This is a genomic window from Patiriisocius marinus (assembly GCF_008974325.1).
Classification (GTDB): Bacteria; Bacteroidota; Bacteroidia; order Flavobacteriales; family Flavobacteriaceae; genus Patiriisocius; species Patiriisocius marinus.
Genome location: NZ_BKCG01000003.1, coordinates 115,343 through 173,013, shown reverse-complemented (window position 1 = coordinate 173,013; position 57,671 = coordinate 115,343). Strand labels below are relative to the sequence as shown.

The 57,671-nt window shown below is 32.9% G+C and carries 41 protein-coding genes, 1 tRNA gene and 1 riboswitch (2 of these 43 running past the window's edge); of the genes, 14 read left to right on the top strand and 28 right to left on the bottom strand.

The annotated features are described in order from the left end of the window. The 5 genes from GBH57_RS07705 to GBH57_RS07685 all read left to right on the top strand — a co-directional run. Window positions 1–25, top strand: a tRNA-Met gene (locus GBH57_RS07705); it begins 49 nt to the left of the window's first position. Between the two features lie 230 nt (window positions 26–255). After that, a riboswitch (cobalamin riboswitch) is annotated at window positions 256–495 on the top strand. A 35-nt stretch (window positions 496–530) separates the two neighbouring features. Further along, window positions 531–2,366 carry a TonB-dependent receptor plug domain-containing protein gene (locus tag GBH57_RS07700; RefSeq protein WP_151673743.1) on the top strand — a complete coding sequence of 612 codons (1,836 nt, stop codon included), beginning with the start codon at window positions 531–533 and terminating at the stop codon, window positions 2,364–2,366. Window positions 2,367–2,369: 3 nt separating this feature from the next. Next, entirely contained in the window at window positions 2,370–3,455 is a 1,086-nt protein-coding gene (locus GBH57_RS07695) for a DUF5074 domain-containing protein (protein ID WP_151673741.1), read from the top strand. 9 nt (window positions 3,456–3,464) lie between these two features. After that, complete coding sequence (locus tag GBH57_RS07690; RefSeq protein WP_151673739.1) at window positions 3,465–4,754, top strand: YncE family protein; 1,290 nt, start codon at window positions 3,465–3,467, stop codon at window positions 4,752–4,754. After that, window positions 4,751–5,725 (top strand): T9SS type A sorting domain-containing protein, encoded by a 975-nt coding sequence (locus GBH57_RS07685; protein ID WP_151673737.1) that lies wholly within the window; start codon window positions 4,751–4,753, stop codon window positions 5,723–5,725. The genes GBH57_RS07690 and GBH57_RS07685 overlap by 4 nt, the downstream gene beginning before the upstream one ends. A gap of 97 nt (window positions 5,726–5,822) precedes the next feature. Here GBH57_RS07685 and hisS read toward each other — a convergent pair whose 3' ends face one another. After that, the gene (gene hisS, locus GBH57_RS07680) at window positions 5,823–7,193 is read right to left on the bottom strand and encodes a histidine--tRNA ligase (protein WP_151673735.1); all 1,371 of its coding nucleotides are present in this window, start codon (window positions 7,191–7,193) and stop codon (window positions 5,823–5,825) included. Window positions 7,194–7,365: 172 nt separating this feature from the next. Here hisS and GBH57_RS07675 point away from each other — a divergent pair, with 172 nt between their 5' ends. Then, window positions 7,366–8,607 carry an ABC transporter permease gene (locus tag GBH57_RS07675; protein ID WP_151673733.1) on the top strand — a complete coding sequence of 414 codons (1,242 nt, stop codon included), beginning with the start codon at window positions 7,366–7,368 and terminating at the stop codon, window positions 8,605–8,607. A 36-nt stretch (window positions 8,608–8,643) separates the two neighbouring features. Continuing rightward, window positions 8,644–9,849, top strand: a complete 1,206-nt coding sequence (locus tag GBH57_RS07670; protein WP_151673731.1) for a M23 family metallopeptidase — start codon at window positions 8,644–8,646, stop codon at window positions 9,847–9,849. A 12-nt stretch (window positions 9,850–9,861) separates the two neighbouring features. On the opposite strand, the gene GBH57_RS07665 is transcribed toward GBH57_RS07670, so the two are convergent. From GBH57_RS07665 to GBH57_RS07600, 14 genes are all read right to left on the bottom strand, one after another. Continuing rightward, complete coding sequence (locus GBH57_RS07665; RefSeq protein ID WP_151673729.1) at window positions 9,862–10,338, bottom strand: DUF6495 family protein; 477 nt, start codon at window positions 10,336–10,338, stop codon at window positions 9,862–9,864. A gap of 31 nt (window positions 10,339–10,369) precedes the next feature. Beyond that, complete coding sequence (locus tag GBH57_RS07660) at window positions 10,370–11,587, bottom strand: Nramp family divalent metal transporter (protein ID WP_151673727.1); 1,218 nt, start codon at window positions 11,585–11,587, stop codon at window positions 10,370–10,372. Next, entirely contained in the window at window positions 11,587–12,702 is a 1,116-nt protein-coding gene (locus tag GBH57_RS07655; RefSeq protein ID WP_151673725.1) for a DUF2891 domain-containing protein, read from the bottom strand. Before GBH57_RS07655 ends, GBH57_RS07660 begins: the two co-directional genes overlap by 1 nt. Before the next feature lie 151 nt (window positions 12,703–12,853). Beyond that, the gene (locus GBH57_RS07650; protein WP_151673723.1) at window positions 12,854–15,724 is read right to left on the bottom strand and encodes a M16 family metallopeptidase; all 2,871 of its coding nucleotides are present in this window, start codon (window positions 15,722–15,724) and stop codon (window positions 12,854–12,856) included. A 183-nt stretch (window positions 15,725–15,907) separates the two neighbouring features. Next, complete coding sequence (locus tag GBH57_RS07645; protein ID WP_151673721.1) at window positions 15,908–17,449, bottom strand: YifB family Mg chelatase-like AAA ATPase; 1,542 nt, start codon at window positions 17,447–17,449, stop codon at window positions 15,908–15,910. A 103-nt stretch (window positions 17,450–17,552) separates the two neighbouring features. Continuing rightward, window positions 17,553–20,030, bottom strand: coding sequence for a S8 family serine peptidase (locus tag GBH57_RS07640; protein WP_151673719.1), 2,478 nt, complete (start codon window positions 20,028–20,030; stop codon window positions 17,553–17,555). A gap of 185 nt (window positions 20,031–20,215) precedes the next feature. Then, window positions 20,216–21,709 (bottom strand): glucose-6-phosphate isomerase, encoded by a 1,494-nt coding sequence (gene pgi, locus GBH57_RS07635; RefSeq protein ID WP_151673718.1) that lies wholly within the window; start codon window positions 21,707–21,709, stop codon window positions 20,216–20,218. Window positions 21,710–21,735: 26 nt separating this feature from the next. Beyond that, window positions 21,736–22,611, bottom strand: coding sequence for a BadF/BadG/BcrA/BcrD ATPase family protein (locus tag GBH57_RS07630; RefSeq protein ID WP_151673717.1), 876 nt, complete (start codon window positions 22,609–22,611; stop codon window positions 21,736–21,738). Window positions 22,612–22,626: 15 nt separating this feature from the next. After that, on the bottom strand, window positions 22,627–23,622 hold the full coding sequence (gene gap / locus GBH57_RS07625) for a type I glyceraldehyde-3-phosphate dehydrogenase (protein WP_151673715.1): 996 nt from the start codon (window positions 23,620–23,622) through the stop codon (window positions 22,627–22,629). Window positions 23,623–23,666: 44 nt separating this feature from the next. After that, complete coding sequence (pfkA, locus tag GBH57_RS07620; RefSeq protein ID WP_151673713.1) at window positions 23,667–24,653, bottom strand: 6-phosphofructokinase; 987 nt, start codon at window positions 24,651–24,653, stop codon at window positions 23,667–23,669. 339 nt (window positions 24,654–24,992) lie between these two features. Continuing rightward, window positions 24,993–25,982: an alpha/beta hydrolase gene (locus GBH57_RS07615; RefSeq protein WP_151673711.1), complete on the bottom strand. Its 990-nt coding sequence runs from the start codon at window positions 25,980–25,982 to the stop codon at window positions 24,993–24,995. Between the two features lie 371 nt (window positions 25,983–26,353). Continuing rightward, window positions 26,354–28,300 (bottom strand): protein-disulfide reductase DsbD family protein, encoded by a 1,947-nt coding sequence (locus tag GBH57_RS07610; protein WP_151673709.1) that lies wholly within the window; start codon window positions 28,298–28,300, stop codon window positions 26,354–26,356. A gap of 1 nt (window position 28,301) precedes the next feature. Beyond that, window positions 28,302–29,612 (bottom strand): tRNA lysidine(34) synthetase TilS, encoded by a 1,311-nt coding sequence (gene tilS / locus GBH57_RS07605; RefSeq protein ID WP_151673707.1) that lies wholly within the window; start codon window positions 29,610–29,612, stop codon window positions 28,302–28,304. Window positions 29,613–29,663: 51 nt separating this feature from the next. Continuing rightward, window positions 29,664–30,959: an anthranilate synthase component I family protein gene (locus GBH57_RS07600; protein WP_151673705.1), complete on the bottom strand. Its 1,296-nt coding sequence runs from the start codon at window positions 30,957–30,959 to the stop codon at window positions 29,664–29,666. A gap of 292 nt (window positions 30,960–31,251) precedes the next feature. On the opposite strand from GBH57_RS07600, the gene GBH57_RS07595 reads away from it, so the two are divergent. After that, a complete protein-coding gene (locus tag GBH57_RS07595; protein ID WP_151673703.1) occupies window positions 31,252–34,722 on the top strand; it encodes a TraB/GumN family protein in 3,471 nt (1,156 codons plus the stop codon). Between the two features lie 299 nt (window positions 34,723–35,021). Then, complete coding sequence (locus GBH57_RS07590; RefSeq protein ID WP_151673701.1) at window positions 35,022–36,239, top strand: phage tail-like protein; 1,218 nt, start codon at window positions 35,022–35,024, stop codon at window positions 36,237–36,239. Between the two features lie 108 nt (window positions 36,240–36,347). On the opposite strand, the gene lpdA is transcribed toward GBH57_RS07590, so the two are convergent. The 4 genes from lpdA to GBH57_RS07570 all read right to left on the bottom strand — a co-directional run bounded on the left by lpdA (window position 36,348) and on the right by GBH57_RS07570 (window position 40,606). Then, window positions 36,348–37,748 carry a dihydrolipoyl dehydrogenase gene (gene lpdA / locus GBH57_RS07585; RefSeq protein ID WP_151673699.1) on the bottom strand — a complete coding sequence of 467 codons (1,401 nt, stop codon included), beginning with the start codon at window positions 37,746–37,748 and terminating at the stop codon, window positions 36,348–36,350. A 110-nt stretch (window positions 37,749–37,858) separates the two neighbouring features. Continuing rightward, a complete protein-coding gene (locus GBH57_RS07580) occupies window positions 37,859–39,451 on the bottom strand; it encodes a S41 family peptidase (protein ID WP_151673697.1) in 1,593 nt (530 codons plus the stop codon). A gap of 49 nt (window positions 39,452–39,500) precedes the next feature. Continuing rightward, on the bottom strand, window positions 39,501–40,151 hold the full coding sequence (locus GBH57_RS07575) for a CPBP family intramembrane glutamic endopeptidase (protein ID WP_151673695.1): 651 nt from the start codon (window positions 40,149–40,151) through the stop codon (window positions 39,501–39,503). Continuing rightward, window positions 40,148–40,606 (bottom strand): Lrp/AsnC family transcriptional regulator, encoded by a 459-nt coding sequence (locus GBH57_RS07570; RefSeq protein ID WP_151673693.1) that lies wholly within the window; start codon window positions 40,604–40,606, stop codon window positions 40,148–40,150. The genes GBH57_RS07575 and GBH57_RS07570 overlap by 4 nt, the downstream gene beginning before the upstream one ends. Window positions 40,607–40,789: 183 nt before the next feature. Here GBH57_RS07570 and GBH57_RS07565 point away from each other — a divergent pair, with 183 nt between their 5' ends. Next, window positions 40,790–41,998, top strand: a complete 1,209-nt coding sequence (locus GBH57_RS07565) for an aminotransferase class I/II-fold pyridoxal phosphate-dependent enzyme (protein ID WP_151673691.1) — start codon at window positions 40,790–40,792, stop codon at window positions 41,996–41,998. 68 nt (window positions 41,999–42,066) lie between these two features. Here GBH57_RS07565 and GBH57_RS07560 read toward each other — a convergent pair whose 3' ends face one another. Further along, the gene (locus GBH57_RS07560; RefSeq protein WP_151673689.1) at window positions 42,067–44,061 is read right to left on the bottom strand and encodes a phage tail-like protein; all 1,995 of its coding nucleotides are present in this window, start codon (window positions 44,059–44,061) and stop codon (window positions 42,067–42,069) included. A gap of 215 nt (window positions 44,062–44,276) precedes the next feature. Between GBH57_RS07560 and GBH57_RS07555 the strand changes: the two genes are divergently transcribed. The 4 genes from GBH57_RS07555 to GBH57_RS07540 all read left to right on the top strand — a co-directional run bounded on the left by GBH57_RS07555 (window position 44,277) and on the right by GBH57_RS07540 (window position 49,525). After that, window positions 44,277–44,504, top strand: a complete 228-nt coding sequence (locus tag GBH57_RS07555; RefSeq protein WP_151673687.1) for a hypothetical protein — start codon at window positions 44,277–44,279, stop codon at window positions 44,502–44,504. Window positions 44,505–44,597: 93 nt separating this feature from the next. Beyond that, window positions 44,598–47,012, top strand: a complete 2,415-nt coding sequence (locus GBH57_RS07550) for an alpha-ketoacid dehydrogenase subunit alpha/beta (protein WP_151673685.1) — start codon at window positions 44,598–44,600, stop codon at window positions 47,010–47,012. A gap of 233 nt (window positions 47,013–47,245) precedes the next feature. Further along, window positions 47,246–48,934 (top strand): asparagine synthase B, encoded by a 1,689-nt coding sequence (gene asnB, locus GBH57_RS07545; protein ID WP_151673683.1) that lies wholly within the window; start codon window positions 47,246–47,248, stop codon window positions 48,932–48,934. A gap of 222 nt (window positions 48,935–49,156) precedes the next feature. Further along, on the top strand, window positions 49,157–49,525 hold the full coding sequence (locus GBH57_RS07540; RefSeq protein ID WP_151673681.1) for a DUF2200 domain-containing protein: 369 nt from the start codon (window positions 49,157–49,159) through the stop codon (window positions 49,523–49,525). 17 nt (window positions 49,526–49,542) lie between these two features. Here GBH57_RS07540 and bshA read toward each other — a convergent pair whose 3' ends face one another. The 8 genes from bshA to GBH57_RS07500 form a co-directional block, all read right to left on the bottom strand. After that, window positions 49,543–50,673 carry an N-acetyl-alpha-D-glucosaminyl L-malate synthase BshA gene (gene bshA / locus GBH57_RS07535; RefSeq protein ID WP_151673679.1) on the bottom strand — a complete coding sequence of 377 codons (1,131 nt, stop codon included), beginning with the start codon at window positions 50,671–50,673 and terminating at the stop codon, window positions 49,543–49,545. A gap of 69 nt (window positions 50,674–50,742) precedes the next feature. Next, a complete protein-coding gene (locus GBH57_RS07530) occupies window positions 50,743–53,661 on the bottom strand; it encodes a serine hydrolase domain-containing protein (protein ID WP_151673676.1) in 2,919 nt (972 codons plus the stop codon). Between the two features lie 19 nt (window positions 53,662–53,680). After that, complete coding sequence (locus GBH57_RS07525; protein WP_151673674.1) at window positions 53,681–54,166, bottom strand: ABC transporter ATPase; 486 nt, start codon at window positions 54,164–54,166, stop codon at window positions 53,681–53,683. A 58-nt stretch (window positions 54,167–54,224) separates the two neighbouring features. Further along, on the bottom strand, window positions 54,225–55,016 hold the full coding sequence (locus GBH57_RS07520) for a (Fe-S)-binding protein (protein WP_151673672.1): 792 nt from the start codon (window positions 55,014–55,016) through the stop codon (window positions 54,225–54,227). Between the two features lie 45 nt (window positions 55,017–55,061). Beyond that, window positions 55,062–55,496 carry an LNS2 domain-containing protein gene (locus GBH57_RS07515; RefSeq protein WP_151673671.1) on the bottom strand — a complete coding sequence of 145 codons (435 nt, stop codon included), beginning with the start codon at window positions 55,494–55,496 and terminating at the stop codon, window positions 55,062–55,064. A gap of 28 nt (window positions 55,497–55,524) precedes the next feature. Further along, a complete protein-coding gene (locus GBH57_RS07510) occupies window positions 55,525–55,848 on the bottom strand; it encodes a hypothetical protein (RefSeq protein WP_151673669.1) in 324 nt (107 codons plus the stop codon). A gap of 9 nt (window positions 55,849–55,857) precedes the next feature. Then, window positions 55,858–57,159 carry a 4Fe-4S dicluster domain-containing protein gene (locus GBH57_RS07505; protein WP_151673667.1) on the bottom strand — a complete coding sequence of 434 codons (1,302 nt, stop codon included), beginning with the start codon at window positions 57,157–57,159 and terminating at the stop codon, window positions 55,858–55,860. 3 nt (window positions 57,160–57,162) lie between these two features. Continuing rightward, window positions 57,163–57,671 carry the 3' portion of an MlaD family protein gene (locus GBH57_RS07500; RefSeq protein WP_151673665.1) on the bottom strand. It continues 445 nt past the right edge of the window, so only the last 509 of its 954 coding nucleotides appear in the window; its start codon lies off the right edge, out of view — the gene reads right to left on this strand; the stop codon is at window positions 57,163–57,165.

Genomic DNA, 57,671 nt, shown 5'->3' with positions numbered 1-57,671 from the left:
ACGAGTTCAAGTCTCGTTCTCGCTACAAAGTCCCTAATTTTATTAGGGACTTTTTTTATGGAATAAAGTTATCTTTCTTATAGGCATTCTTCTAACAATGAGGCTTTTTGGACCCACTAAATAACTAAATTACCTCCTTGTATTTCTACTTCAAATTATTAAATTTTAAATTTAAAATTATCTACGCTCTATTCAATAAATAAATCTTTACAGATGTAAAAGTTGTTTTTATTGGATTATAGAAGAGCATTTGATTACTTTCGCGAAGTATTTGGTTTGTTTCCGTTTTTTATATGGAAACAATTAAAAGGGAATCAAGTAAAATGATAGATAAACTATCTAATAATCTTGAGCTGTTCCCGCAACTGTAAGCTTAGTTCCACTATTTAGGAACGATTGTAATTAAAAACTTCAAATTCCACTGTCCAATATTTTCGATGGGAAGGACAATTACAATACGCAAGCCAGGAGACCTGCCAATGTCATTTTAATTTAAAACAGTTGGCTTTCGGGTAAAAGGCTTTGCGTTTATGAAACTATTAGTTTTTATTTTTCTAACCTGTGTTAGTTTTACTAATGCGCTCTATTCCCAAACAGATTCTATAAATGTTTTGGGAGAGGTATTTCTTACCACCACCCGTCTTAAGGATTCAGTATACACCACAAACACAATTAAATTAAAAGACAGTGTCCTTCGCTTAAACCAAGCTTCATTAACTAATTTACTAAACTTTAATAGTACTATTTATTTAAAAGAAAATGGATTAGGGATGGTTTCCTCTCCTTCTTTTAGAGGTACAACTGCATCACAAACTGCCGTTTTATGGAATGGCATTAACATCAATTCTCAAACCACAGGACAAACCGATTTCAACACCATTAACACTCGTGGCTTCAATACTATTGAAGTGACTGCAGGAGGTGGTAGTGTTACAAATGGTAGTGGCGCTATTGGAGGCTCTATAAATCTTATCAATGAAATTACCTATAATACAGGTTTCACTAATGACTTATTTATAAATTATGGTGCCTATAATACCTATGGTGTAAATTATCAAACACAATACGCTTCTAAAAAAACAAGTGTGATGCTGGGCCTTTCTAGAAACGCATCTGATAATAATTACCCATATCCTGAAACTGATCAAATTAATGTGAATGGTCAATACCATAATAACAATGTGAGTTTTGCTTCTGGTTTTAAATTAAATAGTAAAAATACTATTAACGTCTTTGCTAACCTTTACAAGGGACGAAGAAACTTTTCGGTTCCAACACCTAACGCTCTAAGAACAAAGTATACCGATTTTAATACACGCTCATTAATTGAATGGGAAAGTTACATTGGCGATTTTAACTCAAATTTGAAACTCGCTACCACCACAGAGGAATATGAATATTTTGCAAATATTAATAGTGATTTTTTCACCTTCGGAAATGTGCAGAATTTTATAGCTAAGTATAAACTTGATTATTTAGTGAGTCGTAAAATGTTGCTATCTGCTGGTGCAACTTACACTCATAACAATGGACGTGGTTCAGATATCCAATCTAAAACGCGCAATCTTGCTGCAGCTACATTAAGTCTGAAACACGAAATATCCAAATCCTTTTTATATGAAATAGGACTTCGGCAAGAAACTAATGAGGATTTCGGTAACCCTTTACTTTATTCATTTGGAGTACATTATAAAGCTTCTTCATTTTATCAACTGAAAATTAACACTTCTAAAAATTTCCGAATTCCAACCTATAACGATTTATATTGGACAGGTTTAGGAAATCCAAACCTAAAACCCGAAACATCCTATCAGGCTGAAATGAGTCACTTATTTTCTCATAAAAATGCTATGCTAACAGTTACAGGATATTATAACCAAGTAACTGATTTATTACGCTACGTTCCTGGAAACGATGGTGTTTTTAGACCCGAAAATACAAATGAAGTAGAAATTTATGGTCTAGAAGGTATTTTCAGTTACAAAAAGAAGATCGCTAGTCATTCAGTTAGTTTCAATGCTACATATGCTTATACAGTTTCAGAAAATAAGGAAACAGACAAACAACTTATATATGTTCCATTTCATAAACTAACTGCGGCATTTGGTTATGGATACAAAAACCTTTCGGCTTATTATCAGTATTTAAATAATGGAGAAGTATTTACTACAACCGATACTATTTCAGCAAATATATTAGACAGTTATATGGTTGCCAATTTAGGTATAGACTATACGCTAGGACGTCAAAAAAATTATAAAATAGGAGTTCAAATATTAAACCTTTGGGATGAAGCTTATGAGAGTGTTCTCAACAGACCATTGCCAGGACGTAACTTTAATTTCTATCTCAACTTAAATTTTTAAATTATGAAAAAATCAATTTCTAAATATGTTTTTTTATTGTTGTTTGTTTCGGTATTTACAGTGTCTTGTACAAGTGATGACCGAGACGATATTGTACAAGAAACACCAATAAGTGGTGCCTATAATAATGGCCTTTTTATTTTAAACGAAGGTGGATTTGGTTCTTCAAATGCATCAATTACTTTTTTAGATAATGATGACCAAGTATATAATTCTATTTTTTCAGGAGTTAATAATCGTGATTTAGGAGATGTAGCTCAAAGCATTGGTTTCAATGAGGATAATGCATATGTAGTGGTAAACAACTCCTCTACTATCGAAATTGTAAACAGAAATACGTTTGAAAGTATTGCAACTACCACATCAATGATTGTAAACCCTCGCTTTATTGAGTTTAGCGACTCTAAAGGTTTTATTACTAATTGGGGTGACCCAAATGATGTTAGTGACGATTATGTTGCAGTACTTAACTTAACAACAAATCAAGTTGAAACAAAAATACCTGTTGCAGAAGGCCCTGAAAAGTTAGTTATTCATAATGGGAAATTATATGTAGCACATCAAGGTGGTTACGGTTATGGAAATTCAGTTACTGTTATTGATGTGGAAACACAAGCTGTTGTTACTTCTATTGAAGTAGCTGATGTACCTTCGGGAATTATAGTAGCAAATGGTTCATTATATGTTTTATGCTCCGGAAAAGCTCCTTTTACAAATGATGAAACTGTCGCTAAATTATTTAAAATAAATACCGCTACAGATACCGTTGAAGCCTCACTTACATTTCCATCAGAAATACACCCTAGTTTTTTGGAATTAGACAACAACAATCTTTATTACACAATAGCTGGCGATGTTTATGTTGTAAGTATTATAGATTTCCAACTTCCTACTACTCCTATATTTCAAACTTCTAATAATGGTTTAGAAAGCCTATATGGTTTTAAGGTTAATAATGGTAGCATTTATATCGCAGATGCCAAGGATTACGACTCAAACGGGGAAGTTTTTATTTACGATAGTACAGGTATTTTACAACAGCAATTTTCAGTAGAAATTATCCCAAATTCATTTTACATAAACAATTAAAAAAAAAGCATGAAAAATTATTACAAAAAATCAATGGCAATCATTGCAGGAATTTTATGTTCTGCAACTTCATTTTCTCAAGACTTTTCAGAAGGTGTTATTGTACTAAACGAAGGACTTTTTGGTTCTGATACAGCTTCAGTATCTCATTTTGATGTTACAGGAACTCTTGAAAATGGTATTTTCAGCACGCAAAACAGCGGGATGGCTTTAGGGAATACAGCTCAAGGAATGGGCTTTGATGGCGATTTTGCTTATATCGTTTTAAACGGTAGTAATGCCGTGCAAGTGATTAATAAAATTAGTTTTGAACTTGTTACAACAATCACAGATCAAATGGCAAATCCTAGAAATATTGCATTTTTTGATGGTAAAGGTTATGTTACAAACTGGGGTGACGGAGGTATTACTGATGACGATTTTGTTGCAGTGATAGATTTAGCAACTAACACTGTACTCGAAACAATTACAGTAGCAGAAGGACCAGAAGAAATTGTACAACAAGATGGTATGTTATATGTTGCTCATCAAGGTGGTTTTGGTTATGGAAACACCGTTTCGGTAATTGATGCATCTACAAACGCTATTCAAAGTGTTCCTGTAGGTGATGTTCCATCTGCATTAAGAATAGATGATAATTATTTATATGTTCTTTGTAGTGGTAGCCCAAGTTTTTCAGGGAATGAAACAACAGGATCTTTAGTAAAGATTGACTTATCAGATATTTCAGCTACAACTGAATTCAGTTTCCCAGGTTTAGAGCACCCTACATTTTTAGGTTTAGATGCTACTGATGTATTTTATACATTAAATGCTGATGTTTATAAAATGTCAATAACAGCAACTGATTTACCTACCACACCATTTATTTCTACAGCAGCACAAAGCATTTCAGTACCTTATGGTTTTAATAAAATTGATGACAAACTTTATATAGGTGATGCAGTCGATTTTGTAAGCGATGGAAAAGTATTTGTTTATGAAGAAGATGGTTCATTTATTTCAGAATATACTGTAGGAGCATTACCAAATGGATTTTATACTTCAGAAGATGTACTAAGTACTCCAGGTTTTATTTCTTCAACTATTTCATTATATCCTAACCCTACTTCTGGAAGTTTCTTATTGAATACTTCTGAAAATGTAAACATCACAATGTTTGACATTACAGGAAGAATGGTAAAACAACTAAAATATACAAACCAAGCGGTTTCAGTTGAAGGTTTAAATGCAGGAATTTATGTAGTTCAAATTGAAAACAATGGTGCAATCACAACACAAAAATTAATCGTGAAATGAGAAAACTAACACTAATAGTTCTTTTTACAAACGCTGTGCTATTAGCACAAAGTTATCCTCCTGCCGCAAATGAAACTGGCACTTCAGCTATTGCTGCGGATAGTCCTGTTTTTACATCTTGGGCTACTGGAATTGAGGTAACACGTGGGTTTATAGATGTTTCAAATACTAGTGCAGAAGATAATGGCAGCAATTATGCATCCTTTGGTAACCCTGAGGATGCACTTGGGCCAGCTACGAATAGCGCTGTTAGTTTAGGTGATGCTGGAGAAGCTATACTGTCATTCAACGTACCTATTAGTGATGGCCCTGGTTTTGACTTCGCTGTATTTGAAAATAGTTTTAGTGACACCTTTTTAGAATTGGCTTTTGTAGAAGTAAGTTCCGATGGGATAAATTATTTTAGATTTCCATCACATAGCCAAACGCAAACTGATACTCAAATTGATGGCTTCGGAAATGTTGACCCTACATACATTAATAACCTAGCTGGAAAATATAGAGCGTTATTTGGAACTCCTTTTGACATTTCAGAAATACAAGAGAATTCACTTTTAGATAAAAACAGTATCACTCATATTAAGATAATTGACGTGGTGGGTAGTATTGACCCTATGTATGCGAGCATTGATAGTTTTGGTAATGCTATTAATGATCCTTTTAATACGCCTTTTTTTTCAGGTGGATTTGATTTAGATGCAGTGGGAGTTATCAATGAACAAGTTTTAGATATTGATGATAAAGAAATCTCTATTTTGTCTATGTATCCTAATCCTGTTAGTGATATTCTAAACATACATACAACGAATGCAATGGATTTTCAAATATATGATGTGCAAGGACATGTAGTTTTTTCAGCTTTTAATAAAGCAACAGAAACAATTGATGTTTCAGCATTTGCTAAAGGAATGTATATCTTAACTGCAAATTATAAAGGAGTTACACTACAACAGAAATTTATCAAAGAATAACTTTAAAAACGAAGCTGTAATCTTTTTTGACAACAGACAAAAGCAGGTTAAACTAAAAATAGTTTAACCTGCTTTTTAATTTTTATATGCTTTTAAGCTATTGTAACTTAATTAGTAAAGTTTTAAAATCAACCACATCTTGCTCTCCACTTTTCATATTTTTTAAAGTGAATGTTTCTGCAGCGATTTCATTATCACCAGCCAATACAGAAAATTTAATATCTCGCTTATCTGCATACCCCATTTGTTTACCCATTTTAGCTTTATCCGGATACAACTCAGCATTTATACCTGCAGCTCTTAATCTTTTAATGGCTTTAAGCGCGTATAAAGATTCTTTTTCTCCAAAGTTGATAAACAACACTTTCGTATTAGCAGATGCAGTTTCGGGAAATAAATTTAATTCTTCAAGTACTAAATATATACGATCTAACCCAAAAGAAATACCAACACCACTAACATCTTTCATTCCGAAAATACCTGTTAAATCGTCGTAGCGACCTCCACCACCAATGCTTCCCATAGACACGCCTTCTGGTGCTGAAACTTCAAATATAGCTCCCGTATAGTAATTAAGACCACGTGCTAAAGTTACATCTATAGCTAGTTGTGCAGTTTCTAAACCTAAAGCAGCAACATTCTCTACAATAAAGTTTAATTCTTCAACACCTTGCATTCCAGTTTGAGAACTTGCTAATAATGCTGCAATAGCATCTAACTGTTCTTTTGCGGTTCCAGTCATTTCAAAAAGTGGTTGCACTTTAGTGATTGCTTCTTCACTAATTTCTTTTTCGCGCATTTCCTTTTTAACGCCTTCTTCCCCTATTTTATCTAACTTATCTAATGCTACTGTAAAATCGATTAGTTTGTCTTCAGCACCTATAACTTCAGCAATACCGCTTAGTATTTTGCGGTTATTCATTTTAATAGTTACTCCGTTTAAATTCAGTTTAGTAAAAACAGCATCGTATAATTGTACTAATTCAACTTCTTGCCAGAGTGATTTACTTCCTACAACATCTGCATCACACTGAAAAAACTCTCTAAATCTTCCTTTTTGTGGACGGTCTGCACGCCATACAGGTTGGATTTGATATCTTTTAAACGGAAATGTTATTTCGTTTTGGTGTTGTACTACATATCTAGCAAAAGGTACTGTTAAATCATAACGAAGTGCTTTTTCTGAAATTTTAGGAGTCATTTTACCACTGTCTTTAGCAGTGTATAAAGCATCGTCAACTTTCCGAAGAAAATCTCCACTATTTAATATTTTAAATATCAATCTATCTCCTTCTTCACCGTATTTACCCATTAAAGTATCACTATTTTCAAAACTTGGCGTTTCAATTGGTGCGAAACCGTACGTTGTAAAACAACTTTTAATAGCGTCCATAATGTACTGTCGTTTTACAACTTCAGCAGGTGAAAAATCGCGTGTCCCCTTAGGTATAGATGGTTTTTTTGACAAAATAATAGTATTAAAATGAATCCTAAAGTATGTACTTAGGATGTTTGCTTTGTTTTGCTGCAAATATCTTAATAATATTTCAAGTTTAAATTCGATTTCATTTTCAATTTCTCTTTTCTTTATGTAACATTATTTAACTTACGAAGTCTAATAGCAAACCAGCCTTTACACTATGTTTTCACTTTTTAGAGAGAATGTGCGCATCGCACTAGATTCCATTAGAACACAGCTACTTAGAACTATTCTAACCATCATAATAATGGGAATTGGAATTTGGGCTCTTGTGGGAATATTAAGTGCTGTAAAAGCATTAGAGAATAATATTGCAGGAAATTTTGCATCAATGGGAGCTAATACTTTTAGCATCCAACAATATGAATTTTCAATGAATAGAGGTGGTCGCGGTGGACGTACGAAACAAAATCCTATAATAAAATATGACAATATTAGAGAGTTTAAAGACCTTTATGAGTTTCCATATACAAGTACTTCTGTGTCGTTTTTAGGAACACGTACCGCTGAAGTAAGATACGAAAGTGAAAAAACAGATCCTGAAGTTCAGGTGTATGGTGTAAATGAAAATTACCTTGATAATACTGGTGTTAAGGTTGATTTAGGCCGAAATTTTAATGTGTTTGATATTGAGAATAATAATAACGTTTGCTTAGTTGGTTCAGATTTCCAAAACAATCTTTTTGAAAATGAAAGTCCTATTGATAAAGTAATCAGTATTCGAGGTGTAAAATTTAAAATTATTGGTGTTCTTGAATCTAAGGGTTCTACTTTTGGAAATAATCAAGATTTGAAGGTTCTTATTCCTATTCAAAATGCTCGTGGTATTTACACGCAGCCTAATATTAATTATTCAATTAGTATTAAAGTTGATAATAAAGAAATGATGCAAGCAGCACAAGACCAAGCTACTGTTACGTTCCGAAATATTAGAGGTTTAAGTCCTGTCGAGAAAAATAACTTTGGGATAACACGTAGTGACGATTTATTAAATCAAGTTTCTCAAATAGGTGGCTATCTTTCTGCTGCAGCTTGGATTATTAGTATTATTACTATTTTAGGTTCTTCCATTGCATTGATGAATATTATGCTAGTTTCAGTAACTGAACGAACGCGAGAAATTGGCGTGCGTAAAGCGTTAGGTGCTAAAAATGGAACTATTTCTACTCAATTTTTTATAGAAACAATTGTTATAGGTCAGTTTGGAAGTATTCTAGGAATTATTTTAGGTGTAGCAACTGGTTATGCCTTTGCCCGGATATTCGATTTTGAATTTACGTTACCAATAACCGCTATGATATCGGCAACCATAATCACGTTTGTAGTTGCTGTAATTGCAGGATCATATCCAGCTTCTAAAGCTGCTAAATTAGATCCTATTGAGAGTTTGAGACACGAATAACCTTTTTTGCTTTTAGTTAAATTAAGATACTATTATATGAAACCTATTTATTGTTTAGTTGTTTTAATGTTGTTTGTTGCTTGTAAAAAACAAACAGATACTACTCAAGCAATAGCGGTTGATACAATTGAATCTGAACGTACATTAAACAGACCTGATTTACCTATTGAAGTAATTGCCGCATATGTTTTATATGTCCCAGATTTGATTATAGTAGATGGACAGCAGCAATTACGTTACGAGCTATCTATTTCTAATAATTATAGAATACCTTTTACATTAACTAAGGTTGAAATATATAATCTTGATAACGATGCGATTTCTATAGCAACATTTGATTCAGATTATATAGATGAAAATTTTGAGCGTCCTGGAATTAGAGAAGGTGATTTAAAAGTTCTTACAGCTAACCAGTTTGGGACATTACATCTTAATGTGGCATTTGATGTCCAAAGAGAATTTCCGAAGAAAATTTATCACAAACTCTATTTTGATAGAGCTACTAAAAGTGGAGAAATAGTGACATACCCAATGGAAGTTGCCAAACTTACCGTACCTCCTATTACCAGAAATACATTAGGTTTTCCGTTTAATAAAAAAGGAAAATGGTTTTATGAAGCTGAAGGACATAAAGGAGCACGTTATATAACTGAAGGAAAAATCACCTATCCTCAACGTTTTGCAATTGATTACACGTTTGTTGATGAAAATGGAAATTTTACAAAAGGGGATGCTTCACAAAATGAAAACTGGTATACCTACGGAATTGAACTTATAGCAATTGCAGACGGAACGATTACAGCAATCAATGACGGTATTATAGAAAACATTCCACTTTCTGATGAATTGGCAGTAAAGAACACACTCGAAACTATAGGTGGAAACTATGTTATACTTGATATTGGTAATGATACAAACGCTTTTTACGGCCACCTAATTCCTGGTAGTCTTAAGGTAAATGTTGGAGATACCATTAAAAAAGGTCAAGTTTTAGGATTACTTGGAAATAGCGGAAACAGTGATGCTCCTCATTTACACTTTCACTTAGAAACTAAAAACAACCATTTTTTTGGTGGTGAAGGAATGGCATATTTACTAAACTCGTTTACACAATTAGACACCTATAACGAGAATGATATGTCGCTATTTTTAAATAGCCTCCAAGTACCAATTGATTTGTTAAAACCCATTACTAAAAACAACGAGTTTCCCGTTGGATTTGGTTTAATTGAAATTAACTAAGCTAATAGCTACTTAAGCTCCTTGGATTATTTTTTCAAAGAAACCATACAATGCACCTTTAGTAATATTGGCTCCTTGTTGGATTAACTTAAACGCATCTAAGTTTCTATCTTCTGTATATGCTTTTGTTGCTGTAAAAAACTCAACAGAATCATTCATATAGTTTTGCTGTAACCAAGCGTAACCCTCTTTTGTAGTAATATCTTGGTCTTCATCCAAAATCTTTAAAGAGATTAATGAAATTTCTGAATCTCCAAGTTTGAAAAGAAATAATAATTTAGGAGAAAGGTTTTCTAAATATTGAGCTTGAGTTAAGGCACCTTCCCAAACAAGATCACTAAAAATATCAATTTCTTGTTCAGCAATTTCAGGTTTATTTACTTTCAAATTATCCCACTCCTCTCCTGTAATGGATTGCGTAGCTAAAAAGTTAATAAACTCTTGGTGTAAATCTTCTAATTGTTCTTTTGTTAATCTTGCATACTTCATAATAACACAGCTTTTTTTTCAGGCTGCAAAATTATAAAAATACCTTAGCTAAACTACGCAGACTTAGAATAATTGTTAATCCTAAAATAGTGAACCCTAAAATATTTTGAAATTTGGTATTTGAATAGTCTCCAAGCACTTCTTTTTTATTAACAATCCATAATAAAAATCCCGCAACAATAGGCAGTAATAATCCATTTGCAACTTGTGCAAACCTGATAATTTCAATAGACTTAAATCCAATTGATGAAAAGATAACTCCTATAATTAAAACTATCATCCACACGGCTCTAAAACGTTTAGACCTTAATCCATCTTCCCAATCAAAACAACCTTTTGTAACATAAGCAGCAGCCAAAGGTGCAGTTATTGCTGAAGTTATACCAGCTGCGAATAAACCAATACTAAGAAAATACGTAGCAAACGAACCAAAAACTGGCTCGAGTCCCTTTGCTAAATCTGCAGCGCTTATTATTTCGGCTCCTTGAATTGCTGCTCCACAAATAATAATAGCCATAGAAACAATACCTCCTAATACTATAGAAGCATATAGGTCCATTCTAGCTTTAGGTAAACTCTTTGAACCACTCCAACGCTCTTTTACTAATGAGGCGTGCAAAAACAGATTGTAAGGCACTACAGTTGTTCCAACTAAGGCAATTATTGTAAGAATACTTTCATCTGGCATTTTAGGAATAAATATTCCTTTTAAAATTTCCGAAGCATTTGGAATAGTAAGTATAGCAGCAATTAAAAATGAAACGCTCATCAATAATACAAGTGCCACAAGAATACGCTCTAAGATTTTGTATTTACCAATATAAAGAATCACAAATGCGCAAAACCCAATAATAAGTGGAATGCTTGATAGTTCAGTATTAAAAATATTGATTGGTAAGGTTCCAATGAGGGTTTGTAAACCTAATGCACCACCACTTATATTTCCTGCTTCGTAGGCTGCATTACCAATTAAAATTGCAGAAAGCATTAACAAAACTGCAATGGTTTTAGCAATAGGAGACTTCAGTTGAGAAGTGATTGTTTCAGCAAGACCTTTACCGTGAATTACACCTAAACGGGCTGCCATTTCTTGTAAAACAATGGTCGCTATTATCGAAAACACCATTGCCCAAAGTAACGTGAAACCATAGGTTACACCTGCTAATGTACATACCGTTACAGTTCCTGGGCCTATAAACGCAGCTGCTACTAGAGTGCCTGGACCAATATTTTTAAATAGGCTTTTCATTAGTATTGAGTTAAAGCATAGATAGCAAAACTCCCAAGCCAATGACCGCCCTCATAACTATCTCCTAAAAGATTAGGATAAGAATAAGCAACATGTTGATTAGCTATATTTTTTAAATGTTTGTATTCTGAAAATTGATTTGCTAATCCATAAAATACCCATGCACGACTAAAATTTAATCCATCTAGATGTACCAATTTACCATCACTCCTATCTCCTACTTTTCCAACTTCTAATTGGTAATTAGCTGAAGTTAATTCTGGCATAAAATGACTAATCCATTTTGCAAACTCTTCTTTAGATAATACCCTACGCATAATGTCTATTTCTTCTAAGCATGGTGATAGAAAATCGTAGCCACTAGGTTCCCATTGTATTGGACAATTTTTATCTTTCAAAAAGAAATCGCGAGCTCTAGTTACAATAGCTTTTTTAAGGTTTTCATCATTTAAAGCAACTGCATAATCATAGGCAAAACTAAGTCCAAAGCCAGTATTAGTATGTTCTCCTACTCTAATTGGGTAAACTAATTTAGGTAGAAATTCAATATATTTTTTAGAAATTAAAGTTGTTAATGGCTTTAAATTCGCTTCCAATTGAGCAGCCATTGGGTCATCCCATTCGTGTAGCGCTTGCGATAATTTAAGTAACCAAGCCCAACCATAAGTACGCTCATAACTATTATTAATTTTCTTTTCGAAATACGCTATTTCTTGTGCTACGTTTTCTTTTGTAATATTTTTCTTTAGCATTGATTTTACTGCTTCAGCTTCATCAAGTTCTGGAAATTGAGAAACTAAAGTCACCATTGACCAATAACCGTGAACTGCGCTGTGCCAATCAAAACAACCATAAAAAATAGGGTGTAATGTTTTTGGTTCGCCCATATCATTTGCTGAACCAATAGTCTGTCCTAATTTATTTGGATACTCCGTTTCTACACAATGCAATGGTAATTGAAGTAAGGTATTTGCTTCTGAAATACTAAACACCGGAGCTTTGTACTGTTTTATTACAACTGCTTCTGTTGTAGAAGTAGTGTTAGTTTTATTTATCACTTTTTCGTCGCAAGAGATACAAAGAAGTAGGCAAAAAAGAAGTACTATTTTTTTCATAATTGGCGTTTATATAACTGTCTGTAAATTACTAAAGCATCTTGAATTATTATAGTTTTTAGCTTAAATGTTCATTTATATTAAAATTTCGGCATAAAAAAACGTTCTGCCTTTCGACAGAACGTTGGTGTAATTTAATAATAATTAAACGTTACATTTTCACGTTATCTAGTTTAATTTCATCTCCCTTTGTATCTAGTAATTTAACTTCATCAAAGCCCATATCTTTAAACTGAGCGTATTGAGTAGCGGCATCACCAACTACTAAATAAGCCATACGCGACTCATCCAAATATTTATTAGCTAAAGCTTTGTGCTCTTCTAAAGTCATCGCTTTTACTATACCCTCTTCACTTTCAATATAATTTGCTGGAAGATCGTAAGCACTTCTTTCTTGTAACATACCAAGTAATGATCCTTGAGTTTCAAAACGACGTGCATTAGATTTAATTAAAGCATTTTTCGTGAAATCTAAATCTTCTTGAGAAATTCCGTTTTTATATGCTTCAATTTGTTCTTTAAAGATTTTTACCGATTCACCTGTTGTGTTAGTTCTAACACTTGATGAAGCTGTAAAAGTTCCAGGAATTTTAGATCCGCTAAAGCTTGTTCTAGCGCCATATGTATATCCTTTTTCTTCTCTTAAAATAAGATTTACATTTCCGCTAAATGATCCACCTAATTTGTAGTTCATTACTTCTGCAGGATAAAAATCTTTATCTGTACGTGGCATTCCAATGTAACCAATATTAATTACAGATTGTTTAGCATCTGGGATATCAACAAAGTAAAGTGATGCTTTATCTCTGTTGTCAACAATAGCATATTCTGGAATTGTAACTTCTTTTGCTTCCCATTTAGATTCTAAATCTTTCAATTCGTTCATTACAGTGGCCTTGTCTATTTTTCCAACTATATGAAAACGACTTATTGATGGAGAGAAATTAGTGTTATAGAATCCTTTTAAATCTTCCATAGTAATAGCTTCAACAGATGCAACTGTACCGCTTGTAGGGTAGCTGAAAATATGGTCTTCTCCGTATAATAATTTGTTATAAACATTATTTGCAACTCTATTTGGGTTAGCTTCTGAACGCTTAATATCGTTAATAGTTTTCGTTTTAATACGTCCTAATTCGGCTTCGTCAAATCTTGGAGATAATAGAATTTCTTCTAAAAGATCCATTGTTTTACTGAAGTTACGTGTAAGTGTATTACCTTGAATAACGATAGACTCACGTGTTGTATACATTCGTAAAGAAGCTCCTAATAACTCAATCGCTTCTTCTAATTCTTGAGGTGTTTTAGTTGCCGTACCTTCCATCATAATGTCAGTCATTAAGTTAGCTACACCGTTCTTATTTTTATCATCTAATAAATGACCACCTTCCATAACAATACTAAAGTTAACAGTTGGGATTTCATTTTGCTCAATTCCGTAAACTTCCATACCATTGCTTAATTCAGCTGTCCAAGAAGAAGGTATTTTAAGAGCTGGTGTTTCTCCTGTTTCAGGAGCTACTGAACGATCAAAAGCTGATGGAGTTTTTACAACTTCGCTATTTGCACTTTCCACTTTTACATCTACGTTTTCTTTAACTACCTCTTCAACAACTGGTGCTTTTGTAGAGTTTTCAGCAATTAATTCTAGTTGCCCTTTAGGAACAAAACTTGTCATTACATAGTTTTTACCTTTAATGTATGTGTCATACACACGCATTACATCAGCCTTAGTCACTTTTTTAATGTTTTCGATATCTGTTTCAATAAAACCAGGATCTCCTTTAGATACGTTATAACTAGCTAACTGGAATGATTTTCCAAGCACGCTACTAATACCATTATAAAAATCTGTTTCTAATCCAGATTTAATGCGTTCTACATCTTTTTCTGTAATTCCGTCCTTTTCAAAACGAGCAAATGCTTCATTAATCCCAGCTTCTACTTCATCAAGATCAACTCCCTCGTTAGCAGTTACACTTATTCTAAATGCTCCAGCTAACTCTGTTGATCTATTAAAAGCAAAAGCTCTTGAGCTTAATTCTTTTTCTTCAGTTAATACTTTATATAAAGGAGCTTTTTTTCCTTGTGAGAATAATTCAGCTAAAAAATTTAATGCATATGCATCTGGAGTATACTCTTCAATTGTAGGCCAAACCATATTTAACTGTGGTGCTTTTGCAAAATTATCTTCGTGGAATAAGCGTTTAGTTTCTGAAAGCGTAACTGGCATTGGTTTCATTTTAGGAACATCTTGACGTTTTTTAATTTCGCCAAAATATTTTTCTACCATTGCCTTAGCTTCAGCATTATCAAAGTCACCAGCTATTACTAAAGTAGCATTGTTAGGACCATAAAATCTATCGTAAAATTCTTTTACATCTTCAACAGTAGCGCTTTGTAAATCAACTAACTCACCAATAACTTGCCAGCTGTAAGGGTGACCTTCAGGATACAAGTTTTTGTCAATAACCCAACTAGTATGACCATAAGGGTTGTTATCTACACGTTGTCTTTTTTCATTTTGAACAACATCTTGTTGGTTATAAAAAGCAGCTTCAGTTACTGTATTTATTAAGAATCCCATACGGTCACTTTCCATCCATAATACTTTTTCAAGAGCATTATTAGGAACGATTTCATAATAAACAGTTCTATCTTTTTGAGTAAAACCATTTAAAGTTCCTCCAACATCTTGAATGTTTTTGAAAAATTGGTCTTGTGGAACGTTTTCAGATTCTTGAAATAACATGTGCTCAAAAAGGTGAGCAAAACCAGTACGACCAGTTTTTTCTCTATTTGATCCTACGCTATATTGGATAGCTACAGAAACCACAGGATCACTCTTATCTTCGTGTAAAATTACCTCCAGACCGTTATCTAAAGTATATTTTTCATAATCTACTGAAAGATTAGCAGCCTCTTCAGTTGGTGCATTATCACTGCTTTCTTTACAAGAAGTAACAACAATACTTAAAGCCAATGCACAGAGCATGGGCCATCTTAGTCTTAAATTAGTCATCAAAGTTGGTTTAAAATTCAACAACCAAAGTTATCATTAAGACGATATAAGTCTCATAAAAATTTGTTAATTAACGTTGAAACTCTTTGTAGATAGGTGTATTGAGGCTTCGGAAATTTTAATGAATTTATATTAGTTAATCAAATAAAAATTGCACTAAATCTATAAAATGATATATTTTTTTTATCCAAACCATCCATCTCTATCCAACGATCTATATTGAATTGCTTCGCCTATGTGAGTACCATCGACTGATTTTTTGCCATCTAAATCGGCAATTGTTCTTGCTACTTTTAAAATACGATCATAAGCTCTTGCGGATAGATTTAAACGTTCCATTGCACTTTTTAATAAGTCTAATGAAGCTGGATCAAGTTTACAGTACGTTCTAATTTGCTTTACGCCCATTTGTGCATTATAATGTACATTTTCTAAAATGGCGAATCTTTCGGTTTGTATTTTTCTTGCAACGGAAACTCGTTCTCGTATTGCAGTACTAGGTTCACCTCTTCTTGTATCACTTAACTTCTCAAAAGGTACAGGAGTTACTTCAATATGGATATCAATTCGATCTAATAAAGGCCCAGATACTTTACTAAGGTATCGTTGCATTTCTTGTGGCGATGATTGTACTGGTGCATCGGGATCATTAAAATAACCACTTGGACTAGGATTCATACTTGCTACAAGCATAAAACTTGAAGGATAAGTAACTGTAAAACGCGCTCTAGATATTGTTACATCTCTATCTTCTAGGGGTTGCCGCATTACTTCGAGTACACCGCGTTTAAATTCTGGTAATTCGTCTAAAAACAATACACCATTATGTGCTAAAGAGATTTCGCCGGGTTGTGGGTATTGACCACCTCCCACTAATGCTACATCTGAAATTGTATGATGCGGACTTCTAAATGGTCTAGCGGTCATAATTCCAGCTTTTTCTAATGTGCGTCCTGCAACACTATGTATTTTAGTTGTTTCAAGAGATTCTTGTAAAGTCATTGGAGGTAATATACTAGGAAGTCTTTTAGCTAACATTGTTTTACCTGAACCTGGGGGTCCTATTAAAATAATATTATGTCCACCAGCTGCTGCAATTTCCATACAGCGTTTTATAGATTCCTGTCCTTTAACATCAGCAAAATCAAATTCGGGGTTTGAAAGGTGTTCGTAGAATTCAGCTTCTAGATCAACTATGGTTTGTTCAAGTGGAATTTCAGCATTAAAAAAATCGATTACTTGGCTAATTTTTTCAATTCCGTAGACATTTAAACCTTCAACAATAGCTGCTTCTTTAGCATTTTGTTTTGGAAGAATAAAGCCTTTAAAACCTTCTTCTTGTGCTTTAATTGCAATAGGTAAAGCCCCTTTAATAGGTTGCAAACTACCGTCAAGTGATAGTTCTCCCATGATAATATAATTATTTAATGGATGTTTCTCTTCAATTTGTTCTGTAGCAATGAGAATTCCCATTGCTAGAGTAAGATCATAAGCTGAACCTTCTTTTCGAAGATCTGCTGGAGACATATTAAGGATTAATTTTTTACCTGGAATTTTGTATCCGTTATTCTGCAAAGCTGCAGCGATACGGTAATTACTTTCTTTAATAGCATTGTCTGGAAGCCCTACAAGATGATATCCTATTCCATTAGCTACATTAACTTCAACGGTTATAGTTGTGGCTTCTACTCCAAATACGGCACTACCGTAAACTTTAGTTAGCATATTGGTTTGTTTTACTATGCTTGGGGAGCTTAAGTGCTTGAAAGATAACAAAAAAAAGCCGCTATCAAAATTATGATAGCGGCTTGCAAATATTAATGTTTGATTATTGTTTAATAACCTGTAAAACGGAGTTATTAGTAGCTGAACTAACTTTTACGAAGTATGTTCCTGCTGTTAAGCTTGACATATCTACGGTACCGCTAGTTTTGTTTAATTCTTGTTGTAATACTTGTTGACCCAATACTGTATAGATTGTAACTTGAGACAGCTCTACTCCTGCTTCAATAAATAATATATTTTGTGTAGGGTTTGGATACGCAAGTAAATCTACTATTGCATTATCTTCAAAACCAACTAACTCCTCTGTTGTAAAGTTTCTTACTTGAGAGTAATCTCCTTCGTTACAGTCATTAGCAGCTTTCACTCTCCAAAAATATTGAGTGTCAAATTCAAGTCCAGCAATATTAGTTGTCAAATCTGGCGTATCAACTGTTTGTACGATATTTGTGAAATTTTCATCTAATGCTAATTCTAAACTATAACCTAACGTTACGTTAGTAGCAGCTTCCCAAACAAAATCTAATCCATCTACTGGTCGATTTCCAGCATTGTTATTAGGGTCATCAAGAATAACTTCACTAATTGGAATTTCATCTACGATAGTTAATGAAATATAAGTAATAATTGTTTCCGAAGCTCCAGTTGCAGTAACTTCAAGTAAATAATTACCTAATGCCAATGTAGAAACATCATCAATTGTAACTGTTACTGTTCCATTTGCTGCAATCGAAGATGGTGTTACAGTTGCTACTAAACCAGTAGTATTTTCTGTTACAGTAAAATCTACATTTGCTTCTAAACCAGCGTCAAAATCAACGTCCATTTCAAAAGAAACTTCATTAGATCCTTCACAAGCTGTTACGTTAGCTTCTTCAGTAGAAACAAAGAAAGTTTCATCAGCAATTCCAGTAATAACTAATGAGAAAGCTTGTTCATCACCAATTAGTTCTTCTCCTTTATGTGAAACACGAACTATATATTCTCCTGCAGGAACCACACCCATTTCAATTTTTTCAACATTATCTACAACATTATCTCCTAATGTAGCAGCTGCAGTTGGAGTCGAAACATCTAAAATCCAAGGCATCCAAGTTGTTCCACCATCTTGTGATATTCTCAAATCAAGATCATTTATTAAGCTTGGTGTAGCTACATCTTCATTTCCACCTGGAAGTAAATTACCCGCTGGGTCAGTCCAAGCTAGTGTAGCTGAAACTTCATTAGTTCCATCAGCTTGAAAAGTGAAAGTATATGCTCCACCTGCTACTATATTAGCTTCTTCAATACGCGATGTTCCGCCGTTGTCTGTTATTACTTGTGCAGCTCGTTCAGTGTTTAATAATCCCCATCCAAAACGATAATCTGGCCCTGGGTTGTTACCAGCTTCATCTGCAGTGTGTAATGCTATAGCTCTTAAAGTAGAGGCTAACATAAATTCACTATTAATATTATTATAGTGTTCTTGTAAAAGTAATAAGCTTCCTGAAACATTAGGAGTTGCCATTGAAGTACCACTCATAACTGTATAAGAACTATCACTAGTACCATTTGAAGATGTCATGTTAACACCTTTTGCTGAAATATCTGGTTTAATACGACCATCATCTGTAGGTCCCCAGCTACTAAAGCTAGACATTGTTACATCTGATGCATCTGTATAGTTTAATAATTCGTTTACAGCCGCAACAACAATGTTGTTTTTAGCTACACTTCTATCAGTAATATAATCGTAACCTCCATCTGCAGTATTTGCTCCAGATTGCCTGTCATTTCCTGCTGAACAGATTGGTAAATAATAGGGAGCGTTATAAATAATGGCGTCCATATTACGAGCTTCATTATCATAGTACCCTAAATACCAAAGAGGAACATTATCAGCTGGGATACCGTAACTATGATTAGAAACTAATAATCCATTAGCTGCTGCTGCAACCATTTCTGGAGTATCATTAGCGAAGTCGTGAGCTAATAATGTAGCCATATGTGCCATACCTTTAACTGCACCTGCAAATTCATCGCCGTTACCAATCATTGTACCTGCAACGTGAGTAGAATGATTACTAATTGAGTTAGGATTATCAAGTTGTGTTATTCTATCGGTTAATAGATTATGTGTTCCGCGTACACGTCCACCATCCCATATACCGGCAATCATACCTTCACCATTAAGATCTAACCCTGCAGAACCACCTGTATGAACTCTATCGGTTCTTGTAGTAATACCTGCTTCGCGATTATCTGTAGTATAATATTTAGGTGTTCCGTCAGAAAACACACCTACTAATAAGGCTTGTCCTCCATTATCTAGTTCTATAGATGTTTCCCATCCATTAATTGCAGCTAAACGTATAGCTTCATCTTGATTGGACTGAAATTCTGCAAATAGTTTAGCTTCTAACTGTGCTAGTTTTACTTGATCGTAATCTTTTGTTATTTCAGCCTGTTGCTGAGGTGTTTGAGAAAATCCTGCAGTAGCAAATAAAAGTGCTATTCCAGCAGAAAAGAGTGAGTTCTTTTTCATAGATAAAATAAGTTATATTCAATTGCAATTTACAAAAAACAACAGCTGTATATTGTTAACATGATATAAATATTAGGTTTAATTTAGTTAGTTAACAGATATCTCTCCCGTTTAGAGTAAATATCATAATTGTAAATAAACTTAAATCAATAAAAGTTTTATCTGAAAAATACGTTTAAACTAACTTATTGTAAGCGTTTTACGGCAAGTTTTTTTCCTAATTCTACACCCCACTGGTCATAACTGAAGATATTCCAGATAATTCCTTGAACAAAAAGTTTATGTTCATAGAGCGCTATTAGTTTTCCTAAACTTTTTGGTGTTAGTTTTTTAATTTCCATAAGATTTGAAGGTTTATTACCATCAAAATTTTTAAAATTGTTTTTTACAATTTCACCATAAGTTCCTTGCATTAATGCTTCAGTTTGAGCGTAACAGTTAGCTAATAATTTTTGTTGGTGATCCTTAAGTTTGTGAAGAGATTCCGTATAACATATAAAATCGCAAGGTATTAATTTAGTTCCTTGGTGTATTAATTGCATAAATGCATGTTGCACATTAGTTCCTGTACTTCCCCATACTATAGTTCCTGTTTGATATTCAATAAAATCACCATTTCTATCAACAGATTTACCGTTACTTTCCATTACAGCTTGTTGTAAATAGTCAATATATTTAGATAAATATTGAGAATATGGAAGTACTGCTTCCGTTTCGGAATTGAAAAAGTTATTATACCAAATTGATATTAAAGCTAAGGTAACCGGAATGTTTTTTGTGAATGGTGTTTCTTTAAAATGGACATCCATTTCGTTAGCACCTTCTAATAATTCTTTAAAATTATCATATCCAACAGCGCAGCAAGTTGAAAGTCCAACGGCACTCCACAAAGAGAATCTACCTCCTACCCAGTCCCACAATGTGAATGTATTTTCAGCGGAAATTCCAAATGCTTTAACAGCATCAAGATTTGTAGAAACAGCTACAAAATGTTGAGCGATATCAGTTTCCGAAGCATCTTTCAAAAAAATTTTTCTAATGGTTGTAGCATTAGATAATGTTTCTTGCGTTGTAAAAGTCTTAGAGACAATAATAAAAAGTGTAGTCTCTATATCTAGAGGCTTCAATGTTTCCATCACGTGATCTCCATCAACATTAGATATATAAATAACTTCTAAATGATTCTGATAAAATTTAAGTGCTTCAGTAGCCATTGCTGGACCTAGATCACTCCCGCCTATTCCAATATTAACTATGGTTGAAATTGCTTTACCTGTGTATCCTTTCCATTCTCCAGAAATCACCTCACTAGAAAATCTTTTCATCTGTTTCAAGGTAGTGGCGACTTCAGGTTTTAGATTTTCAAAATCTCTAAGTGCTGTATGGTGTACAGCTCGATCTTCTGTTTCGTTTATATGTTCCCCTGCAAATTGAGCATTTATTGCGCTGGTTAATTCACATTCTTTAGCAAGATTGTATAATAAATTTAGCGTTTCAGAAGTAATTCTATTTTTTGAGAAATCTACATCAAAATCTTCCCAGTTAATTCTGAAATTTTCATTCCTTAAAGTTTCAGAAGAAAATAAGTCCTGCATTTTCACATCTTTCAATTGCTCAAAATGTAATTTGAGTTTTTCCCAAGAATCAGTTTTTGTTGGATTTATTTTAGGTAAAGGCATATTATTAATTTGTAGTTTTTCGTTAATTACAACCTTTTTTGTTTGTAATATTCAATTAATCCATCAATGGGGCGGCGAATTATGTGTCCTAATTCTATGTGATATGGTTTCATACAATCGCGAATAATATCTTCACTAAAATGAGCAATACTACCTATAAAATGGATAGGTACATGTTGTGCTTCTTTGAAACAAAGTATTCTACGTTCTATAAATTTATTTATTCCTTCGCTTATTAACGCGTAAAAATAACCATTTATTTCCATCACGTTTTCTGGTCTGTTTTGTCCAGGATTAAAAATGAACTCAGCAAAGCTAGCTAAGTACATATTAGGATTTGCCTTTTTGTATACATTTTCTTTAATAGTATCTGCATTTAAATCAAATCTATTCTCAAATTCCTTTGCTAATACTGCAGGCATTTTATTGTAGAAATAGTCTCTAATGAGGCGTTTTCCGTAATAATTACCACTTGCTTCATCCATCAATATATATCCTAAAGACTCCACTGATTTATGAATTTCAGTTCCATCAAAGTAACAACTATTAGATCCAGTTCCTAAAATACAAATAACCCCTGGTTCTTGGGTAGCAGCATAAACAGCCGCAACAGTATCTTCACTAACTGTTACGGCTGCATTTATAAATAATGATTTAATTACTTTTTTAAGAAGTTCGGTTGGAGTTTTTGTTCCACAACCTGCACCATAAAAATCAACTATTTTTACTTTATCAAAAAGTGCTCTTAAGGCTTCACTATCCTTAATCCTAAACTTTAGTTCATCTTCACTAATTACCGCAGGATTAAGACCTAAGGTTCTAGTGCGAAGCATAACATTACCTGATTCATCTAGTAATATCCAATCGCATTTTGTAGAACCTCCATCAGTTATTAATATCATTTATTTTGTTGAAATTTATAAAGAAGCAATGTGTAATGTTAAATCAACTAATTTAGCTGAATAACCATATTCATTGTCATACCAAGCTATTAATTTGAAGAAATTGTCATTGAGGGCAATCCCTGCTTCTGCATCAAAGTTACAGGTATGTGAGTCACTTCGAAAATCCATAGAAACTACAGGCTCATCTGTATAACTAACAATTCCTTTGTAGGCACCATTTGCTGCATCTTTAAATAGCTGTTTTACTTCTTCTTCAGTAGCCGATTTTTTTGTTCGTACTGTTAAATCTACTACAGATACATCAACAGTAGGAACTCTAAATGCCATTCCGGTAAGTTTCCCTTCTAATGCAGGTATAACTTTAGTAACAGCAACAGCAGCACCTGTTGAAGTAGGGATAATGTTAGCAACTCCACTTCTACCTAGTCTGTAGTTTTTTCTTGATGGTTGATCAACTGTAGACTGTGTTGCAGTTAATGCGTGTACTGTTGTCATTAATCCTTCAACAATACCTAGATTATCATCAATAATTTTAGCTAATGGAGCTAAGCAGTTAGTTGTACAACTAGCATTAGATACAATTGTATCTGTTGGTTTTACATCTAAATGATTTACACCCATTACAAACATTGGTGCTGTTTTAGAAGGTGCAGAGATAACAACTTTCTTTGCACCAGCTGTAATGTGTGCTTGTGCGTTATCTAAGTCTGTAAATATTCCTGTACAATCTAAAACAATCTCAGCATTTACCTCTCCCCATTTCAAATTTTCAGGATCACGTTCTGCTGTAACTCTAATGGCTCTTCCATCTACAACTAATTGACCATCCTTAACCTCCACAGTTCCGGGATATTTACCGTGAACTGAATCATATTCTAATAAATAAGCTAAGTGGTCTACGTCAAGTAAATCGTTTACAGCTACTACTTCAACTTTTGGATTTTGTGATGCTATTCTAAATGCTATTCTACCAATACGGCCAAAACCGTTTATTCCTATTTTTGTCATATTCAATCCTTATTAAAGTGTGTATTTTATATTTTATTAAATTTCTAAATTGAAGTAATATCTGCTACTCGTATTAAGTCTTCGTCAATATTATTAGCTCCTTTGAGAGATTCAACAAAATCAACAGACACTACTTTATTGTGTACAATACCAATCATAACGTCTCGCTCACCGTTTAAGAGGGCATCAACGGCACCTACACCAAGTCTACTTGCAAGTACACGATCATAACAACTTGGAGCTCCTCCACGTTGAATATGGCCTAATACTGTTACCTTACATTCATAGTCTTCTAAATTCTCTCGGATATATTCGGCAAGACCAAATATATTTTTTCCTATTTGATCTCCTTCTGATACGACTACAATACTTGATGATTTACCAGAAAGTTTACTTCGCTTTAATGAAGCAACTAATCGATCTCTCCCCATATTTTGTTCTGGAATTAAAATCTCTTCAGCACCTGCACCTATTCCAGCATTTATGGCAATGTCTCCAGCATCTCTTCCCATTACTTCGACTAAGAAAAGTCTATTGTGAGAATTAGCGGTATCTCTTATTTTATCAATTGCTTCAACAACGGTGTTTAAAGCTGTATCATAGCCTATTGTAAAATCTGTACCATTTATATCATTATCAATAGTTCCTGGTAATCCAACTATAGGAAAATCAAACTCTTCATTAAAAACAATTGCTCCTTTAAATGTTCCATCTCCACCTATTGTTACTAAGGCATCAATATTCGCATTCTTTAATTGTTTAAAAGCTTCAGCTCTTCCTTCTTTGGTGCGAAAACCATCAGATCTTGCAGATTTCAGAAATGTACCACCACGATTGATTATGTTTTTTACAGAACGAGCATCGAGTTCTTTAAAATCTCCTTCTATTAAACCTTCATAACCTCTATAAACGCCAATACATTCTAAATTATGGTAAGCACATGATCTAACCACGGCTCTTATTGCTGCATTCATTCCTGGAGCATCTCCTCCGCTAGTTAAAACAGCTATTTTTTTAATTGTGGATTTCATTGTAGTAAAGATAGTTTGTTAAAATATAATGACAAATAAACTTGATTAGCAATTGCCCTTTTTTAAGACGAAATCGTTTTCGAAATAGTAATAAATCGAAATTTTAGTTAATTGTAGTGTGTAATTTGTACTCTTGAGAAAGAATCGCAATCAAATTAATTGATATTTTACAGAATTTATATCAAATATTTAATGCTGAAATATTAAATCAATAAATATTGCATCATTTTTATTGAAAAATTATCAATAAATATCGCTTTGTTATTCCTAAATAATAACCTCCATTTTAAGGATGTGCAGGTTTTAAACAAGTAATATTTCCGAAGAAGTATTGAAAGACTATTTCCCTAACATCATTTCTAATGCATCTGGAAAGCGAGGCATCCAAGATTCTACATTATGATTGCCTTCCTCAAATTTTAAGTTTCTGAAATGTGATTCATCAGTATACCCATTGTTAGTAAAAACTTCATTTACTTCATCTTCATATTGAGTATAAAACCGATCTAGCCCATTAGTTCCAAAATCAAAATAGAATTTATGTGACGTTGGTGAGGGTAAATTGACTTTCATATAATTAAAAAACTGTTCTGGCAAAGGGTTTCCTGGTGTTGGTATTGCTCCTACCCAATGTGTGCTCATTCCTATAGCTCCACCAAAAGTTTCAGGATATTCGCAAACAGCATACATGGATATTAAACCACCCATACTTGCGCCAGCTATATACGTATTATTTATATCAGTTTGAGTGCTGTAAGTTGCGTCTATATATGGTTTTACTTCAGTTGTAATAAACTTTAAATAGTTATCTGAATTGATTTCAAATGTTTTATCAAAAGCTCTTACTATTTTGAGCATTGAGTCTCTAGTTTTTGTAGGTAAGTTATCAATTGGTTTCTGCGGAAGGTAGTCTTCGCTCCTATCGCTAGCAATATTATATATCCCTACAGCAATCGTGTTTTTAATTTTTCCTTCAGCTACAAGTCTAGTAATAGTTTCGTCAATTTCCATTTCTGGTTTTCTCGTATCTACTGAAGGATCAAATAAATCCTGACCATCATTCATATATAAAACGGAATATTTCTTTTTAGGAGAATAACCTTCAGGTAACCAAACATCTATTGTACGAGGTTTTATAAAACTTGAAGGAAATGAATCATACCTATCAATAGAACCAGCTATATTTTCATTTATAATTTTAGTAGAAGGGATAGTTTCAGGTTTAAAAGTCTTTTTAGTCTCTTTGGAGGAATTATTTAAAGATTCACTAATGTTATTTGAACAACTGATTAAAAAAAAGATACTGAAAATTAAACTTAAAATTCGCATAGAAAATATTTATGCTATAAAATTAAGGCTAGATTTTTAATAACTAGTCAAGTTTCACACTAATATTTTGTTAATATGACCACTATTAATAAACTAGTTATCAGTATATTTAATGGGTAATACGTATTAAAATACGTGTAAATACCTATTGTAGTAGATAGACTAATGCTATACTTTTGAGGAATGAATTAGTGAATGTTGTATGTTGAGTGATTTTTTGTGGGGATAAAAAGTCATTTCTAAATACATCAAATAATTTACTAAGTTAGGTTTGTTAAGAGCGTTACATCGACATGTAACGCTCTATTTTTTATATACATAAAAAATGCCTGTATTTAAATACAGGCATTTTTAAGTTAAGATCTTAATAATTATTTGAAAGCTTTTATCCCTTCACGTAACCAGTTTTGATATTCCTCTACGTCTGGTGTATACCCCACAGGTTTCACAAGATTACTTTCATCGTGCCCCATTAATACGTAATAAGGTTGCGCGTTAGCTTTATAACGAGTTATTTGAAAATCACTCCATTTGTTACCATAGGTTTTAATTTTTTTACCTGTTTCTTCACTTGTATATTTTTCACTTTCTGGAAGTTCTTTCTTTTCATCAACATACAATGAAATAAGTACTACTTCATTTTTAAGTATTGAAAGAATATCTCCTTTAGTCCATACGTTTTGTTCCATCTTACGACAATTTACACAAGCATATCCTGTAAAATCAATCATAACAGGTTTTCCAACCTCTTTAGCGTATGCTACTCCTTTGTCATAATCATAGAAATGTAAAATATCATGTGGTGCCATTAAATGACCTCCATCTGGTAAACTAGAATGGTCTGCAGCTACACCACCTCCTAGTTTAGAGTATCCTACTCCATAAGGCGATTCACTATATTCTTGTGGCGGCGGAAATGCGCTTATTAAATTTAAAGGTGCTCCCCATAAACCAGGAATTAAATACACTGTAAATGATAATACTACAAGACCTAACATTAATCTACCTACAGATATAAACTGTAAAGGAGAATCGTGTGGTAATTTAATTTTTCCAAATAAGTACAATGCTAAAGTACCAAATACTGCAATCCATATTGCTATAAAAACTTCACGTTCCAACCAATGTAATTGTAAAACTAAATCTGCTTGCGATAAAAATTTGAATGCTAAAGCCAATTCTAAAAATCCTAGTACAACTTTCACAGTATTTAACCATCCACCACTCTTTGGTAATGAGTTTAACCATCCTGGGAACATAGCAAATAATGCAAAAGGCAATGCAATTGCTAATGAGAATCCTAGCATCCCAATAATTGGCGCTAAACCTCCGTTAGATGCTGCTTCTACTAATAAAGTACCTACAATTGGTCCAGTACAAGAAAACGATACAATTGCTAAGGCTAATGCCATAAAGAAAATTCCTGCAATACCACCTTTGTCTGCTTTACTATCAACTTTATTTGCCCATGATTGTGGTAATACAATCTCAAAAGCTCCTAAAAATGACATTGCAAATACAACTAATAAAATAAAGAAAATGATATTGAACCAAACGTTAGTAGATAATGCATTTAAAGCATCGGCTCCAAAAACCCAAGTAACAACGGTTCCTAATAATACGTATATAACAATGATGAATATTCCATAAAGAATTGCATTTTTAATCCCAGCTGCTTTGCTTTTACTTTGTTTAGTAAAGAAACTCACCGTTAAAGGAATCATTGGGAACACACAAGGTGTTAATAATGCTGCAAAACCTGAGAAAAATGCTAAAATAAATATTGTCCACATTCCTCTAGAGTTTCCTTCGTCATCATCGCTATCCCCACCACTGTTAGCATCCGCATCTGCTGCACTAGCTTTTGCTCCTGGCATAGCAATCTCAAAAGTTTCCATTGGGAAAATACACTTCTCATCATCACAAGTTTGGAAAATTAAATCTCCCGTAAGTTTATCTAATGATGGGTCAAGTACTTTAATTTTTTGAATAAAAGTTGCTGAAATATCGTGATACGAGACATCCATCTCAAAAATAGGATCAAAACCAGAATGTGGTTCACTTTCCGTAACGCTACCAATCAACTCAAATTTATTTTCTTCGTTTTCAAAATCAAAAGCTGTAGCGAATGGGCCACCTTCTGGTAACTCAATACTATAAAGGTGCCAGTTTTCTTGAATAGAGGCATTAAAAATGACATCGTAGGTGTCATCTCCCGTTTTCTTTACTTCATTTTTCCATTTTACAGGTTCTAGTATTTGACTATAAGCCGAAAATGAAATTACTAAAACTAAAAGGGTGGCAAGAAATTTTCTCATTCTATTCTGAAATTTTAATTTTTAATATGCTTTTTGTTTTTTCACTAACTTTAAAACGATCATCTGCTCTATAACCAATAACCCAAACTATTTTATCATCACTAGTTAAGATCCAGAGTGCTTCTTTCGCTGCTAAAGATAGCTTTTCATCTTTAAAAAACTTACTTAGTTTCTTATTTCCTTTCATCCCAAACGGTTGAAAAACGTCGCCTTGTTGCCATTTTCTAACGCAAAGCGGAAATGTTAAGTATTCACTATCTACGTAAATAGTAGATAGATTAGTAAGCCCCATTTTATTGGTAGGAGTAAGAGAAATATTTAATGGATTGTTGATATTTTTTTGATTTTTTTTAATCCAATGACATTTATTTGGCTCTTTTATTACATTTTCGGTTAAAATAAGGCTGTTTCTATCCTTCAATAATCTATGAGAAGGAGAAATAACATACTTACCAGCTTGCGCATTTAATATATCTAACACCGCTTTATGATCTGTAAAACCAAAAGGAGCTAATAATTCATATAAAAGCGCCTCTGTGTTTGGTAACTCTTTTAGCTTATCTATTGAAATTTGATAACCATCTTCTCGTTGGGTGATTATTAAATTATAGACAAGACTTAAATAGTCTTCTACTAAAGCTTGAGATTTAATCAAATGCTCTTTAGTCGTTTTAAAACTTTCTAAAAAACGCTTTTTACTTTTCTTTAAATTAGGTATTACATCTAATCTAAGTTGGTTTCTTGTATAAGCCCTTGAACTATTACTACTGTCTTCTCTCCAATGAAGTTGCTCTATTTTTGCCCAACTTAAAATTTCGGCTCTAGAAAAAGGTAGTAATGGTCTAATTATGCGATTATTAGTTTCTGGAATACCTATTAGACCACGCAATCCTGTACCTCTTGAAAGATTAATTAAAAACGTTTCAAGATCATCATCTGCGTGATGAGCAGTTGCTAAAACATCAAAACTTTCTTTTTCCATTAACTCTTCAAACCAAGTGTAGCGCAATGTTCGGGCTGCCATTTGTGTTGATTGCTTTTGGTCGTTTGCAAATGTTTTAGTGTCGAAAGTTTCAATGTAAATTGGGATCCCTAGTTTTTTACAATAGGTTTTTACAAATATTTCATCCTCGTCACTCTCCATATTTCGTAAGGAAAAATTACAATGTGCTGCAGCAACATTATACCCTAATTGATGTAATAAGGTTAGTAAAACTGTACTATCTAATCCTCCACTAAAAGCAAGAAGGATTTTCTGATTTTTTAAATCTGGAAATGTCTTTGAAAGGTGAGATTGAAATTGATTGATCAATGGTTGTTCGTTTTAAAATTTCGTTTTTTACAACGATAACAATATGTAAAGCTAAGCGTTTTCAAGCACTTCTCGCATAGCTTTAGCTTTTAGTAAACACTCAGCATATTCTCCTTCAGCAGTTGATAATGCAGTTATCGCTCCTCCTACTGAAAAGCTAACGTATTTTTTTAGTTCATTGTATAAAATACTGCGAATAACGACATTAAAATCAAAGTCATTTTCTGGCGAAATATACCCTATTGCTCCACTATATATACCACGTTTAGCATCTTCAAATTCTTCAATTAATTGCATTGCTCTTACTTTAGGAGCACCAGTCATGCTTCCCATCGGGAAAGTATTTTTTAATATGGTTGCTGGTGAGATTGAAGCAGGAACCTCACAGGTAATTGTTGATATCATTTGATGTACTTGGTCAAATGTGTAAATACCACAAAGCTCCTCAACAGTTACAGAACCTTTAGCTGCAATTTTAGAAAGGTCGTTTCTAACAAGATCTGTTATCATTATATTTTCGCTTCGCTCTTTTGGGTCTTGCTCTAATTGCTGTTTTAACAACTCATCCTCTTCTAAGGTTGCTGCTCTTTTAGCAGTACCTTTTATGGGTTGTGAAATTAATTTTGAACCTACTTTTTTAATATATCGCTCCGGAGAAGCTGATAAGGCATAATTAGATTCTAGCTTTAAAAAAGTGGCAAATGGTGGTCTAGAAATTTCATTTAAATGAAGAAATGATTTCAACGGGTTGATACTGGTATTCTCTGCGAAGAATTCTTGGCAGAAATTAGCTTCATAAATATCACCACGGTTAATGTGATTTAATATTCCTTCAATTTTTTCGTAATAGGAATCTTTACTTGTACGTAATCGAATTTTTACTTTATCATCATTTACAACTGCTTTTTCAATTTCTATATTTAAAATTTCTTCCCAATCACTTTCTAATTCATCATCAACCATATTCATATACTGAAGCGTAACTTCATTTTCAGAAAATAGAAAGATTTTTTTAGGCTGAAAAAAATACAACTCTGGAAATGCTACGCCATCAGCATTCTTAGAAGTTAATAGCTCTACATCATTTTTTAAATCATAACTAAGGTAGCCAAATATCCAATCGTTAGTGAGTCGTTGATATTCATCTAATTGTTCGAAAGCTTGATGGGCATCGGTTTTTAATACCGTAAGCGCATCAACCGCTAATATGGCATTATAGTTACTATGTTTTTGATTGTGACTGTTAGAATCTAACCAAATCACTTCTTCAAATTGTTGCGCCCATTGTAGTATGCGTTCAATTAAGGCTGAGTTTAATTTAATGGAAATGGTTTTATAAGCTCTCAAAAAATAGATGTTTATTAGAAAGCTAAAATACTAATTAATTGAATGATTTAAATTTTACAATTAGAATAAGATGCTAATTAATTGACCAGATTATAATTCATTAAAATTTCTTATAAATCACAATAAATCCAAACAATCTCCATATTAAAGTCTGAAATGTAACAACTTACAGACATTGCTAAACAAAAGACACATCAATTTAGGAAGTTGTTGATTTTATAATCAAAAAAATTAATTAGTTAACTTATTAATTTAGAGGAAATAATTCCTGTCATTTTAGTATTTTTCAAGGATGAGAAAGAAATACATCCTAAGTCTGCTTGTCCTTTTTATAAGTTATTTCACATTTGGTCAGGAACGACCAAATTATCAATTGTTATGGGAAATATCAAAAAACAATAGTTCGCAAAAATCATATCTTTTTGGGACTATGCACATCAAAGATAATAGAGCTTTTCAATTTCCAGATGCCCTCATTCCTGCAATTAAAAGCACCAATGTATTTGCCCTTGAAATTAATCCCGAAATTGTATCGGACGCATTAATTGGCACTTTCTTAAATTCAGATTATAAAAATGCTTATAAAGAAGTACTTTCAAAAGAAGAGTATAAGAAATTGAAGGAGCGTTTTTATGAAATTAATGAAGTTGATTTAGATAGTTTTCCTCTACAACATCCTTTTATGATTGAATCGATGTTGACTAAAGAAATTGATAGACCTAATGATAGACGTACTTTCCTAGATGCATTTTTATATAGCATTGCCTATAACTATGATAAAGAAATTACTGGCTTAGAAGAGTTAACTGATCAGTTTCCAAATATTGAGGATATAACTGATGATGAACTGAGAGATGGTGTTCTATATTTAATAGAAAACGATCAAGAAGAACAAGATAAAACGCTCGAAGAAATGACATCTCTTTACTATCAAGGAGACTTAAAACTAATACAGAATTACATTCAGAAATATGATACTAACGATCCAGTTATGCTATCGCGTAATAATAAAATGGTGAAAAGTATGGATTCAATTATGAATACTAAAAGTCTATTCTCTGCTGTGGGAGCTGCTCATTTACCTGGTGATAATGGTGTAATTAACTTATTGAGAAAAAAAGGATTTACCGTAACTCAGGTTCCTGCAACTTTTGAAAAAGACAATTCTACATTCGAACTTATTCCTAAAGTAGAAAAATGGATTTTACACGAAGACCGAACTCTAGGATATTCCTTAAAAATGCCAACAAAAGGATCGGAAATACCAATGGGAAAAGGAAAAAATATGATTACTTCAATTGACTTACTTTCTGGAAGTGAGTTTTCATATTTTGCTTTCGATACTAGCCAAGCAACATATCCTGAAGGATACAAAATTGTTGATGAGTTGATAAAAAACCAATTGTTAAAAGAACATGTAACTCTCATATCAAGAAAAACTTTTAAAAACAAAGGTTTTGATGTTACTCAAGTAATAGCAAAAACTGAAGGGAAAAACAATAGAATGCAAATTTATTATAATGGCCGCTATCTCTATGTTTTTAATGTAGATGGAGAGGCTAAGGAAATTGAGTCTACTTATGTAGATGCTTTTTTTGATTCGGTTGAAGTTTTTGAACCAGAACTGCCTGCTGTAAATTGGAAAGTACACACAGATAAATTAGGAGCTTTTAGCATAGAAGTTCCTGGAGACACTAAGGATATCTCCCAGACTACTCCTAGCCCAGATGATCCTTCTGTAGAATATGATCTCAAAATATTTACGGTTTTGGATACTGAAAAAAGTATTTTCAACTTGTTTCGTTATAATGATCAACCCAATGGCTATTATCTTCAAGACGAATCGCTTTTTAAACAAGAATTCGATAATTATTTTAATCAAAAAGGAACCATAATTGGAGAACCTACTGAAGAAACCATCGATGGAAATAAAATAATAAACTACGAAGTGTTACTTTCAGATAAGTACCACACACGCGGTACAATAATATTTAGAGGTAACAGAGTTTACTTATTATTATCACAATCACTTAAACCAGGAGTTGAAGTTAGCAAGGATTATAGATACCTAAAGTCGTTTACATTAGAACCTTTTGAAAACCCTACTTTTCCTGAAACTTTAAAGATTGATAATAGCTATGAAATTTCATTTCCAAGTGAAATTGTAAGAGATTCGGTAAGTGAATATGATAATGATTCGGAATTTGTTTTTACTGAAATATTAAGTGGATTAGACCCTACCTCTGGTGGAGCATATTTACTTCAAAAAACGAAATTAAAAGAATTTGCTAAAAGTGTTTCTAAACAACAATATATTGATGATTATTCCGAACAACTAATGGAATGGGGAGATACTTTAATTGACTCTAAAAATGTAATAATTAATAATCAACCTGCAAAGCAATTAACTATATTCAACGAAATTACTTTAGTTAGACAAAGCTTATTAGTATTACAACACAATGATAATTTATTTACACTTCTATGTTATTTAGGTGAAGGTGAAATTGATCGTTCACAGAAGTTTTTCAACACGTTTAAAATTCTTAAGACAAAAGAAAAGTTTGATATCGCTGCTTCAAAAACGAAAGATATTTTTAAAGATTTAAAATCTAAAGACTCCATAACTTTTAGTCGTGCAGCCGGAACCTTTGATTACTATGTTTTTGATAAAGCTGATAATAAAATATTACTCGATAATCTAGACACTAACTTTTTGGATAAAGGAGAATATTTCGGAGTTAAGTATCGCATTTTAGATGAGTTATCTACTTTAGATATGAGTATTTCAGCTAAAAAAATTGTCGAATTTTATAATAAAGAATCTGATAATGACTTGAAAATATCTGCCTTAAGTACTTTAGGAGCATTCACGCAACCTGCTTCACAACAACTATTTATGGAGCTTATTCAAACAAACCCACCTACAAGAACAAGTGATTCTTCGTTTGATGTATTTGAGTACATACCAGATAGTGCACAGTTTTTAATAAATGAAGAAAATAAACTAATCAGTCTATTAGACAATGAGCTTTATCGCGATAAACTAGTTAGGTTGTATTCAAATTACATATTAAATGACAGTATTTATAGTCATGAAATTCCATCATTTAAAAAGAAATTAAAAGAACATTTTATCGAAGATTCTAAAAGATATGCAGATACTTTAAAGCGTAAAATATATCCATATATTAATTATACATTGGTTGATAATTACGTAAACATTATAAAAGCGGAATCCTCTAAAGATCCTATTTCTACTGAAACGCTGTTAACATTAGCAACAGGACAAGAGCCAAAAAACTGGGTACAAACTACAGCATTAATTACAGCAATTAACTTAAATATTGACATTCCTGAAAAGGTTTTAATAGATAAATTACACAGATTATATTCAAGGTTTGAAGTAATGGAAGCACTTATTGCAACTGATCAATCTAAGTTAATTCCGATTGAATATTTAGAGTCTACATCGTATTGTCAATTAGGTTTATATAATGCCGTTGGTTATGAATATGATACCTATCCAGATAAAGTAACCTATTTAGGTGATGTTACTGTTAAAAGTACTCTCTATCATGTTTACAATTATATAATGGAAGAAGAACCAAACGAGAAATATTTAGGATACTCCATAGCTACAAAAGCAGATATATCTAATTTAGAGACAAGTGAAGCAATAGCTACTTGGGAAATACAAAAAGAAGATTGGAAAACACAAGTAGTAGAAAGCATAAATGAACTTAACGTAGTTAAAGATTAGATTATTAATTCAAATACATATTAATTCTCATAATGTCTTTTTTTTTGTTAATTACTCAAAATGAGTCTATTAAAACAAAAAAAACACTCTTAACAGAACCTTTTAAGGATAAAAAAACGTGTTTTGACCTATTTTTTAAAAAAAATGTAAATGAATTCCTACTCAATGAGCATCTTGTCGAGTTTATACAACTTTTAAACGAATACAGTTTTGAATTATCAGCTATTATTAATTAAATCAATGGTTTAGCATTAATTTTGCTCTTGAAGTCCCAAACTTCAATAATAAAACCTATGATTATGTTTAGTAATATCAAATTAGCTATAGCTGCTACTTTCTGTATAACTTTATCAAGTATTGCACAAGTTGGTGTAAACAATTCAGATCCTAAGTCACTTTTAGATATATCTGCATCGAGTTCAACTACCCCTTCTAGCACTGATGGTATACTAATACCTCGCGTAAGTCAATTTCCATCTGTATCACCTAATTCAGATCAGGATGGTATGATGGCATTTTTAACTCAAGATATTCCTGGATACTCTAGAGGATTTCATTATTGGGATAATAATTTATCTACTCCAAAATGGGTTCCTATTGGAGCCGAAGAATGGAAACCAGGAGTTAATCCTTCAGGGGACGATTTAATTTATGCTTTAAGAGCAAAAGCAACAGGAACGGACATGGTAATAACCAACGATGGTAGAATAGGTTTTGGAACAGATGACCCAGTTGAACGTTTTGAATTTAAAGGGCCTGGAGATAATGACTTTCAAATTACAAGTGCCAATCCAAATCCTCCTAATTTTATACTTTATAATACTGGAGGTACTTTAGAATCCCCTTCTGCTCTAGCTGCAAATGGAGAAATAGGTTCCTTTATTGTAAAAACCCACGATGGTAGTACAATTAGAGAAAATGGTGGTTTTAGGTTTTACATGGATGGAATTGCAACACCGGGAAGTACACCTTCACGTTTTGTCATTAATACAACACCCCAAGGTTCAACTTCACAGCAAGAACGAATTGTTGTAAGAAATAATGGAAATACAGGAATATCTGAATCTAACCCTACAGCAACATTACATTTGAGAGCTGGTGGTTCTAATGCTCAATCAGCACCTATAAAATTAACGTCTGGTTCAATTTTATCAACACCTGAAAGAGGTGCTTTAGAATATGACGGTACCAATCTATACTTTACCAATAACTCAGGTACTCGAAGTGTAATTAACGGAAGTTCTTCTAGTTCAAGTTCTGGTCCAAGTACAACATCAGCTAATATCTATTATAATGTCCCTGCTCAAAATAGTGTAGATTCTTGGGGAGTTTATATTGCAGGAGCTCAATTAGGAATGTCGTGTTCTTGTGCCCCAGAAACTGTTTTACCAGCCGGATTAACGTGGAGTTGTTATATTTCTGCAGCAAATACAGTAAAAGTTAGAGTTTCTAATTTTACAAACTCAACTATCGTCCCTGGAAGTATCAAATTTAATATTACCCCAATTTTACAATAATTTATAAAAGTTTTTTTTGAGGCGTAGAACTATTTAAAAGTTTTAAAAAAAAAGCTGAACAACGTAACGTTGTTCAGCTTTTTGCCTTTATTGTGTTTCGTAAGTTTCTTATACGTGTAAAGCTCTATCTCCAGTTGCAGCTAGGGCTGCTTCTTTAACTGCCTCAGCATATGTAGGGTGAGCGTGGCTCATTCTAGCAACATCTTCTGCACTTGCTCTAAATTCCATTGCAACTACCATTTCAGCAATTAAATCTGCACAACGAGCACCTACCATATGTACCCCTAAAATTTCATCAGTTTTAGAATCACTTAGTATTTTAACGAATCCATCAGTATCTCCACTTGCTCTTGATCTACCTAATGCACGCATTGGAAACTGTCCAGATTTATAGTCTACTTTAGATTCTTTAAGTTGTTCTTCGGTTTTACCTACACTTGCAACTTCTGGCCAAGTGTAAACTACGCCAGGAATTAAGTTATAATCTATGTGAGGTTTTTGACCTGCTAATATTTCGGCTACAAGAACACCTTCTTCACTTGCTTTGTGAGCAAGCATAGCTCCTTTAATTACATCACCAATTGCATAAATATTAGAAACGTTAGTTTGTAATTGATTATTTACTTCAATTTGTCCTCTTTCAGTAACCTTTACTCCTGCATTTTCAGTTTTTAAACCATCAGTATAAGGCTTACGACCTACCGATACTAAACAATAATCACCAGAAAAAGTTACTTCCTCATTTTTCTTGTTTGTTGCAGTTACAGTAACTTCATCGTTATTTCTTTCTACTGCAGAAACTTTATGAGAAAGGAAGAATTTTACTCCTTGCTTTTTCATAACTTTCATTAACTCTTTACTTTGAGCTCCATCCATTGTAGGTATAATACGATCCATATATTCTACAACAGAAACCTCTGCTCCTAGTCTGCGATACACTTGACCTAATTCTAGACCAATTACACCACCACCTATCACTATCATGTGTTTAGGTATTTCCTTTAGCTTTAAAGCTTCAGTTGATGTTATAACGCGTTCTTTATCTAATGTAATAAATGGCAATGTAGAAGGTTTACTTCCTGTTGCAATTATAGTATTAGTAGCTTCAATAGTTTCGTTCTTATCTCCTTTAATTTCAATATGAGTTGCATCTATAAAGCTTCCCATTCCCGTAAAAACGTCAATTTTATTTTTACTCATTAAAAACTCGATACCTTTTGTTGTTTGATCAACAACACTAGCTTTACGAGAAATCATTTTTTCAAAGTTGATTTTAACATCACCAGGTATTTCAATACCGTGCTCTTCAAAATGCTTCATAGCATCTTCATAATGGTGTGATGAATCTAATAATGCTTTACTAGGTATACACCCAACATTTAGACACGTACCACCTAGAGTATTATATTTTTCAATGATTGCTGTTTTCATTCCCAATTGTGCGCAACGTATTGCTGCTACATAACCTCCAGGTCCTGAACCTATTACTGCTACATCATATTTTGACATCTCTATTGTATTTTTAAAATTGAAATTACCCAAAATAATGGGCGTTTAAAGTATAAGACAAAGGTACAAACTCTACTATTAACAAGGAAATAATAGTATTTAAGATTATGTTATTTTCTCTCCTCTATCGAGTTAAGCACCCAATTAATTACTGGATCATTTCCAGACTCCAAGTCAGCGAGTGTTGTATTAATTTCTATATCTGGTGTTACCCCATAACCATCAGGCTCAACTTTATAAGGTGCATCTACCTGCATAAGCCCCATATTTATTATAATTTTAGAAGTAGGTAGCTTATAAGGTTTAAATAAACCCGCAACAGTACCATTATAAGCACCACCAGTTTCTTGACCAACTAATGTTGCTCTTTTCGTCGCCTTTAAATTTGTAGATAATATAGATGATGCTGAAAATGAGTTACCATTTATTAAAACATATACATTTCCATTATAATTTTGTTCGTGAGGCGATTGTACTTTCGATTGTCTAAATTTATAATATAATTTACCATCACGTTTTTTTGTTTTTAATAAGTTGTGTGCAACTATAATTGGTGAGAATAATATTGCAAAACCTTGAGATACGGGACTTTTAGCATTACTCATAAACATATTCAATATTGGAGTTCTTGTAGTTACTTCACTTTCATTAATAAAAGTAAAATCTTCTTGAGCGAGATAGCTATAAAGATCATTAATTTCGGCAATTCTACCTCCACCATTATCTCGTAAATCAATAATTAAATCTTTTGTTTGAAGACTATCTAATAATTTAAAACTCTCTTCATAAAATGCCTCATAATCTCCGTTTGTGAATCCTTTAATTTTCATATAAGCAGTTACACTATCCTTCCCTACAAAAGTCATTTCTCTAGTATTTGCTTTTATTTGCGGGATATAGCCGTATTTAGAACGATCCTTTCTTTTTTGTTTATTCTTTTTCCTAAGCGCCTTTCGTGCTACTTTAGTCAGTCTTTTTGGCGAAGCCGAAATTTTAAGTGAATCAACCTTTGTGCTATCTTTTTTAGCCTTTTTATCAATCCAATTGTACTTTCGGTTAAAAACAGAATCTTTCAATTTATAGGTAACATTTAAACTATCTATAAAACCTTTATCTCTTGCATAATATCTTTGAAATCGTTTTCCTACAAAGCTTTCAAAAAGTGTTTTGTTATATCCATCACTTGCTACATTCTTATTATAATCTTTAATGAGTTCCTGTGGTGTCTCACCATTTAGTGAAATTAATTCGCTTCCTACTAATAATGAATCTCCATTTGTAGCTCTTGCAAGGATTAAGTGATTATCAACATATTGAAATTCGCTCGTGAAAAAATCAAATTTTTTATTCTTATTAGCTTTACGTTCTTCTTTAGTTCTTCTCTTTTGTGGAGGAATTACCGAAATATGTCCTTGCCCAACAGTTTTAACAACGGGCGCTAATTTCAAATAAAGCTCCATACTTGTCAAGGGTTCATTAATGGTATTTTGTAAACTATCAAATTTATAGTCTAATTCATCCTTAGAAATATATTGATATAGACGAGGATGGTTTTGCTGAAGTTTGAAATAAGCTTTAGCTACATCCTCTTTTAAAGCAACTACGCTATGCTTTTTGGTAACCTCTTCATTATAACGCTCCACACTTTTACAACTAATAATTGAAGTCGCCGTAAGTGCTAGTAATAGTGCCTTTTTGATCATTAAGTAGATTTTATAATTACGTAAATATGACGGCTATTAGTATCTAATGTTACATCGTAGTACTATTCTCCATCCCTGGAAATGCTAACATCTCCCCCATTCCTACTGTAAATAGCCAATTTCCATAAAGTGCGTGTTCTATAGAAACCAGTGTGGTACTCTTGTATTTTATATAAGTTAACCCAAATAAAATACCTCCGATAAGAGTTAAAATAATCACTAGAATATTTTTGAAGAAAAGATGTGCAAGTGAAAATACCACTGCATTAACTACCACTAAAGTAAATTTTGACTGAAAAAGTGAAACATAGCGTTCAAAGAAAAATGTTCTATATATTATCTCCTGTGGCCACACTGAAAGTAAACTATAAAACAAAAGGATTGTTACAAATAGTAAAGGATTATTCAAAGGCACATAAAATAACGCAGATGGGTCTTTATACCTTACGAATAATATCGTTAAAATGATTATTGTCGTAAAAGTAATTGCTATTCGTTTAAAAAAAGATGCCCGATTTAAATTTTTATGAATCCGAAATTTTAAATTTTCAAATTTCCGAAGTACCATTAATAGATATCCAAAACCTAAAAGCACTAATGCAACTTTTATCCAAATTGCCATAGGTGCAGTAAGGCTTAATGGTAATAAAATAAACAACAATAAAAACTCTCCAATTAAAAACGCACGACTTTTTATCATATACTTATTGCTGTACTATTTTTAACTTCACTAATATTAAATGAACTCTGTGTACTCCCTATATGATTTAAAGATGTTAGTTTGTTAATCATAAAGGTTCTAAAAGCATCCATATCTTCCACCACAACTTTTAACAAATAATCATATTCTCCACTAACATGAAAACATTCCAAAACCTCTGGAAGTTTTGAAACTTCAGCTTCAAAGTCTGTAATATTTGCTTCTGTATGTTGGGCTAGTTTTACGTGGCAAAAAACCATAAAACCAAGCGACAATTGCTTTTTGTCTAGAATAGCAACATATTGTTTTATAAGTCCAGATCGTTCTAATTTTTTAATACGTTCATAAACTGCTGTAACAGACAAGTTTAATTTTGCTGAAAGCTCTTTATTGGTCTGTTTTGCATCTTCTTGTAGGTAACGCAATAATCCTTTATCGATAGAATCCAATTTCATTTAGAAAATTTTTCATAAAACTACAGTATTATAATTTATTGAGCTTATTAATTTACAGGCATTTTCCCTTAAATTAGTTTAATTAACTATAATAACTTTAATGTAGTGACTTATCTTCTAAGGTTGTTTAGTTTTGGTGTATAATATAAACTAACAAAATTTCACTAAACTACCTTAATTATTATGAAAGATACAAAATTTAAACCAGCAAATAATATTCAGGATCTTCAATATTTTGGAGAGTTTGGAGGTGTTAACCCTTCTATTTCTGATTCATCAACATACACATTTCTTTCTGCAAAAACTATGTTTGATACCTTTGAAGGTAATGCAGATGGATGTTACTTATATTCTCGTCACTCTACTCCTTCTAACCTTTATTTAGGCGAAGCACTAGCTGCAATGGAAGGAACTGAAACTGCAAATGTTGCTGCAAGTGGTATGGGTGCAATCACTCCTACTATTTTACAGTTTTGTGAAGCTGGTGATCACGTTGTTTCTAGTAGAACAATCTATGGTGGTACATATGCTTTTCTTAAAAATTTTACTCCTAGATTAAATATTCAAACGTCATTTGTTGATATCACAAAACTTGAAGCTGTTGAAGCTGCCATCACTCCTAAAACTAAAATTATATTTTGTGAATGTGTTTCTAACCCATTATTAGAAATAGCTGATATAGCAGGGCTAGCTAAAATTGCTAAAAAACACGGCTTACAATTATTAGTTGATAATACCTTTTCTCCTTTAACTATTTCACCAGCTAAATTAGGAGCAGATGTTGTAATGCACAGTTTAACTAAGTTTATTAATGGTGCAAGTGATACTATGGGTGGTGTTGTTTGTGGGAGCCAAGAATTAATTGATACACTTCGTAATGTTAATGATGGTGCTTGTATGCTACTTGGAGCTTCAATGGATAGTTTACGAGCTGCAAGTATTCTTAAAAACTTAAGAACTCTACATATTAGAATGCAACAACACAGTCATAATGCACTATACTTAGCTGAAAAATTTGAAAAAGATGGATTGCGCACTGTGTATCCAGGTTTAAAATCTCACCCAGGACATGAGCTTTATAATTCAATGATGAATGATAAATATGGTTATGGTGGAATGCTAACTATAGATGCAGGTTCTTTAGAGAAGGCAAATGCCTTAATGGAATTAATGCAAGAAAAGAATTTAGGATATTTAGCCGTGAGTTTAGGTTTCTACAAAACATTATTTAGTGCTCCTGGAAGTTCTACATCTTCAGAAATACCTGAAGACGAACAAAAAGAAATGGGATTAAGCGATGGGTTAATACGTTTTTCAATTGGACTTGATGCAGATATAGAACGTACATACGCAATGATGCGTGATTGTATGGTTCAAGTTGGAGTTGTATAACATTAAAAAAAAAGGCTCTAAAATTTATTAGAGCCTTTTTTTATTTCAGAACTACCCTCAATGATTAATTAGTTTTCTTGTTTTAGATCAAGCATCATTTGTTTTAACTTTTGTAATTCTTCTTCTTGTTTTTCTACTCTCATTGATAATGAAATTAATTCTTTTTCTTGAGAATTCACTTTATCATTTTGAGTTTTAATATTATTTTTAAGTTCAACTATATATAAAAACTGCTCTTCAATCTTTTCTAAACTAGAAAGAGAAAGATCACTTAAACTAAAATTATAATTATTAGATTTTACTTCTTTATATGATGTCACACCAGGTAAATGACCATTATCTTTCACAAATGCTTCTGCATCTTCAATACTTAGAAAAGTATAATCCTTATTTATTTTTGAAAAACCATCATAATATTTTTCAAACACATAATCGGCATACCCAGAAGAACCTGAATTGGAAACATAATTATTTGCAGATATTTGTCCTGTAGTTTCTAAATTTCCACTAATCCTTGTATTACCAATAAAATATCCTGCCCAAGACCCGACTTTTTCTACTTTAGAATAAATACCATAATGTGTACCACCAACACTTGCGTCAATAACATTATGACTTCCATATTTATTTCCTGTACCAGATCCCCCTAAAGAGTTTTTAGAACCAAAATGATTACCATTACCAGAATTATTAATATTATTATTGGTTCCTATTTTTGTACCATTACCAGTACTACTTATTTGATTATTAGTTCCATAATGTGACCCTGTACCAGGACCATTTACTACATTATTAACACCAAAATGTGAGCCTGAACCAATCCCAGAAACAGTATTATTTACTCCATAGTGAGTGTTATCTCCAGTGTTAGTTATAGTATTATTTATTCCTCTTTGAGATCCAGTTCCATCTCCGGAAAGTAAATTAAAAGTACCATAATGAGTACCTGTTCCTTCACCTTGTAATTCATTTCGAACTCCATAATGAGTACTGTTACCTGTATTCCTTATGTTATTTCTAGTACCAATCATCTCTCCAGTTCCATCACCTCTCAAATCTGTCAAAACACCATAATGTCTTCCAGAGCCAGAGTTTACATCAATATTGTAAATACCTATTCTCTCGCCAGTACCTGCTCCTCCATGTATATTATAAACTCCATATTGTTTACCAGTTCCTGTACCAGACATGGAATTATAAGTACCGTAATGAATACCATTTCCAATATTTGCCATTTGGTTGAATGTTCCAAAATGAGAGTTATCACCAACAACATTTACAGTATTCCAAGTACCATATTGATTAGCAGTACTACTACCTTGAACAATATTATAAACTGCACGACGCTGTCCGCTTCCAATTCCAGAAATAGTATTTCTAGTTCCATATTGTGATCCTGTACCAGAATTACTTAGAGAGTTATTTGTTCCTACTTGAACAGATGCACTAGCTGCAACTATATTAGCTACAAAACCATTTTGAGCTCCATTACCAGTACCATTCATAGATGTTTTATATGCAGTGTGAGAACCAACACCTGTGTTTGTAAATGTACTCCACATTCCTGTTAGAGTTCCATCCTGAGATCCGCCAAGATCTAAATTTATTCCTCTTAAACCTTCTTCAGACAATACATCTAATGTATAACTTGGTGGATTTTTACCAATACCAACTTTTCCTTCTGTGTAAATATCATCTGTTATATCTAAAGCTAAGTTGTTAGTAGTACCTTTATACCAATCATGATCTTGAGTATCAGTATTAATATTTACCCAAATTCCCAAAGTGTTATCCCAATAAACAAAACCTTGATCTAGGGCATTTAATCCTGTTGTTGCAGTAGTGTTATAAACTAAGGTTCCTGTAACAAGTGGACCTGATTGTGGATTTACTACAGTTGTAGTGTCATTGTTTCCTGTTAAAGTAAATTGAGGTATTAAAACACCGCCTTGACCACTATTAGAAATTTCTAAAGAAGCTCTTGGAGAAGTAGTACCAATACCAACTTGCGCAAAACTCACATAAGTAATTAACACTAAACAAATACTTATAATTTTTTTCATAATAAACTCTTATACAAATACCATGCAAAAATAACAAATCAACATCTCAAGTCAATAAATATCAAACACTTAGGAATACACTTTCGATTAAATAACAAATAAACAGATAAAGTAAGTCTACAAATACATACGTTACTTACTATCTTATCGATTCATTATTCTAAAAATTAAATCAATAAGCATATTTTTGATAGATAATATTTAATAATACCGAAATGTTAAACAATTGGAAACTAATCATACTATTATGCCTAACACTTGGTTTAGCCCCTTTTTTTCCAGAACCACATCTTTGGGGAAAAATTAAATGGATAGTCGGAGGTGCCGAAGGAATGACCCTTAAAGATTGGTTTGATGTTGTGCTCCACGGAACACCTTTCATATTATTGATTCGTATTGTTATTGTTAATTTGAGCGCTAAAATTACTGAATATTCAAAATAATTAGTAAAATTTTACGAAAGTCGCAAATCTTTAGTATTGTTTCACACTACCATTTTAGCTACTTTTGTAATAACAACAATAACCCAAAAACCAATGCAAAAAGACCCAAAATCTGAAACTGAAATTTCTTTTGAAAACTTCAAAGCTGAAGTCATAAACGATTATAAACTTGCTGTAACCAGTAGGGAATGTAGTTTGTTAGGCCGTCGAGAAGTATTAACGGGAAAAGCAAAATTTGGAATCTTTGGTGACGGTAAAGAAATACCACAACTAGCTTGGGCTAAAGCATTCAAAAATGGAGATTGGCGTAGTGGATACTACCGCGATCAGACTTTTATGATGGCTATTGGCGAGTTGAGTATTCAGCAATTTTTTGCTGGATTATATGGTGATACTACTAAGGATTCAGACCCTATGAGTGGTGGTCGTCAAATGGGTGGTCACTTTGCTACTCAATCAATTAATGAAGATGGGTCTTGGCGTAATCTTGCAGAACAAAAAAATAGTAGCGCAGATATTTCTCCTACTGCTGGCCAAATGCCAAGACTTTTAGGTCTTGCACAAGCTTCAAAAGTTTTTAGAAATGTTGACGGTTTAGATAATTTCAGTAATTTATCTACTAACGGAAATGAAGTTGCTTGGGGAACAATTGGAAACGCTAGTACAAGTGAAGGACTATTTTGGGAAACGATAAATGCCGCTGGTGTATTACAAGTACCTATGGTAATGAGCGTTTGGGATGATGAGTATGGAATTTCTGTTCATGCAAAACATCAAACAACTAAAGAAAATATTTCTGAAATTTTAAAAGGATTTCAAAGAGATAATGACGTTAAAGGTTATGAAATCATTAGAGTTATAGGATGGGATTATCCACAATTAGTAGAAGCTTATCAAAAAGCATCTACAATAGCAAGAGATGAGCATGTACCAGTTTTAATACACGTGAAAGAATTAACTCAACCTCAAGGACACTCCACTTCTGGATCTCACGAGAGATATAAAAGTAAAGACCGTCTAGCTTGGGAAAGAGAATACGATTGTAATGTTCAATTTAAAAAATGGATTTTAAAAAACAACTTTGCTACTGAAGATGAACTTGATGCAATTGATAAAGACATAAAAAAACAAGTTAGAGAAGGTAAAAAAGCAGCTTGGGAAGCTTATTCTTCTCCACAAAAAAGAGAACAAGATGAAGCAGTAACATTACTAACTAATCTTGCTGAAAGTTCTTCTAATAAAAACTTTATTGAAAAACTTAAAAATGATCTTGCTGGCGAAAAAGAACCTGAACGACGATTAATTGCTTCAACAGTAAGAAAAGCATTACGATATGTAGTAGGTGAAACTTCAGCCGAAAAAAGACAAATTCAAGATTGGTTAAACAATTATTTCGAAACTATTCAACCTCATTATAGTAGTCATTTGTATAGTGAAGCTAGTGATAATGCACCGAGTATTTCAGAAGTACAACCAACCTATAAAGATGGTGCTGAAGAAGTTGATGCACGTGTAGTATTACGTGATAATTTTGATGCAATTTTCAGTAAACATCCTGAAGTTTTAATTTTTGGAGAGGATGCTGGAGAGATTGGTGATGTAAATCAAGGTCTTGAAGGAATGCAAGAAAAATATGGCGAAATGCGTGTGAGTGATACAGGTATTCGCGAAGCTACTATTCTTGGACAAGGAATTGGAATGTCAATGAGAGGCCTTCGCCCTATTGCTGAAATTCAATATCTAGATTATATTTTATATGCTTTACAGATAATGAGTGATGATCTTGTTACTGTACAATATAGAACTAAAGGGAAGCAAAAAGCCCCCCTTATTGTTAGAACTCGTGGACACCGTCTAGAAGGTATTTGGCACAGTGGATCACAAATGGGCGGTTTAATACATTTACTAAGAGGAATGTATATTCTTGTTCCTAGAAATATGACAAAAGCCGCTGGTTTTTACAATACCTTACTAGATACTGATGAGCCTGCATTGGTTATAGAGTGTCTAAATGGTTACCGACTTAAAGAAAAGCTTCCTACAAATCTTGGAGAGTTTAAAACACCTATTGGAGTTGTTGAAACTGTGAAAGAAGGAAATGATATCACATTAGTGTCATACGGAAGTACGTTACGCATTGTTGAAGAAGCAGCTCGTGAGTTATTACAAGTTGGTATTGATGCAGAAGTCATAGATGTTCAATCACTGTTACCACTAGATCTTAATAAAGACATGGTAGAAAGTGTGAAGAAAACAAATCGACTATTGGTAATTGATGAAGATGTTCCTGGAGGAGCTAGTTCATATATTCTTTCTGAAATTCTAGACAATCAAGACGGTTATAAATATTTAGACAGTAAACCTCAAACACTTGCTGCTAAAGCACACAGACCAGCTTATGGAACTGATGGAGATTACTTTAGTAAGCCATCAACTGAGGATGTGTTTGAGAAGGTTTACGAGATAATGCACGAAGCTAATCCAAGTAAATTTCCAAAATTGAGATAAATTGCAGTGTTAATTCATTTTTTTTATCTAATTTTAAATTTCAAATAAGACAACACACAAGAAATGTTTACATCTGTTATAAATAATAATTTCAATAATAATAACGCCAAGACGTAACAGAAACTTGTACCTTATACTCAGCCGCCAAGTTTTTATAGACTTGGCGGTTTTTTTTTGCTCTTTTTTGAAAATGCTTAATAAAACTTGAAACTAATCAATTAAAAAATAAAATTATGTGCGGAATTGTATGTGCCTTTGATCTAAAGCAACCTAGTGAAACGTTGCGACCACAATTATTAACAATGTCTAAAAGTTTACGTCATCGCGGACCAGACTGGAGCGGAATTTTCAATAATAAGCGAGCGATACTAACTCACGAGCGTTTAGCAATTGTAGACCCAACCTCTGGGAAACAACCTCTTTTTAGTAAAGACAAAAAACTTGTACTTGCTGCAAATGGAGAAATCTATAATCACTTAGAACTACGTAAACAATTTGAAGGTACTTACGATTTTCAAACTAAAAGTGATTGCGAAGTAATCCTAGCTCTTTATAAAGAAAAAGGAACTGATTTTCTAGATGAACTAAACGGAATTTTTGGATTTGCATTATATGATGTGGCTACTAATGAGTATCTTATAGCTAGAGACCATATGGGAATTATCCCATTATATATGGGTTGGGATAAAGACGGTACCTTTTATGTAGCAAGCGAATTAAAAGCATTAGAAGGATTCTGTACTAAAATTGAACTATTTCCACCAGGGCATTATTTACATAGTAGTGATGGCGAATTAAAACGATGGTGGAAAAGAGACTGGATGGAATATGATAACGTAAAGGATAATCAAACGAGTATTTCAGATTTAAGAGAAGCGCTCGATGCTGCTGTGCATAGACAATTAATGAGTGATGTGCCCTATGGTGTATTACTTTCAGGAGGTTTAGATTCAAGTATTACTTCAGCTGTTGCAAAAAAATATGCTGATAAACGTATAGAAAGTGGTGATACTGAAGGTGCTTGGTACCCACAGCTCCACTCATTTGCAATAGGACTAGAAGGATCCCCAGATTTAATTGCTGCAAAAAAAGTAGCAGATCATTTAGGAACTGTTCACCACGAAGTTTACTTTACAATTCAAGAAGGAATTGACGCATTACGTGATGTAATTTATCACGTTGAAACATATGATATTACCACTATTAGAGCCTCCACCCCTATGTTTTTACTTGCCCGTGCAATTAAGGCTATGGGAATAAAAATGGTATTATCTGGCGAAGGGGCCGATGAAATTTTTGGAGGTTATTTATACTTTCATAAAGCACCATCAGCAAAAGATTTTCACGAGGAAAATGTTCGTAAACTAGATAAGTTACATATGTATGATTGTCTACGTGCAAACAAATCACTAGCATCCTGGGGAATTGAAGGTCGTGTTCCATTTTTAGACAAGGAATTTATGGACGTAGCTATGAGATTAAATCCTGAAGACAAAATGATTATTGCCGGACAAAAAGCACCTACTGATAAACAAGCAATGGAAAAATGGGTACTACGTGAAGCTTTTGGCGATATGCTACCACACGAAGTTGCTTGGAGACAAAAAGAACAATTTAGTGATGGTGTGGGCTATAGCTGGATTGACACTTTAAAGGAATTAGTGAATAGTGAAGTTAGCGATGACCAAATGGCAAATGCAAAATACCGCTTCCCTATCCAGACACCAACCAGTAAAGAGGAATTCTATTATCGTACTATTTTTGAAGAACATTTTCCTAGTGATGCAGCAGCATTAACAGTACCTTCTGTACCAAGTGTTGCCTGTAGTAGCCAAGTAGCTTTAGATTGGGATGAGAGTTTTAAAAATATGAATGATCCTAGTGGTCGCGCTGTTGGTGGAGTACATGAGGAAGGTTATTAATGTACTTTAAAGAGTTTCAATAATATCTTCGGAAATATTAAAACATCAATTTTTACTCTATTTGATTAAAAAAAGTCTTGGTTACAATTGATAATAGCCAAGACTTTTTAATTAGTAAAATTTCAGAATGAATATGTTTTTTGATGATTAAAGTATCTTGTAATTAAAAAACACTTTAAATTAAAATCCTTTTAAAATTATTAATCTAAAATATAATAGCGAATGAAAACTACGCCAGAACATAATGACAGAATTGCGAAAATGATATTTGGTTCAGTCTATCCACATTACGTTACAAAAGTTGAAAAGAAAGGTAGAACTAAAGACGAATTACATCAAGTAATAGAATGGTTAACAGGATTTAACGAGTCAAAAATAGAAGAATTTATAGCTGAAAAAATAACCTTTAAAACTTTTTTCCAAAGAGCTTCTCTAAATCCAAATGCACATTTAATTAAAGGTGTTATTTGTGGATATCGAATTGAAGAATTAATTAACCCACTTACAAAACAAGTACGGTATTTAGATAAACTTGTAGATGAATTAGCTAAAGGACGTAAAATGGAAAAAATAATACGTACACCTAAATAATTTATGATAATTACTATTTAACAATTACCTGAAATTGCATTGCGGTAAATTGCTTCATATTGAGGAACTACGGTATCAGTATCAAACCTAATAGCCGATTTTTTGGCTCTAGTTTTAAAAGCTGCTAAAGTTTCGTCGTTACTTAAAATTTTAAGAGCGTTTGCTGCCATTTCTTCAATATTCCCAACATCACTTAGAAAACCACTTTCACCATGAATATTAACCTCTGATAGTCCTCCAGTATTACTTGAAATTACTGGAACTCCACTTGCCATTGCTTCTAATGCTGCAAGTCCAAAACTTTCTTTTTCAGATGGAAGTAAAAACAAATCAGTAAAACATAGAATTTTATCTACTTCATTACTATTCCCCATAAATAGAATTTTATCTGAAATGCCCAATTCTTCAGCTAATAGTTCTGCTGGTTCAGATTCAGGACCTTCACCAACTATTAATAATTTAGAAGGAATTTCTTTTTGAATGATATTAAATATTTTCACAATATCACTTACCCTTTTTACTGGTCGCAAATTACTTACATGGGTTATAATACGCTCATTAGGAGTAGCCATTAAATCACGCTGGCATTCAGTATAAGGATTGTTGAAATTTTTGGTATCGATAAAATTAGGAACTACATAGATTTCTTTCTTTATATTGAAAAGACGTAATGTATCGTCTTTCAAACTCTGTGATACTGATGTTACACAATCGCTATTGTTGATACTAAATGTAACCGCAGGTTTATAAAATGGATGATTTCCTACTAATGTAATATCTGTTCCATGTAAGGTTGTAACCATTGGGATAGTAATGCCTTCTTCAGCTAACATTTGTTTTGCCATGTACCCTGCATATGCGTGTGGTATTGCATAATGTACGTGTAAAACGTCAATTTTATAAAGTTTGACCATATCCACTAGCTTACTAGACAAAGCTAATTCATACGGCTGGTATTTAAACAACGGATATTTTGGTACTGAAACTTCATGAAAATGGATATTTCGCGAAAGCAAATCTAAACGAACAGGTTGTTTGTATGTTATAAAATGTATTTCATGGCCACGTTCTGCTAATGCGACACCTAATTCAGTCGCTACTACTCCACTACCACCAAAAGTGGGATAACATACAATCGCTATTCTCATAAATATTTTGTTATTCAGTAACTGCTAAGATACAACGAAGAACCCACTATCATTTTTATTTAAATGATATTAATAATCTATCGCCTCATAGATTGCTTCTTGAATTTTACTTCTCAAGTTAGAACCTATTAACTTTCTATTGTCTGCATTAGGAAATGTTCTATTAGACAAAAACACATATACTATATCCTGCTCGGGATCAGCCCAAGTAAAAGTTCCTGTAAATCCACTATGCCCAAAACTAGTCATAGAAACACACCCACAGGTTGGGCCTGAATCTCCTAATTGGGGTTTATCAAAACCTACACCACGACGTACATTATCATCACAATAGTAGCAAGTATTAAAATCTTCTAAAGTATCCTCACTAATGTAGCGTTTACCTCCGTAGTAGCCTTTATTTAAGTACATCTGCATCATTTTAGCTACATCATTAGCATTACTAAAAAGACCAGCGTGGCCACTTACACCTCCTAACATTGCTGCTCCTTGATCGTGTACATAACCCTGTACTTTTTGCATTCTAAAATAGGTGTCATCTTCCGTAGGGGCTATTCGAGTTTTGCTAAATTTATCCAAAGGATGGTATGTCATTGTTGAAGCTCCCATAGAGTTATAAAAGTCGCGTTGTACAATATTTTCTAACTTATCTTTATGATGTTTTTCTAAATAGCGCATTAGTAAATAGTAAGGCAAATCACTATACTTATAGCCAGAACGACTACGTAATTCACTTTCCTTAATTTGAAGATAGATACTATCTTTAAATTCACGTTTCATATAAAGTTCATTAGCAACTTTATAAGGAAAATCTTGACTACTAGTTTTAGCATACCATTTAGTCATAGGTTTTTTAGTTGCAGTATCTAATGTACCTACATAATATGGTATCCACGCTTTTAATCGTGCAGTATGTGTTAACATTCTTCTAAGAGTAATATTAGCTTTATCAGTACCAGCATATTCAGGTAGCATTGTAGCTAATTTAGTATCCATAGAGAGAACACCTTCATCTACTAATTGCATAATTTGCGGTAAGGTTGCTAATATTTTAGTTAAGGATGCAAGATCGTAAATGCTGTTATCAGTAACTGGTTGTTTTCTATTTTGTTCGTGATACCCAAAGTTTTTATGATATACTACCTTTCCTTTTCTAGCTACTAAAATCTGTGCACCAGGCATCATACCACCTGCAACACCTGCTCTAGCAAGTGAATCTATTTTACGAAGTTTATAACTACTCATCCCAACACTTTCTGGTGTACCGTATGCTAATCTATTTAAACTTGTAGTTCTTAAATGTGTATTTAATGGGAAATTTTCTCCAAGTGAAACAGGTAATTTACCTTCTCCTTCACGAGCACCAAAAATTAATTGTGCAGATAAATTTTGAGAAATTTCACTGTTCTGATAAGACATAATAATACCATCGAAATTTGTGGTCGTTTTTAAATCTAATAGTGCATAAGGTCTTGCAAATACATCAAGAATAAGTGTATTAGTTCTTGCTATTTCATACAACCAAACTAATTCTTTATCAGAAAATTTGTAGCCCTTCCAAGGGTTTGCATTAGATTTATGAAATCCAGCAATAACATAATTATACTTTGATAATTTAGTAATATACTCATCTAAGGTATTTGCTTTCACAAAATCTACTTGCGAATATTTTTGTAAGGCATCTAGAAAAGTTGTACCAGAATCATCACCAAGATTAATGTATGCAATTCGCTTATTTTGTAAATCTTTAATAGGTAATATAGCATTATCATTTTTAAGAACTGTTAAGGCTTTACCTATTGCTTCCTCATAAACAACATCATCTACAATACTATTTAAATCTTCAACAATATAGTTTGCATTTACAGGCTGATAAGTGTGTAAACCTACTTTATACTTAGCGTATAGAATTTTTTTAACTGAATGCGCTAAACGCTCTTCACTCACAACTTCCTCTCTATAAGCATTTACTAATAACGCATGTGCCTTTGGAATATCTTCGGAAATTAGCAACACATCATTACCTGCCAAAAATGCTGCAAGGTCAATTTCTCCTGGTTGTTTGAAATTTGCAGCACCTTTCATATTAAGTGCATCAGTAAATATTAAGCCGTTGAAAGCTAATTCGCCTTTCAACATATCATTTACAATAGTTTTAGATATGGAAGATGGTAATCCTTCTTTCTCTTCTAATGACGGGACATTTAAATGTGCTACCATTACACTACTTAATCCTTCTCGTATTAATCTACGATATGGATAAAGCTCTATACTGTCTATACGTTCTTTTGTAAAATTAATCGTTGGAAGTGTTTTATGAGAATCTGTATCTGTGTCACCGTGACCTGGAAAATGTTTCGCATTTGCTAAAATTCCAGCACGCTGCATTCCTTGCATAAAAGCAAGTGATTTTTCAGTAACATTATCTTTATCTTCACCAAAAGAACGGTTTCCAATAATTGGATTTTTTGGATTAGTGTTAATATCTACAACAGGTGCAAAATTAATATGAACTCCTAATCTTTTAGAGTGCCTACCTATACGATATCCAACTTTCTCAACAATTTTATTATCTGTAATTGCCCCCAAAGTCATATTCCAAGGAAAAGCATAAGTAGAATCCAATCTCATTGCAAGACCCCACTCTGCATCCATACCTATAAGTAAAGGCACTTTTGCTTGAGATTGAAATTGATTATTTAATTTAGCTTGCCTTTTAGGGCCCCCTTTTGAAAAAATTACACCACCAATATGTTGATCACGAATAAGAGCATTTATTTTATCAGTTTTAGGCTTTGGATCGCTCGAAAAAACATCAACCATAAACAATTGTCCTACTTTTTCTTGAAGGGACATTTGGTTATAAATACTATCAACCCACATTCGTTGGTTTTGATAGTCATTTTCTACTATAAGAGGGTTTATTTGTTGTGCTATTGATGTAACAAAAGACAATAAAAGGAGTGCGAGGGCAAACAGTTTTTTCATATACTTAAAAGTACAAAAACTATGCTAGAAATCTATTGTGCCAGCTTTCCTTTGCAGGAACTTCCCAGTTTTCTAAATATTCTTCTTTTGTATTAACTAAGTTGTTAAAAACAATAGTGTTGGGGGAAACAGATTTATTTTTAGCCATCGCTCTAAAATCAGTAAGAGATTTATGAGCTATATGGGGTCCGTTATAATACGTTACGTTCATTTTATCAAGTAAATCAAGATTTAACTTTTCTTGTAATTGCTGTATAAAATGTACAGATGCATCAATACTACAGCCAGAAGCTGAAGCATTTTCTTGGTTTAAACCTATAACTATAAATCTATTATACTTGATTTCGAATCCTGCTTCAAGATTAGCACCGTGAGCTGTCCATTGCTTTAAAAACTCAGCAGTTGTTTCTTCTATAAATGAAGTTTCATCTTCCGTAAACTTTCGGTTAGATTGATAAACCCATATTCTTGAGTCATTAGGAAGGTCTGAAAAATTTGCTAACATTAACTTTAATTTACAATAATGATTTACTTTAATAATAACTTACAAAATCTAAAAATGTTTAGAGATCACCTGCCGTTGCAATCATTTCTGCAACATCCATCACTTTTACATCACCTTCTTTTTCTTCGTGTTTTACGCCATCTGTCATCATTGTATTACAGAATGGACAACCTGCTGCTATAATTTCAGCACCTGTTTCTATTGCTTCTTCTGTACGTTCAATGTTTATTTCTTTAGTTCCTGGTTCCGCTTCTTTAAACATTTGAGATCCACCAGCTCCACAACATAGTCCTTTTGTTTTGCAACGTTTCATTTCAACAAGTTCCACTTCAAGTTTTCTTAATAGATCTCTTGGAGCTTCATATTCACCGTTAGCGCGACCTAAATAACAAGGGTCGTGAAAAGTAATTTTCTTTCCTTTAAATTTTCCACCTTCAACTTTAAGTCTTCCTTCATTTAATAGTTCTTTTAAAAACTGAGTGTGGTGCATAACTTCGTATTTACCACCTAATTGAGGATATTCATTGTTTATAGTATTGAAGCAATGAGGACAAGCAGTTACAATTTTTTTAACCTCATATGCATTCATGACTTCAATATTAGTCACTGCTTGCATCTGAAATAAAAATTCGTTCCCTGCTCTTTTAGCGGGATCACCAGTACAGCTTTCTTCTGTTCCCAATACAGCAAATTCTACTCCTGCGTTATTTAATAATTTAACAAACGCTTTAGTAATTTTCTTTGCTCTATCGTCAAAACTTCCAGCACAACCTACCCAAAATAATACTTCAGGTTGTTTTCCTTGGGCCATAAATTCGGCCATTGTTGGGACTTTTAGTAATTCGCTCATATCTATTTCCCGGTGAGACGGGGACCTTTTTTTATTAAAATCTTATTATTCCTCAAATACCTGAATAGTTACTTCTTTATCTACTAAATCAGTAAATTTTCCTTTATATCGTGTTGCTTTTACAAGGTGATTATCAACCCAATGGTAATTACCACCACGTGGTTTACCCATTAAAAGTGAATGATAGTTAAAACCGTGTTTTTTAAGCCAAGTTTCGGTAACTTCTCTATGATCTTCTGTTCTAGAAGTGAAAAAACAAATTAAATGTCCTTCATCATACCATTTGTTTAATGTTTTTAATGCATCTGGAAATGGTTCGCAAGTAGCCATACGTTCAGGCTCTTCATTCGGGACATCTTCAGTAATAGTGCCATCTATGTCTATTAGATAGTTTTTTACACCTTCAGGTAATACCGGGCTTACTGTTTCTCCAGCTTCTACCTTTTCGTGTAACATTTTTTCTGCTTCTTGTTGGTCCATTTCTCTCTTATTATTGTAATTACTAATTCTACTTTAATTTTCTAAAATCTGATTTTGCTACTCGTATGTATAAAATTTTCTTTGTTTCTCCATTTTCAACAACAGTGTCATCGTCATTTCGAGTATTATACATATTTCGCCAACCTACTTGGGTTAAGTATCCTTTCTGTTTCTCATTACAATAATCACAAAACACTTTTGTAACTTTAATGTCTACAGCATTATTAGATTGATATGTAATATTTCCGTAGATTTTAAACTGTAATGAGTCTTTTTTAAAATCGTGGATATTTTGTGCATTCATTGCTTGAATACTGAATATTAGCAATAAAAGTTCAAAATAATATTTCATATCTATGCATTATTCTTTCGCCCAGTTCAATCTATCTTGTTGATTAAAAGGCCAAGGAGCTCCATTATTTTCAATATTTGTCATTGTTACATTTAGCTCATTAGGTGCGGCACTTTGCTCCATGACTAGGTATTGACGCATATCCATAATTATCGATAATGGATCAATACTTACAGGACAAGCTTCTACACATGCGTTACAAGTTGTACAAGCCCATAACTCTTCAGTACTAATATAATCGCCTAATAATTGTTTGTTATCTGGTACAAATACTCCCTTATTTGCATCTAGATTTTTACCTACTTCTTGTAGACGGTCTCTTGTATCCATCATAATTTTACGAGGAGATAATTTTTTACCTGTTTTGTTTGCAGGACATTCATCTGTACAACGACCACATTCCGTACACGTATAAGCATTTAATAATTGGATTTGCGTTAAATCCATTACATCACTTGCACCAAATTTAGCCGGAGCTGGAGCATCTGCTGGTGGAGCAGCAAAAGGATCTACATTAGGGTCCATCATCATTTTAACTTCAGCTGTCACAGCTTCGTTATTTTTAAATTGACCTTTAGGAGTTACACGACCAAAATAAACATTAGGGAAAGCAAGTAATATATGTAAATGCTTAGAGAAATATAAGTAGTTTAGGAATATTAAAATTCCAATAATATGAATCCACCAAGCACTACGCTCAATTATATGAAGAGTACTTTCTGAAGTTCCAGAAAAGAAACCAGCGATATGTTGTGAAATAACGTTCCCGTTATTCATTTGTTGAAAAGGAACATCAGTAGCGTTCATAATTAAGAACAATGCCATTAATATCATTTCAAAATATAAAATGAAATTTCCATCTTGCTTTGGCCAGCCTTTCATTTCAGGTTTAAAGAAACGTTTTATCTTAATAATATTTCGGCGTAGCCAAAATATTACAACTGATACAAAAACAAGTACTGCTAGAATTTCAAAACACGCAATTAGAAATCCATAAACACTTCCCATTCCTGAAAATGCACGATGTGTTCCAAATATTCCATCAATAATAATTTCTAAAACTTCAATATTGATAATTATGAAACCTACATATGTAATAAAGTGTAATATTCCAGAAACTGGTCGTTTTACCATTTTAGATTGCCCTAAAGCTATTCGTGCAACATTTCCATAACGCTCAGCTTTATTATCACTAGCATCAACGGGAATACCTTGCTTAATATTACGAATTACTTTACGTATGTTAATAGTAAAATAGCCAACTCCCGCAATTAGCAGGAGTAAAAAAATGATGTTTGGTATGTATTGCATTATTTATTGGTCTGGGTTATCCGGCGTGTTGTATTCAGTGTTTTTTCTTCCAAAAACTGATATATGTACGTAACGCTTAGGATTAAGTTTTACATCTTGTAATAGTTGTTCTAACTGGCGCGATGCTCCTTCCAAATTTTCGTAAAGGGCGTCATCTTTTAATAATTTACCTACAGATCCTTCTCCATTTTCTAAACCTGAAGCTATATCTTCAAATCTACTAACTACTGACTGAAATTCATTTACAAGTTTACCTGTCTCTAATTGGGCAAGCGAATCTGACAAAGAGTTAAAATTGACCGCCATTTCATCTAAGTTTGTGAACGTACGGTCTAATTTATCACTGTTATTACGTAATAATCCATCTAGACTACCTGAAGCACCATTAAGTGATTTCATAGTAGTATTAAGGTTTGCTATAGCTCCTTGTAAATTACGTGTAGTTTCTTCATCTAATAAATTAGTAAATGATATCATTAACGAATCTACCGTAGCAAGAGTAACATTTACTT

Excerpts from the sequence above, each read along its gene's own strand:
- GBH57_RS07700 (WP_151673743.1), top strand. The coding sequence starts at position 531 with ATGAAACTATTAGTTTTTATTTTTCTAACCTGTGTTAGTTTTACTAAT.
- GBH57_RS07695 (WP_151673741.1), top strand. The coding sequence starts at position 2,370 with ATGAAAAAATCAATTTCTAAATATGTTTTTTTATTGTTGTTTGTTTCG.
- GBH57_RS07690 (WP_151673739.1), top strand. The coding sequence starts at position 3,465 with ATGAAAAATTATTACAAAAAATCAATGGCAATCATTGCAGGAATTTTA.
- GBH57_RS07685 (WP_151673737.1), top strand. The coding sequence starts at position 4,751 with ATGAGAAAACTAACACTAATAGTTCTTTTTACAAACGCTGTGCTATTA.
- GBH57_RS07675 (WP_151673733.1), top strand. The coding sequence starts at position 7,366 with ATGTTTTCACTTTTTAGAGAGAATGTGCGCATCGCACTAGATTCCATT.
- GBH57_RS07670 (WP_151673731.1), top strand. The coding sequence starts at position 8,644 with ATGAAACCTATTTATTGTTTAGTTGTTTTAATGTTGTTTGTTGCTTGT.
- GBH57_RS07665 (WP_151673729.1), bottom strand. The coding sequence starts at position 10,338 with ATGAAGTATGCAAGATTAACAAAAGAACAATTAGAAGATTTACACCAA.
- GBH57_RS07660 (WP_151673727.1), bottom strand. The coding sequence starts at position 11,587 with ATGAAAAGCCTATTTAAAAATATTGGTCCAGGCACTCTAGTAGCAGCT.
- GBH57_RS07655 (WP_151673725.1), bottom strand. The coding sequence starts at position 12,702 with ATGAAAAAAATAGTACTTCTTTTTTGCCTACTTCTTTGTATCTCTTGC.
- GBH57_RS07650 (WP_151673723.1), bottom strand. The coding sequence starts at position 15,724 with ATGACTAATTTAAGACTAAGATGGCCCATGCTCTGTGCATTGGCTTTA.
- GBH57_RS07645 (WP_151673721.1), bottom strand. The coding sequence starts at position 17,449 with ATGCTAACTAAAGTTTACGGTAGTGCCGTATTTGGAGTAGAAGCCACA.
- GBH57_RS07640 (WP_151673719.1), bottom strand. The coding sequence starts at position 20,030 with ATGAAAAAGAACTCACTCTTTTCTGCTGGAATAGCACTTTTATTTGCT.
- pgi (WP_151673718.1), bottom strand. The coding sequence starts at position 21,709 with ATGCCTTTACCTAAAATAAATCCAACAAAAACTGATTCTTGGGAAAAA.
- GBH57_RS07630 (WP_151673717.1), bottom strand. The coding sequence starts at position 22,611 with ATGATATTAATAACTGATGGAGGTTCTACAAAATGCGATTGGATATTA.
- gap (WP_151673715.1), bottom strand. The coding sequence starts at position 23,622 with ATGACAAAAATAGGAATAAACGGTTTTGGCCGTATTGGTAGAATAGCA.
- pfkA (WP_151673713.1), bottom strand. The coding sequence starts at position 24,653 with ATGAAATCCACAATTAAAAAAATAGCTGTTTTAACTAGCGGAGGAGAT.
- GBH57_RS07615 (WP_151673711.1), bottom strand. The coding sequence starts at position 25,982 with ATGCGAATTTTAAGTTTAATTTTCAGTATCTTTTTTTTAATCAGTTGT.
- GBH57_RS07610 (WP_151673709.1), bottom strand. The coding sequence starts at position 28,300 with ATGAGAAAATTTCTTGCCACCCTTTTAGTTTTAGTAATTTCATTTTCG.
- GBH57_RS07595 (WP_151673703.1), top strand. The coding sequence starts at position 31,252 with ATGAGAAAGAAATACATCCTAAGTCTGCTTGTCCTTTTTATAAGTTAT.
- GBH57_RS07590 (WP_151673701.1), top strand. The coding sequence starts at position 35,022 with ATGTTTAGTAATATCAAATTAGCTATAGCTGCTACTTTCTGTATAACT.
- lpdA (WP_151673699.1), bottom strand. The coding sequence starts at position 37,748 with ATGTCAAAATATGATGTAGCAGTAATAGGTTCAGGACCTGGAGGTTAT.
- GBH57_RS07580 (WP_151673697.1), bottom strand. The coding sequence starts at position 39,451 with ATGATCAAAAAGGCACTATTACTAGCACTTACGGCGACTTCAATTATT.
- GBH57_RS07575 (WP_151673695.1), bottom strand. The coding sequence starts at position 40,151 with ATGATAAAAAGTCGTGCGTTTTTAATTGGAGAGTTTTTATTGTTGTTT.
- GBH57_RS07570 (WP_151673693.1), bottom strand. The coding sequence starts at position 40,606 with ATGAAATTGGATTCTATCGATAAAGGATTATTGCGTTACCTACAAGAA.
- GBH57_RS07565 (WP_151673691.1), top strand. The coding sequence starts at position 40,790 with ATGAAAGATACAAAATTTAAACCAGCAAATAATATTCAGGATCTTCAA.
- GBH57_RS07560 (WP_151673689.1), bottom strand. The coding sequence starts at position 44,061 with ATGAAAAAAATTATAAGTATTTGTTTAGTGTTAATTACTTATGTGAGT.
- GBH57_RS07555 (WP_151673687.1), top strand. The coding sequence starts at position 44,277 with ATGTTAAACAATTGGAAACTAATCATACTATTATGCCTAACACTTGGT.
- GBH57_RS07550 (WP_151673685.1), top strand. The coding sequence starts at position 44,598 with ATGCAAAAAGACCCAAAATCTGAAACTGAAATTTCTTTTGAAAACTTC.
- asnB (WP_151673683.1), top strand. The coding sequence starts at position 47,246 with ATGTGCGGAATTGTATGTGCCTTTGATCTAAAGCAACCTAGTGAAACG.
- GBH57_RS07540 (WP_151673681.1), top strand. The coding sequence starts at position 49,157 with ATGAAAACTACGCCAGAACATAATGACAGAATTGCGAAAATGATATTT.
- bshA (WP_151673679.1), bottom strand. The coding sequence starts at position 50,673 with ATGAGAATAGCGATTGTATGTTATCCCACTTTTGGTGGTAGTGGAGTA.
- GBH57_RS07530 (WP_151673676.1), bottom strand. The coding sequence starts at position 53,661 with ATGAAAAAACTGTTTGCCCTCGCACTCCTTTTATTGTCTTTTGTTACA.
- GBH57_RS07525 (WP_151673674.1), bottom strand. The coding sequence starts at position 54,166 with ATGTTAGCAAATTTTTCAGACCTTCCTAATGACTCAAGAATATGGGTT.
- GBH57_RS07520 (WP_151673672.1), bottom strand. The coding sequence starts at position 55,016 with ATGAGCGAATTACTAAAAGTCCCAACAATGGCCGAATTTATGGCCCAA.
- GBH57_RS07515 (WP_151673671.1), bottom strand. The coding sequence starts at position 55,496 with ATGGACCAACAAGAAGCAGAAAAAATGTTACACGAAAAGGTAGAAGCT.
- GBH57_RS07510 (WP_151673669.1), bottom strand. The coding sequence starts at position 55,848 with ATGAAATATTATTTTGAACTTTTATTGCTAATATTCAGTATTCAAGCA.
- GBH57_RS07505 (WP_151673667.1), bottom strand. The coding sequence starts at position 57,159 with ATGCAATACATACCAAACATCATTTTTTTACTCCTGCTAATTGCGGGA.